Annotated in this window: 48 protein-coding genes and 8 pseudogenes (2 of these 56 only partly in view); 26 read left to right on the top strand and 30 right to left on the bottom strand. The window is 65.1% G+C overall.

The genetic code is table 11. The features are described 5' to 3' along the window. The 6 genes and pseudogenes from QGN32_RS21775 to QGN32_RS21750 all read left to right on the top strand — a co-directional run. Window positions 1–197: the 3' end of a tyrosine-type recombinase/integrase gene (locus tag QGN32_RS21775; RefSeq protein WP_326546214.1), read on the top strand. Its footprint begins 910 nt before the window's first position; only the last 197 of its 1,107 coding nucleotides appear in the window; its start codon lies beyond the left edge, outside the window; its stop codon occupies window positions 195–197. Next, window positions 194–2,443, top strand: a complete 2,250-nt coding sequence (locus QGN32_RS21770; RefSeq protein WP_326546213.1) for a tyrosine-type recombinase/integrase — start codon at window positions 194–196, stop codon at window positions 2,441–2,443. Before QGN32_RS21775 ends, QGN32_RS21770 begins: the two co-directional genes overlap by 4 nt. Next, complete coding sequence (locus QGN32_RS21765; RefSeq protein ID WP_326546212.1) at window positions 2,433–2,870, top strand: DUF6262 family protein; 438 nt, start codon at window positions 2,433–2,435, stop codon at window positions 2,868–2,870. Before QGN32_RS21770 ends, QGN32_RS21765 begins: the two co-directional genes overlap by 11 nt. A 95-nt stretch (window positions 2,871–2,965) precedes the next feature. After that, window positions 2,966–3,109: pseudogene (locus tag QGN32_RS21760) on the top strand (site-specific integrase); the annotation flags it as partial. Further along, window positions 3,109–3,456, top strand: a complete 348-nt coding sequence (locus QGN32_RS21755) for a helix-turn-helix domain-containing protein (RefSeq protein ID WP_326546250.1) — start codon at window positions 3,109–3,111, stop codon at window positions 3,454–3,456. The pseudogene QGN32_RS21760 and the gene QGN32_RS21755, both read left to right, overlap by 1 nt. A 76-nt stretch (window positions 3,457–3,532) precedes the next feature. Then, window positions 3,533–4,939 carry a recombinase XerD gene (locus QGN32_RS21750; RefSeq protein ID WP_326546249.1) on the top strand — a complete coding sequence of 469 codons (1,407 nt, stop codon included), beginning with the start codon at window positions 3,533–3,535 and terminating at the stop codon, window positions 4,937–4,939. Window positions 4,940–5,407: 468 nt separating this feature from the next. Here QGN32_RS21750 and QGN32_RS21745 read toward each other — a convergent pair whose 3' ends face one another. After that, a complete protein-coding gene (locus QGN32_RS21745) occupies window positions 5,408–6,427 on the bottom strand; it encodes a restriction endonuclease (RefSeq protein ID WP_326546248.1) in 1,020 nt (339 codons plus the stop codon). A 229-nt stretch (window positions 6,428–6,656) separates the two neighbouring features. Continuing rightward, entirely contained in the window at window positions 6,657–8,150 is a 1,494-nt protein-coding gene (locus QGN32_RS21740) for a HEPN domain-containing protein (protein WP_326546247.1), read from the bottom strand. Between the two features lie 173 nt (window positions 8,151–8,323). On the opposite strand from QGN32_RS21740, the gene QGN32_RS21735 reads away from it, so the two are divergent. Beyond that, complete coding sequence (locus QGN32_RS21735; protein WP_317150852.1) at window positions 8,324–9,283, top strand: hypothetical protein; 960 nt, start codon at window positions 8,324–8,326, stop codon at window positions 9,281–9,283. 715 nt (window positions 9,284–9,998) lie between these two features. Here the strand turns inward: QGN32_RS21735 and QGN32_RS21730 are convergent. Together QGN32_RS21730 and QGN32_RS21725 are read right to left on the bottom strand one after the other, a co-directional pair. Beyond that, entirely contained in the window at window positions 9,999–11,492 is a 1,494-nt protein-coding gene (locus tag QGN32_RS21730; RefSeq protein WP_326546246.1) for a 2Fe-2S iron-sulfur cluster-binding protein, read from the bottom strand. Continuing rightward, window positions 11,489–12,394: an FAD:protein FMN transferase gene (locus QGN32_RS21725; RefSeq protein ID WP_326546245.1), complete on the bottom strand. Its 906-nt coding sequence runs from the start codon at window positions 12,392–12,394 to the stop codon at window positions 11,489–11,491. The genes QGN32_RS21730 and QGN32_RS21725 overlap by 4 nt, the downstream gene beginning before the upstream one ends. On the opposite strand from QGN32_RS21725, the gene QGN32_RS21720 reads away from it, so the two are divergent. Beyond that, a complete protein-coding gene (locus tag QGN32_RS21720; RefSeq protein ID WP_317150855.1) occupies window positions 12,395–12,592 on the top strand; it encodes a hypothetical protein in 198 nt (65 codons plus the stop codon). It begins immediately after the preceding gene. Window positions 12,593–12,745: 153 nt separating this feature from the next. Here the strand turns inward: QGN32_RS21720 and QGN32_RS21715 are convergent, their stop codons facing one another. Further along, window positions 12,746–13,048, bottom strand: coding sequence for a hypothetical protein (locus tag QGN32_RS21715; RefSeq protein ID WP_317150856.1), 303 nt, complete (start codon window positions 13,046–13,048; stop codon window positions 12,746–12,748). 134 nt (window positions 13,049–13,182) lie between these two features. Between QGN32_RS21715 and QGN32_RS21710 the strand changes: the two genes are divergently transcribed. The 4 genes from QGN32_RS21710 (at window position 13,183) to QGN32_RS21695 (ending at window position 17,475) form a co-directional block, all read left to right on the top strand. Next, a complete protein-coding gene (locus tag QGN32_RS21710; protein WP_317150857.1) occupies window positions 13,183–13,863 on the top strand; it encodes a response regulator transcription factor in 681 nt (226 codons plus the stop codon). Next, entirely contained in the window at window positions 13,860–15,269 is a 1,410-nt protein-coding gene (locus QGN32_RS21705) for a sensor histidine kinase (RefSeq protein WP_317150858.1), read from the top strand. Before QGN32_RS21710 ends, QGN32_RS21705 begins: the two co-directional genes overlap by 4 nt. Window positions 15,270–16,000: 731 nt before the next feature. Next, window positions 16,001–16,444, top strand: coding sequence for an ArsR/SmtB family transcription factor (locus QGN32_RS21700; RefSeq protein WP_326546244.1), 444 nt, complete (start codon window positions 16,001–16,003; stop codon window positions 16,442–16,444). Continuing rightward, the gene (locus tag QGN32_RS21695; RefSeq protein ID WP_326546243.1) at window positions 16,441–17,475 is read left to right on the top strand and encodes a cation diffusion facilitator family transporter; all 1,035 of its coding nucleotides are present in this window, start codon (window positions 16,441–16,443) and stop codon (window positions 17,473–17,475) included. Before QGN32_RS21700 ends, QGN32_RS21695 begins: the two co-directional genes overlap by 4 nt. A gap of 378 nt (window positions 17,476–17,853) precedes the next feature. Here the strand turns inward: QGN32_RS21695 and QGN32_RS21690 are convergent, their stop codons facing one another. Next, a complete protein-coding gene (locus QGN32_RS21690) occupies window positions 17,854–18,564 on the bottom strand; it encodes a DUF1326 domain-containing protein (RefSeq protein WP_112557570.1) in 711 nt (236 codons plus the stop codon). Window positions 18,565–18,868: 304 nt separating this feature from the next. Between QGN32_RS21690 and QGN32_RS21685 the strand changes: the two genes are divergently transcribed. From QGN32_RS21685 to QGN32_RS21665, 5 genes are all read left to right on the top strand, one after another. Further along, a complete protein-coding gene (locus QGN32_RS21685) occupies window positions 18,869–19,174 on the top strand; it encodes a rhodanese-like domain-containing protein (RefSeq protein ID WP_317150843.1) in 306 nt (101 codons plus the stop codon). 387 nt (window positions 19,175–19,561) lie between these two features. Continuing rightward, window positions 19,562–19,975, top strand: a complete 414-nt coding sequence (locus QGN32_RS21680) for a hypothetical protein (protein WP_326546242.1) — start codon at window positions 19,562–19,564, stop codon at window positions 19,973–19,975. Between the two features lie 273 nt (window positions 19,976–20,248). Continuing rightward, entirely contained in the window at window positions 20,249–20,536 is a 288-nt protein-coding gene (locus QGN32_RS21675; RefSeq protein WP_112557567.1) for an SHOCT domain-containing protein, read from the top strand. A gap of 5 nt (window positions 20,537–20,541) precedes the next feature. Continuing rightward, on the top strand, window positions 20,542–21,246 hold the full coding sequence (locus QGN32_RS21670) for a hypothetical protein (RefSeq protein WP_326546241.1): 705 nt from the start codon (window positions 20,542–20,544) through the stop codon (window positions 21,244–21,246). 89 nt (window positions 21,247–21,335) lie between these two features. Then, window positions 21,336–21,758: a DUF302 domain-containing protein gene (locus QGN32_RS21665; protein WP_112557566.1), complete on the top strand. Its 423-nt coding sequence runs from the start codon at window positions 21,336–21,338 to the stop codon at window positions 21,756–21,758. Window positions 21,759–22,352: 594 nt separating this feature from the next. Here the strand turns inward: QGN32_RS21665 and QGN32_RS21660 are convergent. Then, window positions 22,353–24,314: a heavy metal translocating P-type ATPase gene (locus QGN32_RS21660; RefSeq protein WP_326546240.1), complete on the bottom strand. Its 1,962-nt coding sequence runs from the start codon at window positions 24,312–24,314 to the stop codon at window positions 22,353–22,355. Next, entirely contained in the window at window positions 24,311–24,679 is a 369-nt protein-coding gene (locus QGN32_RS21655) for an ArsR/SmtB family transcription factor (protein ID WP_326549198.1), read from the bottom strand. The genes QGN32_RS21660 and QGN32_RS21655 overlap by 4 nt, the downstream gene beginning before the upstream one ends. Before the next feature lie 129 nt (window positions 24,680–24,808). Between QGN32_RS21655 and QGN32_RS21650 the strand changes: the two genes are divergently transcribed. The 5 genes from QGN32_RS21650 to QGN32_RS21630 all read left to right on the top strand — a co-directional run bounded on the left by QGN32_RS21650 (window position 24,809) and on the right by QGN32_RS21630 (window position 26,760). Then, window positions 24,809–25,435: a class I SAM-dependent methyltransferase gene (locus tag QGN32_RS21650; protein ID WP_112557621.1), complete on the top strand. Its 627-nt coding sequence runs from the start codon at window positions 24,809–24,811 to the stop codon at window positions 25,433–25,435. Further along, the gene (locus QGN32_RS21645; RefSeq protein ID WP_165827634.1) at window positions 25,435–25,587 is read left to right on the top strand and encodes a hypothetical protein; all 153 of its coding nucleotides are present in this window, start codon (window positions 25,435–25,437) and stop codon (window positions 25,585–25,587) included. Before QGN32_RS21650 ends, QGN32_RS21645 begins: the two co-directional genes overlap by 1 nt. Window positions 25,588–25,734: 147 nt before the next feature. Continuing rightward, a complete protein-coding gene (locus QGN32_RS21640) occupies window positions 25,735–26,217 on the top strand; it encodes a methyltransferase family protein (RefSeq protein ID WP_326546239.1) in 483 nt (160 codons plus the stop codon). A gap of 151 nt (window positions 26,218–26,368) precedes the next feature. After that, entirely contained in the window at window positions 26,369–26,548 is a 180-nt protein-coding gene (locus tag QGN32_RS21635) for a hypothetical protein (protein WP_240630874.1), read from the top strand. Beyond that, complete coding sequence (locus QGN32_RS21630) at window positions 26,548–26,760, top strand: adenylate/guanylate cyclase domain-containing protein (RefSeq protein WP_240630873.1); 213 nt, start codon at window positions 26,548–26,550, stop codon at window positions 26,758–26,760. Before QGN32_RS21635 ends, QGN32_RS21630 begins: the two co-directional genes overlap by 1 nt. Window positions 26,761–27,648: 888 nt before the next feature. Here the strand turns inward: QGN32_RS21630 and QGN32_RS21625 are convergent. The 15 genes and pseudogenes from QGN32_RS21625 to QGN32_RS21555 all read right to left on the bottom strand — a co-directional run bounded on the left by QGN32_RS21625 (window position 27,649) and on the right by QGN32_RS21555 (window position 45,074). Further along, window positions 27,649–29,928, bottom strand: coding sequence for a heavy metal translocating P-type ATPase (locus QGN32_RS21625; RefSeq protein WP_326549197.1), 2,280 nt, complete (start codon window positions 29,926–29,928; stop codon window positions 27,649–27,651). 118 nt (window positions 29,929–30,046) lie between these two features. Next, complete coding sequence (locus tag QGN32_RS21620; protein ID WP_083126190.1) at window positions 30,047–30,274, bottom strand: heavy-metal-associated domain-containing protein; 228 nt, start codon at window positions 30,272–30,274, stop codon at window positions 30,047–30,049. A 167-nt stretch (window positions 30,275–30,441) separates the two neighbouring features. After that, window positions 30,442–30,735, bottom strand: a complete 294-nt coding sequence (locus QGN32_RS21615) for a metal-sensitive transcriptional regulator (protein WP_067394808.1) — start codon at window positions 30,733–30,735, stop codon at window positions 30,442–30,444. A gap of 260 nt (window positions 30,736–30,995) precedes the next feature. After that, on the bottom strand, window positions 30,996–31,436 hold the full coding sequence (locus tag QGN32_RS21610) for a hypothetical protein (RefSeq protein WP_067394810.1): 441 nt from the start codon (window positions 31,434–31,436) through the stop codon (window positions 30,996–30,998). Between the two features lie 15 nt (window positions 31,437–31,451). Continuing rightward, window positions 31,452–32,216 carry a DUF305 domain-containing protein gene (locus QGN32_RS21605; RefSeq protein ID WP_067394812.1) on the bottom strand — a complete coding sequence of 255 codons (765 nt, stop codon included), beginning with the start codon at window positions 32,214–32,216 and terminating at the stop codon, window positions 31,452–31,454. Window positions 32,217–32,650: 434 nt separating this feature from the next. Further along, on the bottom strand, window positions 32,651–33,166 hold the full coding sequence (locus tag QGN32_RS21600; RefSeq protein WP_326546238.1) for a pyridoxamine 5'-phosphate oxidase family protein: 516 nt from the start codon (window positions 33,164–33,166) through the stop codon (window positions 32,651–32,653). Continuing rightward, window positions 33,166–33,426 carry an SHOCT domain-containing protein gene (locus tag QGN32_RS21595; RefSeq protein ID WP_112557561.1) on the bottom strand — a complete coding sequence of 87 codons (261 nt, stop codon included), beginning with the start codon at window positions 33,424–33,426 and terminating at the stop codon, window positions 33,166–33,168. The genes QGN32_RS21600 and QGN32_RS21595 overlap by 1 nt, the downstream gene beginning before the upstream one ends. Before the next feature lie 88 nt (window positions 33,427–33,514). Next, window positions 33,515–34,764: pseudogene (locus QGN32_RS21590) on the bottom strand (heavy metal translocating P-type ATPase); the annotation flags it as partial. Then, window positions 34,758–35,255, bottom strand: a complete 498-nt coding sequence (locus tag QGN32_RS21585; RefSeq protein WP_205844284.1) for a YflT domain-containing protein — start codon at window positions 35,253–35,255, stop codon at window positions 34,758–34,760. The pseudogene QGN32_RS21590 and the gene QGN32_RS21585, both read right to left, overlap by 7 nt. A 233-nt stretch (window positions 35,256–35,488) precedes the next feature. Beyond that, a pseudogene (locus QGN32_RS21580) lies at window positions 35,489–36,625 on the bottom strand (IS3 family transposase). 402 nt (window positions 36,626–37,027) lie between these two features. Continuing rightward, entirely contained in the window at window positions 37,028–37,369 is a 342-nt protein-coding gene (locus tag QGN32_RS21575) for a hemophore-related protein (protein ID WP_326546237.1), read from the bottom strand. A gap of 451 nt (window positions 37,370–37,820) precedes the next feature. Further along, window positions 37,821–39,140 carry an IS256 family transposase gene (locus tag QGN32_RS21570; protein WP_326545296.1) on the bottom strand — a complete coding sequence of 440 codons (1,320 nt, stop codon included), beginning with the start codon at window positions 39,138–39,140 and terminating at the stop codon, window positions 37,821–37,823. Between the two features lie 393 nt (window positions 39,141–39,533). Then, window positions 39,534–40,289 (bottom strand): IS21-like element helper ATPase IstB, encoded by a 756-nt coding sequence (gene istB, locus QGN32_RS21565; RefSeq protein ID WP_326545370.1) that lies wholly within the window; start codon window positions 40,287–40,289, stop codon window positions 39,534–39,536. A 51-nt stretch (window positions 40,290–40,340) separates the two neighbouring features. Further along, a complete protein-coding gene (istA, locus tag QGN32_RS21560; protein WP_326549110.1) occupies window positions 40,341–41,882 on the bottom strand; it encodes an IS21 family transposase in 1,542 nt (513 codons plus the stop codon). A gap of 963 nt (window positions 41,883–42,845) precedes the next feature. Next, the gene (locus tag QGN32_RS21555) at window positions 42,846–45,074 is read right to left on the bottom strand and encodes a heavy metal translocating P-type ATPase (protein ID WP_326546236.1); all 2,229 of its coding nucleotides are present in this window, start codon (window positions 45,072–45,074) and stop codon (window positions 42,846–42,848) included. Between the two features lie 352 nt (window positions 45,075–45,426). Here QGN32_RS21555 and QGN32_RS21550 point away from each other — a divergent pair. Further along, window positions 45,427–45,684 (top strand): annotated as a pseudogene (locus QGN32_RS21550) (transposase); the annotation flags it as partial. A 138-nt stretch (window positions 45,685–45,822) separates the two neighbouring features. Here QGN32_RS21550 and QGN32_RS21545 read toward each other — a convergent pair. Further along, a pseudogene (locus QGN32_RS21545) lies at window positions 45,823–46,814 on the bottom strand (Acg family FMN-binding oxidoreductase). A gap of 400 nt (window positions 46,815–47,214) precedes the next feature. On the opposite strand from QGN32_RS21545, the gene QGN32_RS21540 reads away from it, so the two are divergent. The 3 genes from QGN32_RS21540 to QGN32_RS21530 are packed head-to-tail and all read left to right on the top strand — an operon-like array spanning window position 47,215 to window position 51,001. Then, window positions 47,215–48,396, top strand: a complete 1,182-nt coding sequence (locus QGN32_RS21540) for a tyrosine-type recombinase/integrase (protein WP_326545297.1) — start codon at window positions 47,215–47,217, stop codon at window positions 48,394–48,396. Continuing rightward, the gene (locus QGN32_RS21535) at window positions 48,393–50,561 is read left to right on the top strand and encodes a tyrosine-type recombinase/integrase (RefSeq protein WP_326545298.1); all 2,169 of its coding nucleotides are present in this window, start codon (window positions 48,393–48,395) and stop codon (window positions 50,559–50,561) included. Before QGN32_RS21540 ends, QGN32_RS21535 begins: the two co-directional genes overlap by 4 nt. Further along, window positions 50,558–51,001: a DUF6262 family protein gene (locus QGN32_RS21530; RefSeq protein WP_326545299.1), complete on the top strand. Its 444-nt coding sequence runs from the start codon at window positions 50,558–50,560 to the stop codon at window positions 50,999–51,001. Before QGN32_RS21535 ends, QGN32_RS21530 begins: the two co-directional genes overlap by 4 nt. Before the next feature lie 45 nt (window positions 51,002–51,046). Here QGN32_RS21530 and QGN32_RS21525 read toward each other — a convergent pair. From QGN32_RS21525 to QGN32_RS21500, 6 genes and pseudogenes are all read right to left on the bottom strand, one after another. After that, window positions 51,047–51,415: pseudogene (locus tag QGN32_RS21525) on the bottom strand (ATP-binding protein); the annotation flags it as partial. Next, window positions 51,412–52,763 (bottom strand): annotated as a pseudogene (locus tag QGN32_RS21520) (Mu transposase domain-containing protein). The pseudogenes QGN32_RS21520 and QGN32_RS21525, both read right to left, overlap by 4 nt. 409 nt (window positions 52,764–53,172) lie before the next feature. Then, complete coding sequence (locus QGN32_RS21515; RefSeq protein ID WP_326545296.1) at window positions 53,173–54,492, bottom strand: IS256 family transposase; 1,320 nt, start codon at window positions 54,490–54,492, stop codon at window positions 53,173–53,175. 126 nt (window positions 54,493–54,618) lie between these two features. Then, window positions 54,619–54,882: a hypothetical protein gene (locus QGN32_RS21510; RefSeq protein WP_326546235.1), complete on the bottom strand. Its 264-nt coding sequence runs from the start codon at window positions 54,880–54,882 to the stop codon at window positions 54,619–54,621. 1,317 nt (window positions 54,883–56,199) lie between these two features. Continuing rightward, window positions 56,200–56,690, bottom strand: a pseudogene (locus tag QGN32_RS24335) (transposase); the annotation flags it as partial. A 416-nt stretch (window positions 56,691–57,106) separates the two neighbouring features. Continuing rightward, window positions 57,107–57,671, bottom strand: the 3' portion of a protein-coding gene (locus QGN32_RS21500) for a YVTN family beta-propeller repeat protein (protein ID WP_326546233.1). 512 nt of this gene lie beyond the right edge of the window; 565 of the gene's 1,077 nt are visible here — the last part of the coding sequence; its start codon lies beyond the right edge, outside the window; the stop codon is at window positions 57,107–57,109.

Genomic DNA, 57,671 nt, shown 5'->3' with positions numbered 1-57,671 from the left:
TCGATCCGCACTGGTGCCGCCACGCCTACGCCACCCGGCTGTTGCGAAACAAGACCCCAATCGAGGTCGTGAGCAGCCTTTTAGGGCATTCCTCGCTGGCCACGACCCTGGATATTTACGGTCACCTGTCGGTCGAGGACGCACGCCGAACGCTGGCGGAGGCCGGCATCCTGACGGGGCGGGAGGTGCGGTGGTGACCGCAGTCGAGGTTACCGAGACCTTTGGGGCAGCACCAGGATTGCTCGGCAAGTTGATGGCGGTGGTGCGGCCGGAGTTCCGCGCCGACATCGTTGTCCCCGTGCGCGGCGCGCTGGTGTTCGACGCGTCCGGCTGCCGGGTGCCCGGCTGTGTTCGCCAGCCCCGCACCCGCGGCCTCTGCAAGGGCCACTACTACACCTGGAAAGACCAGGGCCGCCCCGACATCGAGGTCTTCGCCGCGACTGCGTCGCCGGTCGGGCTCGGCCGCAAGGAACTGACGGTCTGCGCCGTGTCCGGCTGTCGTTTCGGCGGCACCCGGCGCGGCTTATGCGTTCGCCACCACGGGATTTGGGAACGAGCCGGACAGCCGGACAAGAACTCCTGGCTGGCCACCGCTGCCCCGGAGCACGATCCTGATCACCCGGTCTGCGCACTGTCGTATTGCACGCTCTGGACGCAGGGACGGTCGCAGTTCTGCGTCAACCACCGGTCACGTTGGGAGGCCGTGGGCCGACCCACGCTCGCCGATTTCATCGTGCTGTGTGAGTCCTACGGTGACGACCGTTTCGACTTCCGCGCCTTCGGTGACCGCCGCCAGATCAAGCTGGAGATGCAGTATGCGCTGCAATGCCGTCACGACGAACGCCAGATCAAGACCCCGTCCGCGGTTGCGCGGCCGGTGATCGCGCTGGTCGCCGCGAGCGATGTGGTGTCGCTGCTGGACTGGCCGCTCGAACGGTGGAGCGAGTTCTTCGACGCCCGGCACAAGGCCCAACACGGTCAGAACGGGCAGCTGGCGTTCCTGCGCTACGCCCACCGCTGCGCCGAGGACCTGCATGTCGGCACCGGCTGGGAGGCCGAGTTCCCCAGGGACGTCTGGGAATTGCGGCGCGTCGGCATGGAAGGCAACAAGCGGCTGCGATTCGTCGACATCGGCCAGCCCTGGCTACGGCTCCTGGCGAAACGGTTCGCCCGCTGGCGGCTCAGCGTCGGCCGCAGCCACAACCAGACCTACATCGACGTCCAGGCCATCACCCGGCTCGCCGGGTTCCTGACCACCTCGGCAGCCGAGGTCACAGGCTTGGCCGGCATCACCCGGCCGCTACTGGAACGCTATCTCGCCGACCTGGCCACCGATCCCCGTGCACAGCACTCCCGCAGCCGCGACATCGGGTCACTCAGCGCGTTCCTCGACGCGATCCGCCGCCACGAATGGGATCCGGCCCTGCCAACAGCCGCGGTGTTCTACCCCGACGACTTTCCCAAGCCCGACAAGCGGCTACCCCGCGGGCTGGCCGAGCACATCATGGCCCAGGTCGAACAGCCGGCCAACCTCGATCGCTGGAACCATCCCGAAAGCCGCCTGCTCACGCTCATTCTCGTGCGCTGCGGGCTTCGCCTCGGGGACGCCTGCGCGATCGGATTCGACTGTGTCGTCCGTGACGGTGACGGCGCGCCCTACCTGCACTACACCAACCGCAAGATGAAACGCGAAGCCCTGGTCCCGATCGACGAGGAAGTCGAACAGGCCATCGCCGTTCAGCAGCAACGGATCCTGCGACGCTGGACCGAGGGCAGCCCGTGGCTGTTCCCGGCGCCGAGGATGAACCCCGACGGGCGCAAACCACTGACCACGCACTCCTACCGCGGGCAACTGCGAGACTGGTTGGAACGCTGCGAAGTTCGCGACGAGCACGGCAGACCCGTGCATCTCACTCCCCACCAATGGCGTCACACTTTCGCGACCAGGCTCATCAACCGTGACGTCCCGCAGGAAGTGGTGCGGGTCTTGCTCGACCACTCCAGCGGTGATATGACCGCTCACTACGCTCGGCTGCACGATCGCACCGTCCGCCGCCACTGGGAGGACGCCCGCAAAGTCAACACCAAGGGCGAGACCATCACCATAGACCCGAACGGTCCACTGGCCGAAGCGAATTGGGCCAAGCAGCGGCTCGGCCGTGTCACCCAGGCCCTACCCAACGGCTACTGCGGACTGCCGGTGCAAAAGAGCTGCCCGCATGCCAATTCGTGTTTAACGTGCCCGATGTTCGTCACGACCGCGGAGTTCCTGCCACAACACCACCAGCACCGTCAGCAAGTACTGCAGATCATCTCTGCCGCCGAGGCCCGGGGCCAACAGCGCCTGGTCGAGATGAACCAACAGGTCCTCGACAACCTCGACACCATCATCACCTCGCTCGAAAACGACGATGGCACAAAGGAATCTGCCGATGCGAGCTGACAACAGTCGTCACATCGTCGCCGCCGCGAAGAACCGTCGTGAACTTACCCGGGCCAAAGCGATCCAGGCGTTGAAGACGCTCGACAACAACGGCGCCACCATCACCTTCGAGTCCGTGGCCACCGCCGCGAACGTCTCGCGGTCCTGGCTCTACGCCCAGCCGGACGTCCGCGCGGAGATCGAACGCCTCCGCGACGCCGGCCGCCGCGCGCCTTCGACACCGGTCCCGGCTCGGCAACGCAGCTCCGACGCCTCCCTGCTCAAGCGCCTGGAAGCCGCGCACGAACGCAACCGCAAACTCGCCGAGGAGAACGAGGGTCTGCGCCGTCAGCTCGCCGAAGCGCTCGGCCAGCTGCGGGCCGCCACCAGAAACACCCCGAGACCCCGGAGAAACCATTCCAACCCGGTAACAATCGGCCCCTGCTGAAAGGCATGACGATGCACTCACCAACAGCGTCAACAACACCGTCGTCGAAAAGAAACCACTGGTCAGAGCGTCGGGTGAGCCCGGAGCTCAAGATAATGCAGCATCAGATGGGCCATGAATACGCCAGCACGACAGCGCTCTACACCTGCGTGTCCAGCGATTTCCGTATCCGCACGCTGCGTCGGGTGCTCGATGCCACCATCAATGACGCGCTGTCGTCCGGCGAGGAGGAAACCTGATGAAACGACAAGTCGATTACGCTTGGCGGCTGGCAGAGATCATGGCCGCTCACGGGATGCACAACAGCACCGACCTGATCCCCCGGCTCGCCGAACGCGGTATCGAGCTGTCCCGGCCTCAGGTGTATCGCATCGTTTACCAACGGCCCGAACGGATGTCACTGCACCTATTGTCCGCTTTGTGCGACATCTTTAGTTGCGGAGTCGAGGACCTGCTCACCGTCACCGCGGCCGACGTCCGCCGAAAGAAGGCCGCCTCATCAACCACGTCTGCGCGTCAAAATGTTGTCGAGCTGAACAAGTCGGTGCGCCCTCGACGGGCCCGGGTGATCCGCGATGACGATTGAACCCAGCCGGCGATCCGCGCCGCGCGGACGACCCACAGTCCGTGACGGAGCTTTGCGCTGCACCAGATGTCACCGAATGGCCAACCAGTTACGCGTGAACTGGCCCGCTGAGCAGTTGTGCCACAGCTGCTTCTATACAGCGATGCGCACCTATGGCATCTGTCCCATCTGTGGGCACGACGGTGTGCTACCCGGCCGGGACGGCCGCACCGATCCCCGACCGATCTGCCTGTCGTGTGCCGGTATCCCCGGCAACTACCGCTGCGCAATCTGCAATACCGAAGGCCAGCTTTACCGCGACGGGCAATGCGCTCGCTGCGCGCTTCGCGACGACCTGACAAACCTGATGGTCGTCGACAATGCCGCCGACCCAGTGACCATGGACGCCATCGTGGAAATCCTCTGCAAGGTTGACCGACCCGAGAGCATCCTGTCCTGGAAGCGCTCCCCCACCGTTCGGGCCCTTCTGACCGGGCTGGCCAGCGGGAACATCCCGCTCAGCCATGCCGGTCTCGACGCAGCTGGCCAAAACCGACAAGTCTCCCATCTCCGCAGCGTGCTCGAGCACAACGGTCTGCTCCGGCAACGCGACGAGCCCCTCGCACGTTTCCAGTCCTGGCTGGCCTCCAAACTCGACGCGATCTGCGAGCCGACCGTTCGAGCCCCCGTCGAACAGTTCGCCACCTGGCATCATCTGCACCGTCTACGCCGAATCTCCACGTCAGGGCAAACCTCCCATGGGCCAACACATTCGGCCAGACAGGAAATCAACGAGACGATCAAGTTCCTTAACTGGCTACATGAAACGCATCAACGCACCGCAGCCACCTGCCTACAGCAAGATATCGACGAGTGGGTAGCCACCGGACCCACGACTCGCACCAAGATCCGCATGTTCGTCGCGTGGACGAAGAAGAGCAGAATCAACACAGCGCTGAGCATCGATACCCACCAGGCCAAGAGCACCCGCTTGCTGACCCAAGACCAGCGCCTGACATGGATTAAGGAACTGCTCACCGGCGACGTCGATTCACTGCCCTATCGTGTCGCCGGCACACTGCTGCTGCTCTACGCCCAACCCCTGATCAGAATCGTCGCCCTGCCCACAACGGCTATCGTTGTCGCTCCACAAGAGACGCGCATATTGCTTGCAGCAGAACCGATCCCAGTACCCGAACTGTTCGCCGACATGCTCAAACGTCACCTGCACACCCGGCCCAACCTCAGAACCGCCGGCGGCATGGCCGCCAATCCATGGCTATTTCCCGGCCATCGTCCCGGCAAGCACCTCGATCCCCACACCATGAGAATGGCGCTGCGCACCATGGGTATCAACCTGCTCGCAGCGCGCAACTCCGCACTGCAGAGCCTCGTCACCGAGATGCCGCCTCCCGTGGTCGCCCACCTCTTGGGTTATAGCCACAACTGCACACAGCGACATGCATACCTGGCGGCCCAACCATGGTCGCGCTACGTCACGTAGTGGCCGTGGGCAGCCACCGCAACTGACTGAGTTATCCGCCGCTGACCGGCGCCGAGCCACCACCCGACCCCGGCATATTCACAACGCCCGCCAGCTCGCATCTTTGCGTTGACGCCCTATTACGACGGCCCCGAATATGCAGGCTTACCGGTAAATGTCGCCGTTCTCGACTCCAGGCTGCCTGCGTTGGACGGCCGAGGCCAAGCTGACTGCTACGACGAGTGCCACTTCGTCGGGGCGGTCGACCAACTTGCCTAGCGTGTCGGCGAGTTCCTCGAACCCTCGCTGCATCGCTTCCGTCGAGGGGTCGCGTCGTAACCCTTCCGCAAAGTCAGAGCGAAACTCGTCGTCGTAGACGATGCGGCACCGGGGCGCACTAGAACTCACCCAATTCTGCCAATCGCCACCGACAACCGCGGGATCGGCGCGGTGGCCGCATAGACGCTGCCGGGCTGAGCGGCCCTCAACCTACCCGCCTCGGTTGGCCGACTCGGGCGTATCAGTCGCGGGATCAGCGGTTCCGGCCGGGATCTGGATTTCAAGTGTGTCGAGGGTGCCGTCGAGGCGGCCGATTACATCAAATTCGCCCCGGGGAGTTTCTGCATAGACCAACTGCACCGTGTTGCCCTCACCTAAGGGCGCTGTGCCCGTGGAGAAATATGTTCCGTCGTACTCACCGTGGGCTAGAGGCACATCTGCCACGGTCCATTTGGCCTCGAAAGTGACGATGACATTGGCGATCTCGAACAGTTCTTCCTGGCCCGACGCGTGCGAGATCCCTTTGACATACACCTTCTGGCCGTTGGATCTCGGCTCCGGCCCATCGGCTGTTGCGACGTACTTCACTTTGCCTTCGCCGTACAGCTCCTCCCCTTTGCGCGCCACCTCCTCCCACCGGTCGTGAGCCCACGTGTGCTGTCGCGTGACATGGTTTACGAGGTCTTCGAACATCGAAGTTTCTGAACCGTCGGCGTACAAAACCGGAACGTTTCCGGGCAGCTCTTGCTGCTGGGTTACACCGTCGCGAGTGATGACGACGATTGCCTTCTGCACGAGGGTGACCCAATGCCAATATTGGGCGCTATCAGCACTGTTGACGACCTTTCCGACGAACTCGGGCGTGACTTCACCGGTCGTGATTGTCTTGATTCCATAGCGAGCAGCTTTCGCCAGCGCCGTCTTCGTAAATCCGCTCGACGACACGAGAATTTTCACGTTCGCGCCTAAGTCATCGAACTTCGTACGAGCTTGCTCTACCCACTGGACGTCCTGTGGGCGCTTCCAGTCGCGGCATTCAATAAAAACCGCGCTCTGATGGCCAGCGACCTTCCCGAAGGCCACGACGTCGACCTCGCGACATTCTTGCGAGGCAATCTCCATCACTTCGACTGATTCGTGCACGGTCGCGCCGTCACTCTTCAGCATGGTCAGCATCGCCACTAGACGCTGAAACTCGTTAGATCGTTTCGGCATGTTGACATCCCTCATAGAGCAAACGTTGACCCCAGGGTACGGCGAAGGTCCGACATCGCCGTGGACACGCTGGACGCTCAAAAAGGGGCTTTGCGAAATCGTCCCTCAAGCCCTTCACTCCCAGGGCTACCAATCCTCGGCGCCCCGGGGGGGACACCCAAGAACACAGCGGAATCGAATATGGCGGGTTATCGGAAACCTCCATATTCCGGTGCTGTACAACGGTATTCGCCGCTATTGGCGTTCAAACTGGATCCGCGAAAACTCTTGGCCACACTCGGCGCCAGTTCCGCCAGTCGCGCTCGTATCGTTCGTTCGCCTGGGTCGACTCTGCAACTTGCTCAGCGGGGGCGCCCGCTTCCAGCAACAAGTAAACGGTCAGGACCCAGCGCAGCGACCTCGATATGGCGTGCATCTTCGTGAGGTCGATTCCGCTACCTGGTGGAGGTAATCCATGGGCGAGCGCGTTTCGCTGGTCGGTCACCGCGCGTTTCCACCGATTCACCCGGCCCACACAGCCGGGAAGCACCGCAGCGACGCGGGTGGCCAGTGCCTCGATCCGCATCGGGAACGAAGGCTCGAAGAGGTACTGGCTCAGTGCCTGTTTGAGTGCTTGTCGGACCTCATCCGGCATCGTGGCCCCCGCCAGCCCTGATAGCCCTTCTTCGACAGCCTCAGCGGTCCATCGCCGCTCATCTGGTTTCAATCGACGGTGCAAGGTCTCCGCTGCTGTGCACAAGTAGAGTGCCTCCGCCTCCACAGTGGCGAACTCACCGGAGTACGCGGCGGCCAAGATCTGCGGCACCGGAGAGGTCCGCTTCGCCAAATTAAGCCACCGGCCGACGAAGTCGGCGCCGCCAGCCCTGGCCAGGGTAGTCAGAACATCCCCAGCTGCGTCGCGGGGTGCATCCACATCGACAATGTGCCCGTAAACATCTGCCGAATCTCCAGTCGGCGTCGAAACACTCAACCGACGCACCCGGCAGTCTGCGCCATGCAGGATCGTCAGCAAACTCGTGATCGGAATCGAGACGTCGGACACCACCACCGGAAGTGGCACAGCCCCCGCGAAGGACATCATCAATCGTGTGTCCGTGGTGACACTGATGTCCGAGCCCCCGAACGCCGGCAATGTCGCCCGAGGGTCGAACCGCACCTCCCCGGGTATCGGTGTCGACGTCGCTCCGGTTGCGGCATCTGGCGGGTCATACACAAACGACATAGGCACTTTGCCCCACTCCGCCATCTCCACACGGACGCCTGGCATGTCTGCGAACGAGTGCAGCCCGGTCACAGCCAGTTCCACCTTGTTGAACCCGGTGTCGTCACTCGAGAAGAGCGCGCCGACAAGGCACCAGTCCGCCGCCAGCACCTCGCGGCTGCGCTGTTCCTCTTGCTGGGGCGAAGGAAACCCCAGCAGCTGCCGACTTACGCTGCGCACTCCCCACAATGACACCTCCCCGGGTTGGCGGGCGACAGCTCCGAGAACAACGGCACCGTCAGTGATGCGCTCCTCGGGCGGCCCACCGGCCCACGAACCTGGCCCCCGTCGGGTCCAGGACACAACTGGGTTGAACCCAGGGCTCACTTCGAGTTCGACCGCATTGTTCTGGAAGCGCAACACACCGGTGCGCTCCGGCACATCGACTTGCTCGGTTGTGCCGTCGGTGGGAGAACGCGACACCACCTGAAACTGTCCGATTGTCTCGGCAACCTGATCCGGAAAACGATCGGCCATCACCCGAATCTAGGCCAGGCTGTCCGCAGAATGTGGAGACACGATGCGGCAGCTGGCACGGAGTGCGGCTCAGCCTGGCACGGGTACGTCCGACAGGGTGCCCTGCCAACTCAGGAGATCCTGACACATGGAGCACTATTGACGACGGCGGGTGCAGCGTGGAAGGACGAGTTATGACGTTTGTGATCGCAAAAGTGACCGATCCCGATGCCGGGAAAGTGACATTGTTCTCCGATACCAAGATAACTGACCAAAACGACGACACCTCCAACCGGCAGACGTTAAGCAATCCTGGCCAGAAGGTCGTGATCGTCGACGACGACGTCGTCGTCGGCTTCGCCGGGGACACTCCCGCATCCGCAGTCAACCGGGTAGCCGAACTGCGTGGTCGATCTATTGATGGAATCGAGGATGCGTTACGTTCACTTTCAGCCGAAATGCATGGAACAGCAGGAGCTTCCAAGAGCTTCCTGGTAGTCGCGCGTAAACCCACACCTCGAATCACCGTGATCTCCCGTGGGGAGCAAGAAGATCGAACCGCAATCCAGACCGGATGGATTGGAGACCGCCAAGCATTCAGCGCGTTCAGCGAAGTCTTCCAAGATACCTCGGCGCCGGCGGATCTGGAATTAGAAGATCGATTCTTCACAGCCATGACCGGCCTGATCGCGTGGGAAGACGTCGAGACAGTCGGGGGATACCTAGTTCGCGTCAGCGGAAGGAACGATAAACCCTTTCGCTTCATGCCCGATACAGCCGTCATGATGCCAGACGACATCCACGCCACCATTGTTCAGAAACCGGGAGGGCAGACCACGCTGAAGGCGTCCTTGGCCGAAGGAGCCGATCCCACTCGCCATGTCCGGTTGCCCATTCCGGGAACTGGGTCGACCTATAGCGCACTCGCGCATTACATCCCCGAGGCCAATACTGCATGGCTCCACACCCACGAACGTCCAGGGGACCCGGCGAAGGCACTAACGGTGCACTCCCTGTCGGAACTGATCGAGATCGCGGAGTCCACATACGGTCAGCACCTCGACCCCACCGTGGCTCAACGGGTGCTGCAGGGCAACCACCCCACGCCAAGCATGTTGTACATGCGGCCGTATCCCGGTAACGAGGCCACGTGATCCACAGCATTGCCTCGCGCCGCTCAGCCAGACCGCGGATGTCTGGCGAATCCGCTTCCCGCTGTTCGAGTTGATTGGCCATCGCGCACGAGCAACCCCCTTCCGCATCCCAGCAAACGTTCGCGCCACGCCGCGGTGACTTGTCTCCTTGAGACGATTCGACCAACTGGCAGGACACTCCACTGTCGCCCCAATCTGATCAGGATGCGCCCGCAGTACGGCAATACGGCCGACTCGAATACGGCGAGTTACCGGGTAAGGTCTCTGCAAATTGCGATCAGATGAATCAGTGTCCCTGATGCCCCCATAGTCCGTGGCAAGACCTTTTGCGCGGACTCTGCGGCCGGCGTGAGCGTGGCCATCATCGGCCCGGTCAGCGATCGCAATTCCTTCGCTTCACAACAGTCAATCCTGGCGGTGGCTGGCCAACGGCGGCATGCTTGAGTTGTTCGCCGATCCAACACAGATCGGGTGGCCAAGTTCTGCCCAATCCCGCTGCCGCGGCCCGACGGCGTTCCCCTGGTGCTGCCAACGGTATAGGTCAACGAGGACGACTTGCGGGTCATCGCGCTTAGGGAGTCATCACCGGGTCCCGACGGTGCCAATTCGGAGTTGCCATCGGCCGCCGCTTTCGACGTCGCCGAAACCACTTGCTACGTCAACTGATTCGCGGTGAGGGTTGCTGGCCTGGGCCCAGCACGCTTTCGCTGCTGGCTCATAGATCCAGCGTCAGGTTTCTGCTGTGGGCGCGGGATACGCATGGGTAGATGATGCCTACCGTGTCCTTGTCCTCATTTCGTGCAACGGAGTCCAGGTGTTCGGGCTGGCCCGCAAGCACACGCACTTCGCACGCGCCGCAGATTCCTTCGCGGCACGATGAATAGACGGATACGTTGGCATGTTCGAGCGCTTCTAACATCGATTGGTCTTCGGCGACGTGCACGTGGGCGCCGCTGCGTTGGCAGGTGACATCGATTGGGCGGCGTAGGTGGCGCGCAGTGTGTGCCGCCGGTTTGAACCGTTCGATGTGCAGGCGTGCGGGCGGTAAGAGCGCCGCCAGGGCGTCGGTCATCGAGGCGGGTCCGCAGCAGTACACCGCGGCGTCGCTGTGGGCCAGGAAGGCCGCGAGGTTCGGTCGGGCGCCGGTTTCGTCGCGGGCGTCGATGCTGACCCGCTGTGGCCATCGCTGCTGCAGTTCGTCGGTGAACGCCATGCGGGATCTGCTGGCGCCGACGTAGAGCAGCCGCCATCCCCGATGCGGCGGCAGCGCTTCGATCATCGCCTTGACCGGGGTGATACCGATTCCGCCGGCAACGAACAGGTACTCCTCGGCGGGTTCCAGCATGAAGGTGTTGTCGGGACCGGAGATCCCCAGTCGCATGCCGAAATGAGCGTTGGTGTGCAACCACGCGCTGCCGCCGCGCGACAACGGTGCACGTTGCACGGCGATTCGGTATCGGCGCCGGTCGGCCGGGTCCCCACACAGCGAGTAGCACCGTTGCAACCCGTTGGGCAGATGCACCGAGATGTGGGCTCCTGGCGCCCACAGCAGCAACTCTTCCCCATCGGGCGGTGAGAGGTCGATGCCGAGGACGGCGTCGGCGAGCGGGTAGATCGCGGTGATGGTTAGTGTGCGCCGCGGCGAAGCGTGTGGCCGTCGCGGGGCCGGCAGCGGCGGGGCGGCGGGGGAAGTCAGCACCCGCATGAGCACCGCCACGACGCTCAATCCCAACAAGGTGAAGGCCACCAGCCGATAGCCCCAGGCCCCTACGTCGGTGCCGGACCAGCCGGCGTGGAACGACACCAGTACCACCGCCGCGTAGGTGACGTAATGCAGCGCCTTCCAAAATCGCCGGGGCAATCGCGATCGCAGCAGCGAGGACCCGTAGACGGCAATCAGTAGGTAGAAGGCGACGATGCCCAGGACAACGGGCCAAGGCCGGTAGGCCGCTGTCAGCGGAACGAGCACCTGGGCGAGGGTGAAGTGTGCCCAGCTGTTCAGCATCAGCGAGACCATGTGCAGGCTCGTCATGATTAGCGCCGTGCCGCCCAGCCAGCGATGCAGCTCCTGCAGCCATGCCGGGTTGTCGATCGACCGCAGCACCCGCGTGGCCAGCAGCACGCCCCACAACACCGAGCCGGTCATCGCGACCCAGGCCAGCAGGCCACTGGCGCGGGCGATATACCACCACAGATGGGGATCGGTCACGCGAAGTCACCCCAGTTCGCCGTGCGTTTGCGCGGCTGATCGGCGGCGATGATCATCGCGGCAGCACTGATCCGAGGCAGCCACTCCAGCAGTGGATTCGCCTCACGCACAAACGCCAGCTTCGCCAGAGCCTCGGCGCGTGCACCGCTGCCAGCAATGACCGTAGAGGTCAGGGTCGGGGTGAGCGCGCTAGCGCCGGTGGCCGGGTCAATCAGGTGATGGAGCAGACCGTCGGCACCGTCCCAGACCCGCACGAGCCGACTCGACGTTGCCACTGCCCCGCGGGCAAGCCGGACCACGCTCACCAGCTCGCCACGGGTGTACGGGTCCTGGATGCCGATTGTCCACGCCGCGGCGTGGGGTGCCACTCCGGCCACCGCGACGTCACCACCGATCTCGGCGAGCACGCCGTCGGCGCCGCGGTCCATCGCGAACTCGACGATCATGTCGGCCGCCAGCCCTTTACCCAGGCCGCCGGGGTCCAGCGTGGTCCCTAGCGGAAGGCGGATGTCGCGATTCACTATGTCGATGCCGGTTACGTCGCCCGGCCACGCCCCGGTCTTGGGCAGAACGGTGCGCCGCGACGGATCGACGAGGCTGGTGGCATACCCGCCGGCCAACAGCTGTGGAAGCGCGGTCGGGTCGAAGTCGCCGTTCGTCACGGCCCACGCATTGATCAGTTCGGTCACCAGCCGTGCTGTGCACGCACGCACCCGTACGGGGCGGCCTTGCGACCAGTTCAGCCGCGACACGTCGCTGTCTTCACGGAATCGGCTCCACGCCCGCTCGAGCTCACCCAGTAGCGCGAAGCACTCATCAAGAAGCTGCGGCGGTCCACCGACCAGGGTGATCGACGCGGTGCCGCCCATCGCCGGGCGCCGTTCGGCGAGCACCGAGTCCACATGGATGCGGGTCGAACTTCGGCCGCCAACACGCGGCCAGGTGGTCTGTGGGCTAATTCTCAACCTCCGGAGGCTTTCGATATCGCGTGGGGCGCCAAGGGTGCAGCGGGTGCAGCGCTGGCGGGCGCGGGGGCAGGAACCGGCGCCGGCACCGCCGCGGCAGGTGCCGGCGCGGTGGGCATGATGGTCGCGGCTTGAGTCCCGCTGCTCCGGCCGTCGTCGGCTGTGGGTGCGACCGGCCGCTGCGCTGTCGCGCTTAGTAGATGGACAATGCCCAGCAGCGCGCCGGCCGATAGCGCGGAGGCGACAAGCTTGGACCATCGGGCCGGCGCAGGTCGCGCAGCGGCCAAGTCAGTCGTCGCGTTCATGTCCAGCCTCGTGCGGTGTGGAGCGCTCGCCCGCATTGTGCTCGTCGTCATTCCGCGGCAACACGGCGGCGGGCGGCGCTGTCGTCGGTGCCGTCGGCACAACCGTTGGCGTGGCCGTCGCCGGCGCAGTCGCGGGCTGCCCACCGCCGGGAACCAATACTTCGTTGGCACGCCCGATGTCTGGTTGGGGCGCGGTGTTCAGAATCCTGGTGTTGACCGCCATCGCCGCCCCGCCGATGGCCAGCACGAACAGCAATGAAGCGATCACCGCCACTTTCGATCTCATGACCTCACGGTAGGTTCCGGCTGGTCAAGGATGGCCGCAGCAAGATCCAAGAATCATCCAAGATCGCGAGAGATCTCGTCGCGGACGCTGTTCGGAACGCATACACCCGGCCGCGGTACGCCGATAATGCGGACGTGCAGGTGCTCGTGATCGAAGACGACGAATCGGTGGCTGCCGGGCTGTGTGACGGCCTTCGCAGAGCCGGCTTCGACGCGCGCCGCGTGGCCACGGGGGCCGAAGCGCTGGCGACCATGGCCGCGTCCGGTCCGCAATTCGTGTTGCTGGATCTGGGGTTGCCCGACATGGACGGCACCGACGTGTGCCGCGCCCTTCGGGCCCGCTCACAGGTACCGATCATCGTGGTCAGTGCCCGCGGCGACGAGATCGACCGAGTCGTGGCGCTGGAGATGGGCGCCGACGACTATGTGGTCAAACCGTTCGGCATGCACGAGCTAGTGGCACGTATCCGGGCCGTCATCCGCCGTACCGGCGGGCCGGACGGTCACCCCGGCCAGCCGGCGACCACCCGCTCGATCGGCCCCCTGACTATCGACCGGCGCACCCAGCGTGTGCATCTGGGCGGGCGGGAGGTGCACCTGACACCAAAGGAGTTCGACCTCCTTTATTACCTCAGTGAGGATCCCGGCGCGGTTTACCGGCGATCGGAGATCCTGCATCAGGTGTGGGGCGCCAGTTGGTACGGCACCTCCAAGACCGTCGACGCGCACGTGGCCGCCATCCGCAAGAAGCTCGGCGACCCGCGGTGGATCGAGGCGGTTCGCGGCGTGGGCTTCCGCATCGGGATCTCGTCGTGAAGTGGCGGCTGATGGCCGCATTCATGGCCGTCACCTGCCTGGTCGTGGTGGTCCACGACGTCCCGCTGGGCAACTACCTGCAGCGGGTCGAGCACGAGCGCATCGTGACGGCGCTGGAACGCGATGCGTTTCTGCTCGCGGGTCGCAGCGAGGAAACGCTCGAAGCGGCCGCGACACCGGATCCGCGCGTCGTAGCCGATGTACACCGATACCGGCAAGCCAGCGGAGCGCGGGTGGTCGTGGTCAACGCCGCCGGCGACGCCGTCGTGACCTCAGACGACGATCAGTCCGCCGCCGGCGGCTCCTACCGGTCGCGCCCGGAGATCGAGACGGCGCTGTCGGGCGACATCGCCACCGGACAACGTCATTCGGTCAGCCTGGGCACCGACCTGCTCTATGTCGCGGTGCCAGTCGTCAGCGGTGACCGGGTGCTGGGGGCGGTGCGTCTGACCTATCCGACGCAGGTCATCGCCGACAAGGTGCGCGGGCAGATACGCATGCTGTGGCTGATCGCCGGCATCACGGTGCTGCTGGCGGGTGTGGTGGCGTTCGTCCTCGCCGGCACGGTCACGCGCCGGCTGCAGCAACTGCGCCGCACGACCGAACTGCTTGCCGACGGACGGCTCGACGCGCGAACCTCACAACGAGGCGGGGCCCCCGAAATCCGCAGCCTGGCAAGGTCGGTAAACCAAATGGCCGATCGGATCGAAGATCAGCTTCGCCAGCAGCGCGCATTCGCCGGCGACGCCTCTCACCAGCTGCGCACACCGTTGACTGCGCTGCGCGTGCGATTAGACAACGCCGCCGACCTCGTCGAGGCCGACCCCGAAGCCACGCGTGAGACCGTCGCGGCAGCCCAGAACGAGGCATTGCGCCTCCAGCAGATCGTCGATCACCTGCTGGTACTCAGTCGCGCCGACGACGCGGCGATCCCGCGGCAGGAGATCGACCTCGCCGCCCTTGCCCGCGCGCGCGTCGAACAATGGCAGGCGCTGGCCGAGGAATCGGGGGTACACATCGTCGTGACGGCTCCAGGAACGGCCCTCGTGTTGGCTGTGCCCGGAGCCACCGAGCAGATCATCGACAATCTCATCGACAACGCCCTGGCGGTCGCCCCGCCCGACACCACCATCGAGCTGACCGTCGCAGCGGCTGTCGGTAGCGATGCCGTGGATCTGCACGTACGGGATGAGGGTCCCGGCATGTCTGCACAGGACTGCGCTCGAGCCTTCGACCGCTTCTGGCGGGGATCTACAGACACCGCCGGCAGCGGACTGGGCCTGGCCATCGTCGCCCGGCTCGCCCAAGCCAGTGGCGCCACCGCTGATCTGACGCCACGCCCTCACACCAGGACCCGAAGCGGGCTAGACGCGCATGTGCGGTTCGAGTCGTCCGCCCACTCGTAACGCCCGAGGCTCGCGCTGTCCCATCGGATGCCGGCGCTAGCCATGGACGAGTTGCCGACAAGGGCGGTGACCAGCATGGCCAGCCCGCCCCCCATAACGATAACGACGCACAACGCGGGTCGGCCAGCGCGGTTCCGGCGATCCAGGCGCCCACGATGCCGACGGTGGCTAGACGGTGTGACGAGGCTGGGGCCTCACTGCATGTGAACGTGGGTTGCCGACAGGAATCGGTTGCGTCCAGCAGAGTGGTGTACGAGTCGGACCTGATCGGCGGTACCGGCGTGTCGTAGCCGAGTGATTGAAGGTCATCGCATGATTCTTCGAGGGACCGAACAGCAACCGAAGCCGAATCCACCGAGGGAGCGTCGTATCCGATGCCAACCCCTTAAGCAGCCGCAAAAGGTCCGGACCAGCCGCAGGGCCTCGCGTACACCGACAGCATCGGGTCTGAGCAGCAGCAGGGTGGCCACGACGCTCAACCACAACAACGCCATGCCGGCCATTACACCGAGGACCACCAGCCAGCCGTCCACGCTCGTCAATACTGTTGCCTCCCCGCCGACTTCGTCCGAGCGTCCACCCACCAGGCCCGTCTGACAGGCCGCGCTCCGGTCTGCTGACCACCCATGTCGCTGCAGGGGTGGTTCGCAGGGCCCTTCGCCGGGGCGGAAACCTTTGTCGTGGCCTGACCCCTGTACACCATTCCGCAATGTGTATCCTACTATCTGCATATGAATGCAGACAGCGACGGCGTGTGCCGGCGGGCGCTGCCCCGCGATCAGGTGGACCTGGTGGTCGAGGTCTTCCGGATGCTGGCAGACACCACCCGAGTGCAGATCCTGTGGGCACTGGTCGACCGGGAGATGTCGGTCAACGACCTCGCCGAGCACGTCGGCAAGCCCGCCGCTTCCGTCTCACAGCATCTGGCGAAGCTGCGGATGGCGCGACTGGTTCGCACTCGCCGTGAGGGCACGACGGTCTTCTACAGCTTGGACAACGATCACATCGGACAGCTGGTCACCGACGCGGTGTTCAACGCCGAACACGCCGGCCCGGGAGTGCCGGGCCACCACCGCAGCGCCGAGGAACTACGAAGCCTGCACTCGGACAACAACACCGAATCGCGCACGGCTCCCGGCTCGGCGATGACACGACGGAAAGGACGCCGCGAATGACTCCTGACGGCGAACCGATCACCCGTGACCACGACCACCCGGCCGACCACGACCACAGTCACGGCCACGGACATCACCACGACGCGCGCGGCGGCAGAATCGGCGCCGCCCTACGGGAGGTGTTCGCCCCACACAGTCACGACGCATCGGACAGCATCGACGGAGCGCTCGAGTCCAGCGCCGCCGGCATCCGGGCGGTGAAGATCAGTCTGCTCGCGCTCGCCGCGACGTCGGTCGCGCAGGTGCTGATCGTGGTGATCTCGGGATCGGTTGCGCTACTCGCGGATACGATCCACAACTTCTCCGACGCCCTGACCGCCATTCCACTGTGGATCGCCTTCGCACTGGGCACCAAAGCCGCCACCCGGCGCTACACCTACGGTTTCGGCCGCGCCGAAGACCTCGCCGGACTATTCGTCATCGCGATGATCACGCTGTCGGCCGTCGTCGCCGGCGTCGAATCGATCCGCCGCCTCATCAACCCCGTTCCCATCCAGCACGTCGGCTGGGTCGCCGCCGCGGGACTGGTCGGGTTCATCGGCAACGAACTGGTCGCGGTCTACCGCATCCGCGTCGGTCGCCGAATCGGCTCGATCGCCCTGGTCGCCGACGGCCTCCACGCACGCACCGACGGATTCACCTCACTGGCCGTGCTTTTCGGCGCCGGAGGCGTCGCGCTGGGCTTCCCCCTCGCCGACCCCATCATCGGGCTGCTCATCACCGCCGCAATCCTCGCCGTCCTGCGCACCGCCGTCCGAGACGTGTTCCGCCGCCTCATGGACGGCGTCGACCCCACCCTCGTAGACGCCGCCGAAGCCGCGTTAGCAGCAGAACCGGGAGTCACCGCCGTCCGCACAATCAAGATGCGTTGGCTCGGGCACCGCCTGCACGCCGACGCGGAACTCGACATCGACCCGGCCACGAGCCTGGCTGACGCCCACCGCATCGCCCACGGGGCCGAACACACCCTCACTCACGCGCTGCCCAAGCTGTCTAGCGCTCTCGTACACGCCTACCCCGCCGCCCCGTAGCCGGCCCCTTCATGCGGGAGGCGCCACGGAGACCTGATGTTGCGGAGCGCGGTGGCCCCAACGGTTCGGCTGTGAGGCCATGCCGTCACACGCGAGCAGGACCGGTTCGGTGATCACGGTTTGGCCGGTCGAGGTGAGTGCAGTGATGCGCGCGGCGGTGTTGGCGAAGGGGCATGGCCCTTGGTGCTCGGCGGCCGTGCGGGATTGCGGAGGGCTGCTCGGCGAATGGCGAAACGCACGACTGGGCGCGAATCCGGCTTAGTGGCAGACACCGGTGGCTGTCGTCAAAGCCGGGCGGTGCCGCAGGACGGGCGGGTTGGCCGCCCAGGGACCGTTGTTCCCTGGGCGGCCTTCATCGGTCGTTGCGCGCCGCCATGGTCAGGCATGGCACTTGCATGACGACCCCTCACTCGTCGTGGATTCCTGCTGGCGTGCGTCACCGCCGTCGGGTCGCCAATCGAACGGAAAGTGCTTACTGGAACCGCCGCGGTACTCGTGCGACCACTGGAAGCCGACAGCATGATCGCGTTCGACGACGCCCCATGTGGCGACCTGACCGGGGCCAACCTCAGCGCCCGGTGCGTTGATTGTGGTGACCCGCCGGTTCGGATCCGACGTGGGCCCGGTCAGCGCGGCGACCCGCACATCGACCTTGGTCGGGATCTCGGCGCGCCAGTAGGCCAGATCGTCGGCGGCCTCGAAGGTGATCGGCGCGTACTCGATGTCGCGCAAATCGGCAATGAGGCTTGCGAATTCGGCTGGCCAGCCGCCTTCCTTGCCGGTGAAGATGCGCTTCAATGCCTCACGCTGGTCGGTGTCGGCGTTGTCGTCGATATAGAACATCAGCTTCATCATGGCGTTGGGGTCACCGACCCACATGTTGCCGGTGAACTCGCCGAGGGAGACGACGTTGAGTCCCGCTAGATCCACCTGATCGAAGTAGCCATCGCGGATATGCCACACGAGGGTGAACAGGCAGTCCCCGTGGGTGGGCTCTTGAGCAAAGCTGCATGGGCAGGGCAGCTTGCAGCTACACACGTCGAACCAGTCGCCGCGCAGATGCCAGTCGACGGCTGTTGTGGTTGTCATCGTTCTCTCGTATCTATACCCCCCGGGGGTACTATTACCATAGGGACGTTAGCCGTCGACGCAGTTGGGCGCAAGTACCCTCAGGGGGTATATTGCGAGTATGCGTGGATCGACCCGCCGCAGTCGCGTGGAAGCCTCTCGGCCGCAGTATCAGCAGCCGGGGCAGCCGGTAGTCCCTGCGTCTCCATCGCGATCCGTTGTCGCGACTCTCACAGCCGCTGGCTTGCTCGTGTTGCCGGCGTGCGCGTCGGGAGTTCCACCCCGGATGTCAACATCGCAAACCCAGGCCTCGAGCACCGCCCGCTTGGTCGATCCCGACGAATTCTCCGCAGTGATCGCCGAACCTGATCGGGTGACGGCAAATGTTCATGTGCCGTTCGAAGGCGATATCGCTGGCACGGACTTGTCGATTCCTTTCGATCAGATCGCGGCGCAGGCTGGTCGACTCCCAGCCGATCGCTCTACCCGGTTGGCCATCTACTGCCGGTCTGGACCGATGAGTGCAATCGCGGCTGAGACGCTCCGCGATCTCGGCTACACCGATGTTGTCGAACTTCGCGGCGGCATGCGCGCCTGGCAGACCGACGGCCGCCCGCTGATTGGTGTTTGACCACCCCTCTGGAGCGCACCGCTTATCTGTAACGGGGACGGTGAGACCGATCGCTGCCGTTGGTAGGAAGGCGAGTTACATGTGTGCTATCCGGCCGGGCCGGGTGTGCTGACCGTGCGCATGTGTAAGACGCGTGTCAGGGGCCTGGCTTGGACCCTCGCATGAACAGACATGTTGTCCATTGGGGTGGTCGACAGAAGCCAGGCGCCACCGAAGGGAGTACACGGTGAACGCTCCTGCGGAGCGTTCGTGGCGACCGCCACGATCTCCAGATCGATCCAGAGCTCGTCAGTCGATCGGTATTGCTGAGCTAGTGGTTCAGTGAAGATTCGATGAAGAACGCAACGTCTCGATTCATCGCTGGGGTGGCGTAGGCATGATCGAGTCATGACCGAAACGCCCGAATCCCGGAACGAACCGACAGCGGTGGCCACCGAGAAGGGGCGCGGGGAGCTGCCGCCTGGATCGGACCATCCCAATAGGCTCACCCAGAGCGCGGCATGGGTGGGTATCGCTGCTGGTGTCGTGTTTATCGTCGCGGTGATCTACTTCTCCGGGTTCTTCGTCGGAAAGCAGTACGACGGCGGTCACCGCGACGGACGCGAAATGTATTGCCCCCGCGGGATGATGGAGCGCGGCGGGATGATGGGGCCCGGTCAGACGATGGGGCCCGGCGGGATGATGGGGCCCGGTCAGACGATGGGGCCCGGCGGGACGATGGGGCCCGGCGGGATGATGGGGCCCGGTCAGCAGCTATCGCCGACACCAACTCCGGCCGCGCCAACCACACCCCCGCGGTAGAGCTTTCAGCCTGTCATTCGTGCAGGTCGGTTGTGGCCAGTTCGGAGTGCAGCACGGTGAAGATGCGGTCCGACGTTTGGGGGGCCGCGTGCCACCGCAACGTCAGCAGCAAGTAGTCGCATTTGTGCTGGTGGCCGGGCGTCGGGGATTGCGTGCGGGGGCCGTTTGGGGGTGGGGACTGAGGACTATCGGCCCCTACACATCGTCGTGTCGTGGGGGCATTCTGGTGCCCAGCGTGTGATCCGGGTTCGGCGATGATAAGGAGAACGGTCGATGATGCATGGTGGCTGGATGTGGGGCGACGGCTATGGCTGGGGCGGCTGGGGCGGCTGGATCCTGATGGCGCTGGTCATGATCGTGTTTTGGGCGTTGGTGATCACCGCGATCGTGTTGGCTGTGCGCTACTTCGCGGGCGGGGGCTCCGCACAGGGCCGGGCTGGTGGCGGGCCGACCTCAACCGGTGGTCGAGCCGAGGATGTGCTGGCCGAACGCTACGCGCGTGGTGAGATCGACGACGAGGAATACCGGCGGCGTCTGACACTGATACGCGAGCATCGGTGATCAGTATGGGTGCCCACCGTCTTCGGCTGATCATCGGCATCGCGGCTGCCGCCCTGGTGCTGGGGGTGGGCAGCACGGCGGCGTTGGCGGCGTTCGCCGGGCCGGTCGGCCCGGGCCGCGCCGCACCAGCTGGTACCCCGTCTCCGTGGTCGTGCGCGGCGCCCGAGCTGACCGGTACGGTCGTCGATGTCACCCTGGCCGATATGGGCGGCATGATGATGGGCCCCGGCATGATGAGCCCAGGAATGACGGGTCCCGGGATGATGGGCCCGGGCATGATGGGGCCAGGCTGGAATCGCACCTATTCTCCGGGGGCGCCTGCTGACGGCTCGTGGCCGGGCGCGTACCCGTGGCCGGGCATGGGCATGATGCGGGTTGTCCTCAACCCCTTGACAGTGCCAGCGGGCCCGGTGTCGTTTCGGGTGCGCAACACCGGGATGATGATCCATGAGATGACGGTGCTGCCGCTGGGTCCGGGCCGCTCGCCGGGACAGCTGGACATCGACGCCAACGGCCAGGTCGACGAGTCCGGCGCCGTGGGGCATGCCGAGCGCACCTGCGCCGAAGGCGAGGGTGATGGCATCCTGCCCGGCAGCATCGGCTGGACCACCGTCACGTTGCAGCCCGGCCGCTATGAGGTGCTGTGCAATATCGCGGGCCACTACGGGGCGGGCATGTACACCGAACTCGATGTGGTCGGCAACCGCTGATTGGTCGCGGCAACAAGGTATTTGAGTTTAGTAGCGGACGCGGTCAACCTGCCGTGTGGTCCTGCGGGAGACAAGAAGGGGATCGAGGAATGAGTATTGCGTTGTCGACTACGCTGCACACGTCGTTCGCCGACGCGGTGGATCGCACCCGGAAAGCATTGGCCGAGCAGGGGTTTGGCGTGCTCACTGAAATTGATGTGAAGGCGACATTGAGGGCCAAGCTCGGAGCCGACATGGAGGATTACCTGATCCTTGGTGCCTGCAACCCGCCGCTGGCCCATCGAGCGATCACCGTGGACCGCCAGATCGGCTTGCTGTTGCCCTGCAACGTGGTCGTGCGCGCCGACCCCGGCGCCGAGGGCACCGTGATCGTGGAGGCGATGAACCCGGGGCTGCTGGTCGAGGTGAGCGGCGAAGCCGATCTGCAACCGGTGGCCGACGACGTCACCGCAAAACTTCAGGCTGCCATCGATTCCCTCGCTGAATCGCAGGCACCTTCCGCGGCGCGGTAAGCCTCACTGCACCGCCACCGGCCCGCCAGGCGTTACATCGCATCGGTGATTGATTTCGCGCGCCGAGGGATTCGCTCTGCGGGCGCGGATGCGACGGCTCGGGGGTTGTCGCCCTAATCGTGTGTTATTCGTCGACTGCGTCTGGGTCGAAAGGCTCTACGGTCATCGCGTGCTGGGCAGCGAGAGTGAAATGAGGCGCCCGCGCTGACCGTTGAGCGGGCTGTTCGACGAAAGGTGACGGGTGAGCAGCGTGTTCACCAGACGCGCAACGATCACCGGTGTGGCCATCGCCGCGCTGGCGACCTCGCTTCCGGGCGCGGGGCTAAGTGCCGGCACTTCAACCGCTTTCGCCCAACCCGCGGGTGGCGTCTCATTGACCAGCGGGCCGTATCCCGCCCAGCCATGGGACCCCAATTGTTGGTGGCCTGACGGCAGCTGGAACCCTGACTGCGGGCCAGCACCCACGTGGGGGCCGGGCACGGGCCCTGGACAGTGGGGACCGGGCATGATGGGCCCCGGACCGTACGGGCCGGGGTGATGGGTCCAGGGTCGTGGGGGCCGGGCATGATGGGCGGCTACTAACGCCGCGAAACCTCACCCGAGGGCGGTGGGGGTCAACACCTTCCGGTGGCTGCCGGTGGGGATCTGGATCGCAGTGGTGCGTCCGGCGCGCACACCGTTGGCGATGACGATGACCTCGGCCAGTTCGTGCACCAGCACGACGGCGGCCAGGCCGAGCACCCCGGACAGTGCCAGCGGGATCAGCGCGGTGATCAAAGCGAGCGACAGGCCGATGTTCTGCCACATGATGCGTCGGGCCCGGCGGGCATGGGTGAACGCGTGGGTGAGGTGGCGCAGGTCTTCACCCATGAGCGCGATGTCGGCGGTCTCGATGGCCACATCGGTGCCCATCGCTCCCATCGCGATGCCCAAGTCGGCGGTGGCCAGCGCGGGTGCGTCGTTGACGCCGTCGCCGACCATCGCCGTTGGGTATTGGGCACGCAGCTTTGTGATCAGCGCGGCCTTGTCCTCGGGACGCAGTTCGGCATGCACCACGTCGATGCCGACCTCCTGGGCCAGTGCGGCGGCGGTGGCGTGGTTGTCGCCGGTGAGCACCACCACCTGGTAGCCATCACGACGCAGCTGCTCGACGACCTGGCGGGCTTCGGGGCGCAGTTCGTCACGCACCGCGATGGCGCCGATGAGCTGGTCGTCGTCTTCGACCAGCACCGCGGTCGCGCCGGCCTGCTGCATCTGCTCCACCTGCGCGGACAGCGATGCGGGGTTGATCCAGCCCGGCCGGCCCAGCCGAAGAGCGTGTCCGTCGCGGTGGCCGATCAGCCCGGCGCCGGGCACCGCCTGCACCCCGCTGGCGGGGGCGACCTGACCGGCGGCGGCCAGGATGGCCGCTGCGAGGGGATGTTCGCTGCGGCCCTCCAGCGCGGCCGCCATGTCGAGCACCTGGTCGCGGGTGGCGCCGTTGGTGGTGGCGATGTCGATGACGGCGGGCCGGTTCGCGGTCAGCGTGCCGGTCTTGTCCAACGCCACCGCTCGGATTGCGCCGAGCGCCTCCAGGGCGGCGCCGCCCTTGACGAGCACACCGAGCTTGCTGGCCGCGCCGATCGCGGCGACCACGGTCACCGGCACCGAGATCGCCAGCGCACACGGTGAGGCCGCCACCAGCACCACCAGGGCCCGCTCGATCCAGGTCGTCGGGTCACCGAACACGCTGCCCACCACGGCGATGACCGCGGCGGTGATCATGATGGCGGGTACCAGGGGTTTGGCGATGCGGTCGGCCAGCCGCTGAGAGGCGCCCTTGCGGGCTTGCTCGGCCTCCACGATCCGCACGATCCTCGCCAGCGAGTTGTCGGCGGCGGTGGTGGTGACCTCGATGGCCAGTACGCCGGTGCCGTTGATCGACCCGGCGAACACCTCGTCGCCGGGTCCGGCCTCGATGGGCATCGACTCGCCGGTGATCGCCGACACGTCCAGCGCGCTGTGCCCCTCGGCGATGATCCCGTCGGTGGCGATCCGCTCACCGGGTTTGACCAGCATCCGGTCGCCGACCGCCAGTTCGGTTGGGGCGACGACGATTTCGGCGCCCTCGCGCACGATGGTGGCCTGGACGGGTACCAGTGACAGCAGCGCGCGCAGGCCGCGGCGGGTGCGCGCCAGCGCGTATTCCTCCAGGCCCTCGCTGATGGAGAACAGGAACGCCAGCATGGCAGCCTCGCCGACCTCGCCGAGAATCACCGCACCGACCGCGGCGATGGTCATCAGCGTGCCCACCCCGATCTGGCCGCGCACCAGCCGGTGCAGCGTCGAGGGGACGAACGTGAACGCCGCCACCGCCAGCGCCGCCGCATATAACACCAGTTCCACCGGCGCGGGCCCGTCGGTCCAGCCAACCAGGTAGCCGGCCAGCAGCAGCACCCCGGCCACCGCGGCGGCGCGCAGCTCGACGACCTGCCACAGCCGTTCGGGTTCGCCCTCGACCTCGTCGCCCTCGCCGGGGCGGGGTTGGTCGTGGCCGCAGCCGCAGGCCTCAGTCATCGGGCCGCCTCCCCAGCCGTGGGGTGCCCGTAGTTCGGGCACAGCGCGACCGCGCTGCCGGTGGCCTCCAGCACCGTCTCAGCCGCCATAAACAAGTCCAGCAGCTCGACGCAGGTGAGCCGATACACCGACGCCCGGCCTTGGGGCCGGTAGTCGACCAGCCCGCAGTCGCGCAGACACGCCAGATGCGCCGACACCGTGGACTGGGCCAACCCCAACTCGGTGGTCAGATCCACCACCCGCGCCTCCCCGAGCGCCAGCCGACGCAGGATCGCCAACCGGGTCGCATCCGACAGGCTGTGAAACAACGCCGTCGCCGCATCCAACGACACCGGCTCCGCCGTCACCGGCTCACCGCTTTTCATCGCCACCTGACGATGATAACGTTCAACTATATTGATCGGGCAAATCCGACAATATCGATTGAACACGATACCGCTGCAGTCGGTTGGGCGAGGAGACGCGAGGCACACCGTGGGAACGACACCATGTTGATGAACCGGGCCGAGACCGCGCTGGTGACCTCGCCGCCGCGGCGGTGGCTGCAATCCTGCTATGAGGTGCCGGTGCTGCTGCGGTTCGGCGGCCGGCTGCTCCCGGGATCGCGGGCGCTGGAGATCGGCTGCGGCTCCGGATACGGCTCGCAGCTGATCGTGGAGCGATTCGGTGCCGCCACGGTCGACGCCGTGGACCTCGACCCGGTGATGATCGGCCGGGCCGGGCGGCGCCTGGCCCGCTACGGCGATCGGGTTCGGCTGGCCCAAGGCAGTGCCACCGACCTGCGCACCGCGTTGGATGCCGCAGACGGCAGCTATGACGCGGTGTTTGACTTTGGGATCGTGCACCACATCCCGCACTGGCGCACCGCGCTGGCCGAGGTGACCCGGGTGCTGAGACCGGGAGGCCGGTTCTACTTCGAAGAAGTCACCGCCCACGCCCTGGCCCGGCCCACCTACCAACGGCTGTTCGACCACCCCACCGAAGACCGGTTTGCCGCCGAACAGTTCCTTGACGAACTCACTGGGCGCGATCTGGTGGTGCTCGGATCGATCACCCGCATCCACGGCGATTATCTGCTCGGCGTGGCCGCCAAACCGGTCCCGGCCGGGGGTGAGGCGTGATGGCCATCGCCGCCTTGGTGATCTTCGCGGCGATGATGCTGCTCGACGGCGCACTGCGCCGGCACATCCAACTGGGCCGCACCGGCGACAGCGGCAACCGGCGCACCTGGCGCCCCGATCGCTCGCTGGAGTGGTGGGCGCGCTGGCGGTGACCGACCTCGGCTGGCTGCTCGTCGGTGTCGGCGCGCCGATCGCCGACCTGGCCGGCCTACCGCCGCTGGTTGTCCTGAACCAGCCGGTGATGCGCGGTCTGGGAGTCGCCATCGCGATGCTGGGGCTGCTCTGCGGCTTCGGCGCAGATGTCCCTCGGCGATTCATGGCGGATCAGCCTCGACCAGAGCGAGCGCACGGGCCTGGTCACCAACGGCGCCTACAGGGTGGTGCGCAACCCGAACTTCGCGGCGTTCCTCGTCGCATTCCTCGGCTTGGCGCTGATGGTGCCCAACCCGGTCGCCCTCGCGGGGCATCGTGATCACCGTGATCGGAATCCAGGTGCAGGTGCGCCTGGTCGAGGAGCCCCACCTACGCCGTGTCCAGGCGCGGCCTACACCGACTACGCCTCGCGGGTGGGCGTTTCCTGCCCGGGATCGGCCGCCTACAACCCGAACGTGCGCACCGGAGTTGACCATGTGGCACTCAGCCGCAACCGGGAATCCGGAACACCGTTGGGGCACAGCCGGATTCGTCCGCGTTCAGCCCCCTGCACACCACACCACACACCACGAGAAGCCAAGGAGGTGACCCGAGATGATCGACAAGCCATTGCCCTGCCGCTGCGATGACCCCAGCTGCCCGCCATGGGTATGCGGACACCAATGCTGCTGACCGCCTGCTGCTGGTGGCGAGTCAACGCTTGCCACCAGCATGGCGGCCGGTTGACCCGGGCGAATCGCGGACATCTGCACTTCACGGGCACGACCAAAGGAACCACCCATGACCGTCAACGACACCGCCGACGCGACATTCGCGTTCGTCGACCTCGCAGGATTTGTCGTGCTGACCGAAATCTGCGGAGACCGGCAAGCGGCTCGCCTGGCCGGGCGCCTTTCCGACCTGCCCGCCAGGCGGCCCGGCCGCGCGTCACTATCGTCGAGACCATCGATGATGCGGTGATGCTGCGAGCGGACACGCCGGAGCCGATGGTCGCGACCGTTCTCGACCTCGCCGACCGTGCGGCCGATGAAGACCGATTCCTCGCGCTGCGCGCCGGCATCCACCACGGCAGCGCCGTGCACCGCATCGGCGACTACTTCGGCCACGCCGTCAACCTGGCCGCCCGCGTCACCGCGCTCGCCAGCGCGGGGCAAGCCGTGGTGACCAAATAGATCCAGGACACGTGCACCGGTCTGGGAGTTTACGCAGAGCCGCTGGGCCCCCCGGCATTTACGCAAACATCGCGACACCGGTGAAGCTGTATGCCGTGGCGCTCACCGCATCGCGCTATCCGGTTGACCGCCCGTCTGCCACGTGCGCGTTGATGCCAGCGCGGCGCCGAGCCGACCGCGCCACAACAACGGCGATGGTGGTTCTGCTCGCCCGAATGCGCCCAGCGATTCGCCGCAGCACCAACTCAACACACGCGCGAGCCCGAAGATCGGCACCGGTAACGTTGCCCGCTTCGATGCGGCTTTGCGAAGAAACTTGCTGCTCAACGCATTTGGGCGTTAGCGGGCCTGAGGGGCGTCGCGCCGCGGTTAGTGGTCGTAGGGGCCATCTGCCGTCGGCGATTGGGGATTGGGGGTCAAATCGAAAGCGAGCCTCGTCGGGGTTGGTGCCCAGTGCTCGAACGATCTCGGTCCAGCCGTGGCCGTTGGCGCGGGCGTCGTGGACCAGGTGGGGCAACCATCTTTCGGCTTGCTCGATGAGACTGGCGATCAGCGCGATGCTGGCCAGGTCATCGCCGAGCCAGACTCCCCGGCGATCGGCCAGCGCGGCGACGGCGTCGTCGATGAGGGTCGTAGGTGTCCTCGCCCCTGCGCGGATCCGGAGTGATCACCGTTTCACGGCACGTGCAGCGGGCAGCACGACACTGATGTCGCGGTACCGTAAACAAGCTCGTCGATGTCACGGTTGCCTGACATCGAAGCCGGTGAAGTGCGCAAGCAAGCTCCCATCGCACTTTTCCGATATCGCTGTTATGCGGTGTACCAACGGGATTAGTCAGCCCAAAACTGTGGACCAATGTCTGGTATCCATGAACCGTTTCTGCTACTTCAAATGACAGCTTGGTTCGGGGCCCCTGGTGCTGTTGCCTCGGTGTTCACTGCGGATGAGGGTTGATGGGAGGCGTGGCTGGCGAAGCGGCGCAGGCGCAGACTGTTGCTGACCACGAAAACGGAGCTGAACGCCATTGCGGCGCCGGCGATGAGCGGGTTGAGCAACCCGAGTGCGGCCAGCGGCAGGGCGGCGATGTTGTAGGCGAACGCCCAGAACAGATTCCCCTTGATCGTCTTGAGCGTCGAGCGGGACAGCCGGATGGCATCTGCGCCGGCGCGAAGATCACCGCCGACCAATGTCAGGTCAGAGGCCTCGATGGCGACGTCGGTGCCTGTGCCCATGGCTAGGCCCAGATCGGCCTGCACCAGTGCGGCGGCGTCGTTGACTCCGTCGCCGACCATGGCGACAGTGCGCCCCTGCGCTTGCAGGTCTTTCACCGCATCGAGCTTGTCGGCTGGTAGCACCTCGGCGATCACATCTCGCGGGTCGATGCCGACCCGCGCGGCCACCGCGTGTGCGGCGCGCCGGTTGTCCCCGGTCAACAGAACCGGGCGCAAACCAAGCCGGCGGAACTGGCCGACCGCGGCAGCCGAGGTGGACTTTATTGTGTCGGCGACGACAATCACTCCGCGGATCGCCCCGTCCCAGCCCACCCAGACCGGGGTCTGGCCCAGTGTTTCGGCTTGCTCCGCGGCGTCGACGAGGATGTCGGGGGCGGTCAGCGACCACTGTTCCGTGAGGCAGCCGCGGCGCCCGACCAACATGGCGTGCCCAGCGACGACGCCACTGACACCCAATCCGTCGTGGTTGGTGAACCCGTCGACAGACGGCAGCGCGTCACCGTTGGCAGCGGCACTCGCAACGATCGCTTGGGCGATCGGGTGTTGCGAAGCGTTCTCCAAGGCCCCGGCAAGTGTCAGCACCTGCGCGGCGTCCTCGCCGACACCCGGGTACACGGCGATCAGGCTCATCCGGCCGGTGGTGACGGTGCCGGTCTTGTCCAGCACGATGGTGTCGACGCGGCGAGTCGACTCGAGGACCTGCGGTCCCTTGATCAAAATACCGAGCTGGGCGCCTCGGCCGGTGCCGACCAGCAGCGCGGTGGGGGTGGCCAGCCCCAGGGCGCACGGGCAGGCGATGATCAGGACGGCGACGGCGGCGGTAAACGCCGCCGCCGTGTGCCCGGCCAGCAGCCACACACCCATGGTGATCAGGGACAACGCTATGACGATCGGGACGAAGATCGCCGAGACCCGGTCAGCCAAGCGCTGCACAGGGGCCTTTCCGTTCTGGGCGTCGGCGACCAGTCGCGCCATCCGCGCCAGCTGGGTGTCGGCGCCGATCCGGGTGGCGCGCACCAACAGTCGTCCGCCGAAGTTGACGGTCGCCCCGATGACCCGATCTCCCGGTCGCACCTCGATTGGCACCGATTCCCCGGTGAGCATCGAGGCGTCCACCGCCGAAGCGCCCTCGGTGACAACACCGTCGGTCGCAACCTTCTCCCCCGGACGCACGACGAAGATATCCCCCAAGGCCAACTGGGCAGTGGGGATCCGGGTCTCGGCGCCGCCTCGCAACACCGCGACATCCTTGGCCCCCATGTCCATCAGCGCCCGCAGCGCCGCACCCGAACGCGTCTTCGCGCGTGCCTCGAAATAACGCCCGGCCAAGATGAACACGGTGAGCGCGGAGGCGACCTCAAGGTAGATGTGGTCGGCGCCCCCGCCCGTGGCCGGGAACAGGCTGAACGTCATCCGCATGCCGGGCATGCCGGCATGTCCCAGGAACAGTGCCCACAGCGACCACAGATAGGCTGCAGTGACACCCAGTGAGATCAGCGTGTCCATGGTGGCCCCGCCGTGGCGGGCGTTGACCCAGGCCGCCTGATGAAACGGTAACGCTCCCCAGACCACGACGGGCGAGGCCAAGGTCAGAGCGAGCCATTGCCAGTTCGTGAACTGCAGCGGCGGAATCATCGACAGGACCACGACCGGCACGGTCAACACCAGCGAGATCAGCAGTCGGGTCCGCAACGAGGCGGCCTCGTCGGATTCTGCTGCCGTGGTTTCGACGTCTTCACCGCCGGCGGCCACCGAGGGTGGCGGTGCGGCGGCGGTGTAGCCGGCGGCCGCCACAGCGGCGATCAGTTGTGCGGTGTCGATCGATCCGCGATAGGTGACTTTGGCCTTTTCGGTGGCGTAGTTGACGCTGGCGCTGATCCCGTCGAGCTTGTTCAGCTTCTTCTCGATCCGGGCGGCACACGAAGCGCAGGTCATCCCGCCGATCGACAACTCGACGCTGAGCGGCTCATCGAGCGCGGCCGCGTGATCGGTGGTGCTCACGTGCTGTTGTCTCCTACAGCCGACCCGCTTGCGGAGCGCGGTGCGGTGTTGGTTAGGAAGTGGCCAGGTGGTAGTCGCCGGCCTCGTGCAGCGCGGCGTGCACCTCATCGGTGTCGAGCGGGGTGTCGCTGGTGATGGTGACTGTCGAGGTGCCTGCGGGCACCAGCTCCACGCTCACACCGGTGACGCCGGGCAATGCGGTGAGTTCGTCGGTGACCGCGCCGACGCAGTGACCGCAGGTCATCCCGGTGACGGGGTAGCTGGCGGTGGTGGTACTCATGTCGTTCTCCTGCACGGGTGTGGTTGGGATGGATAGAGCAGTCTGTTGCCGCCCGCAGCAACCGCATCCGGCGGTTGCGGGCTCGGCCAGTGGCACCGAGGAGGTGAGATTCGGTTTCATCGGCTCATTTCGTCGGTAATAGGGGTCGTTCAGTAGGTGGGGTCTGTTCATGAGCGCACGAGACGGGCGATGGCCGCGGAAGCGTCGGTGAGCCGCTGCTGGGCCGCATCGCCGCCTTCCTGGACGGCGTGGCTGACGCAGTGGTTCAGATGTTCGTCGAGCAGCATCAACGCCACCGATTGCAGCGCCTTGGTGGCAGCCGAGATCTGGGTGAGTATGTCAACGCAGTAGGCGTCTTCCTCGATCATCCTCGCCACACCGCGCACCTGACCCTCTATGCGGCGCAACCGCTGCAAATAGCCGTCTTTGGACTGCAGGTAACCGGGCGCCGTCGTGTCCACGACTAGGACTCCTCTCACTTACCCCATGGGGGTATTTGCGTACTATACCCCTCGGGGGTATGCAAGTGTCAAGAGGATGGGAAACGGATTCGAGACCCTCGGCGTCAGAATCGTCCGTCCGCGCAGCGAACTGCGTGATCTCCATTTGGCGGGGTTGTCAACTCGCGCAGCGGCCGTGTTCGGTCACCAGGCGGTTGCAAAGGGCATTAATGCGCGAACTGGGTTCGGCCGTCGGCACGCGAAGGGTAGCCAGACCGGTGTCAGTGGTCATGGTCGAACACGACAAGAGTGTCGGCCAGATTGCCGTCGATAAAATACGCCCGGCACACGAAGGGGTCGTGCAGGGTTCCGCCGACCTCGCTCGGGGCCTCGACAATGCCTTCCACATTCCGAACGGTGATGCGAGAGTGGTCGACGCCGTAGAGGGGCCCCCCTTCCAACGACGAGAACAAGTCTTTCACCTCCGGATCAAGTTGCGTGCTCGTCACGGTGATGTCGGAAAGTCTCGCTGTCGATGGTGACGCTAGCCTCGCGACGACATCACGCTCGCACCGCTCCTGTGCCGCACGCGCGGACGCGTTCGCGACTGTCGAGTTGATGAGTCCGAAACCCCGCGTGCTTATGGCGATCACAACCAGGGTTGCACCACATATCGCAGCGGCTGCAAGAAGCAGCACGCGTGTCCTTCTCTGAGCGGCCATGCAGTCCGACTCTGTCTACAGCGAGGACAGAATCGACTTCATCGTGTCGATCTCCTTCTGCTGGCTGCTAGTGATCGACTTGGCCATCTCCACCGCCGCCTGGTACTGGCCGTTCTCGACCTCGTTCTGCGCCATATCGATCGCGCCCTGGTGATGGGCGATCATTTGTGTGAGAAACAATTTGCTGGCTTCTACGCCTTGCGCGTTCTTCAGGCGGTCCATATCGGCCTGCGACATCATTCCCATACCCGGCATGCTGTTTGCGCCGGGCGACATCGACCCGCCAGGCATCATCGAGTTGTCGGGCATGCTGCTGGAACCGGGCATGTCACCGTGATGGGCTCCACCGCCGTCACCGGGCGTCCCGCTAGCGCTGGGCATCGAATGACTTGGCATCCCAGGCATGTTGCTGGAGCCAGGCATGTCCATCCGGGGCATCGTGGTGGGCATCCCCCAGGCACTAAGCCAGCCCTTGAGTTGTTCGATTTCGGGCATTTGAGCGTCCTTGATTTGCTTGGCAAGGTCGGTGACCCGCGGGTCAATGCCTTGCTTGCCGAGGATTATGTCGCTCATCTCGATGGCCTGCTGATGATGCGGAATCATGTGCTGGGCGAACATCGCATCGGCGTTGTTGTGTGCTTGAGCCCCGGCGGGCATCGAGGTGGAGGCTGCGGGCGTCGAAGGCCCCGATTGTTCAGTGGCGGTGTTGCTACAGGCCCCGACAGCGAAAAGTGCACCCACGGCGGCCACCCCCGCCACCACTGTGTGGATCGATTTCATTTTAAAAGCTCCTTTTCCTGTCCAGCGCACCGGTCGTCGTCATACCTGTCGTTGGTCATCACAAGTCTCGACGTCTTCGCTCTGGCTCGGCTAGCGGTTTCTTGAAGATTCGGTGAAGGCCGGTCCTGCCAGCGGTCGTGAGTGCATAGCGGCTGCGCGCCGCAGGACATCCTAGCCGCTGGTGGTACTTAGGTTCGTCGACTCGCGTGCGAAGCTGCACGCCAGGGCTCGACGGAGTAATCGACGCATCGATGACCCGAGCGAGGGCAAGGTCTCCACCGTGACGACCACGAGCGCACGCCCGGCGGCGCACACATGTAAGCCTTGCCCCGATCCGCGACGACAACTAGCAGCCCTTCTTGGCACTTGCATCTCGATGACGCGCCAGTATTGGAAGACTCGGTCGCGGTATCTCGCCAAGCAACGTTGTCCGCCTATCGACCTGCGGGTAGCTGTGTCCGTCCGGCCGCTTGGCGCGGTTGTCGCAGTATGTCGAGGGCTGACAGCCCAATGCCGTAACTGAATATCGTTTTGTTCGGCTGGATCGCGATGAAACACATTTGACCGCCCTGGCTGACTATGCGCTGTTCTGCAGCAAGGATCCGACGATGGAACCATGATTTTTGAAAGGCGCCGATTGCAGCGGTGTCGTTAGCCTCCAATATCGTTGCTAAACCCTGAAATTGGACGGCGCTCGGTGGGAACACCGGTAACCGGTGAGGCACCGGGATGACGAACGCCACTTCTGGATGCTCGCGGATGTGGTGCACTTTGGCTGTGGTGCTTCTAGTGGTGACGAAGAGCGTCAACGGCTGATCGGGCGGTGACACGGCGTAGATCACGGCGGTGGCGTGAGGCGCTCCCCGTCGGTCCATTGTCGACAACGTGCCGAAGGTGCGTCGTCGGACGGCCCGGTCGATTTCGTCGAAGCCGTTGTCTTTGATGATCACTATGGTGTTGTTCGAGGGGCACCCCGCAGAACCTGCAGGCGGTCGTGGTACTCCGCTTCAGTGATCTCGCCGCCGGCGAATCGTGCGGCAAGAAGTTGTTCGGCGGAGAGTGGACGTCGGATTGGCTGGGTCGCGTCGCCGGCGGCGAGTTTGATCAGTAGTACGATCCCGCCGACCAACAACGCCCAGAACAACACCATTCCGATGCCCATGGCGGCGTATCCCCACCATCCCATGCCGTCGCCGTACCAAATCATCACGGCAATACCTCCTCGTGAACGTCGGCTGCTCCTGCAGCGCCTTACTACGATGGTTGAGACGCAGAGACGCCGACAGAGGCGTATGCAATCAACTCGAGGGCCTTTGGACCCTCGCGCAGAAGTCCGGTTCCAACGCGCTCGTCATGCGTGCGGGCGCGGGATCCGGTGCTGTCGCGGGCAGGCTCAGCCGCTAGCAAGACAGCGACGATCACGCTGGATCCGGACATGGACAAAGCGGCGATCTCTGGGCGCAAGACGAGCCCGAATGCAGGCTGAAACGCTCCCGCGACAATAGGGATCGCGATGACGTTGTAGCCGACTGCCTACCCAAGGTTTTGTCGCATCTTTCGCATCGTGCCACCGCCGATACGGACGGCGATGGGTACATCGAGCGGATCGGCGCGCATGAGCACCAGGTCGGCAGTCTCGATGGCGACATCGGTGCCGGCACCAATCGCCACACCGAGATCGGCTTGAGCCAGGGCAGGTGCGTCGTTGACTCCGTAACCGACCATGCCGACCTTTCGACCGTCTCGCTGTAGTTCGGCGATTTGGGCGGCTTTGTCCTCAGGCAGCACGTCGGCTATGACCGTGTCGATACCCAGTTGCGAAGCGATCCGTCTGGCGGTCGCCTCGTTGTCGCCGCTGAGCATGACGACCTGTGCTCCGAGGTCGTGGAGAGCGGCGACCGCGCAGCTGATGTTGGTCGGGCCGCGTCTGCTAGCGCGATTACCCCGACACCGCGACCGTCCACTGCGACCAGCACGGCGGTGCGGCCGCTGGATGCCAGTTCGTCACGTCGGTCCATTAGCGCACCGAACTCGACGCCTTGCTCGATCATGAGCTTGCGATTGCCGACGGCGACCACGTGTCCGGCCACGTCAGCGGTGGCTCCATGTCCGGGCACGCTGCTTCGAAAGTTGTTGAGCGGCAGTGACGTAGCGCCTTGCTCGGTGGCATAGCGCACGATCGCCGCTGCCAGTAAATGTTCAGATTCCGTCTCCGCCGCCGCCACCAGCGCCGGGAGTTCGTCCTCGGCGATGCCTTCGACGACGGCGTCGGTGACCTCTGGTTCACCCTTAGTCAAGGTGCCGGTGTTGTCCATGACGACGGTGTCGATGCGTGCTGAGGTCTCCAGTGCGGTAGCGTTTTTGAACAGGACACCGCGCTTGCGCCAAGTCCTGTGCCGACCATGATCGCTGGTGGCCAAGCCGAGCGCGTCAGGCACGTGATAACCACCACGGTAATGGCGAACAGCCTCGCGGTTTGCACGCTGGCGCCGACGGCCCACCACACCGCGAAGGTGGCGAGCCAGAGCGCCGCCAGCGTCGTCAGCCTCGCATGGTGGCCAGCAGCTGAGCGGCCTGCTCGGCGAACGCCGGCGTGCACACCACGTCGTAACGCTCAGCGGCCAGCGTCGACATCGACGTGAAATCTCGCCGGCCACCGGTCGCCCAGTGCTCGACGAACCCGAAAATCGCCCCCCAGACGGTGCCGATGAGCAAGCCAGCCACCATAACGCCGAACCAGGCGGTGCCAACGGCAAACATCCCCAACAGCAGCCCAATCAACAGGCCCCACCAGGCTCCGCTCGACGCGCCCGTGAGCGCGGCGCGGCCCTTGGTCAGGCGGCCGATGACGGCTTCCACGGTGGTCACATCGTGACCGAGGATTCGGAGGTTCTCCACCGGGAATTCTGAATCGGACATGAAGTCGACCGCGCGCTGAGCTTGCGCGTAGTCGCGGTAGCTGGCTATCACCCGGTACTCGGAGCTAGCGGTAGCCCCGCTGGTCGTGCCGGTGAATGGTTGATCGGAAGATGTGTCCATGGTGCTCCTATGGTGAGACCGGTTGGCATCGAGATTCGCCGCCAGATGCCGACGGGTCAGCCCTGGCTAACCGGCCCGGCGCCGAGTCGGCCGACAAACTGTCCACACGCTGTCCGTCTCCGCATACTACTAAATAGCTTAGTAGTATGCGGAACGTCTACTGAGTCGCTTAGTAGAATTGTCGGCCCTCTGGTAAAGCCCGGGTGAGGGGGACCCGTTTGGTGGTCAAGTCGCTATGCGACTTTCGGTTGGTGGGCCGTGGCCCACTGTAGGGCAAACTCCGATGGGGTGAGCTCTCCGTGGGCGGAATGGGGCCGGCTGGCGTTGTAGTCACAGCGCCAGTCCTCGATGATCACACGGGCTTCCAGCAGCGAATCGAAGCGCCACGAGTTGAGCAGTTCATCCCGTAGCCGGCCGTTGAACGACTCGATCCAGGCGTTCTGCCACGGCGAGCCGGGATCGATGAAAAGTGAACCGGCACTGTTGAATCGACACCAATCGCTCACCGCGTGCGCCACGAACTCGGGACCGTTGTCGAAACGGACGTAGTGTGGCGCCCCGTGCATGAGCGCCAAGCGATCCAACACATCGACGACGCCCGGCATCGATGCTGCGATCCACCTCAATCGCGAGCGCCTCACGGGTGAACTCATCGATCACGTTTAACATCTTCAACCCGCGGCCATCGGCAGTCGTGTCGAATTGAAAGTCCATCGCCCAGATGATATTTGGACGGATCGGTGACATCGCGCCCACGGCGACGCCGATGCCCGTCAGCCGCTTCTTGCGGCGGCGCTGCGGGACCCGCAGGCCCTCCTCACGCCACAGCCGGCGGATACGCTTGTTGTTGACCTGCCAGCCCGCTCGGCGGGCCATCTTCGCCGCCCGTCGCCACCCCCAGCGAGGCCGGTCCACCGAGAACCGGCGCAGCCAGTCACGCAACTCTGCTTCCTCGGTCGTGATCGGCGGCGGCTGCAGGCGCATCGTGGAACGGTGCAGACCAACGACCGTACAGGCGCGGCGCTCAGACACCCCGAACCGGTCGCGCAGCGCCTGCACGGCGCTGCGCTTGCGGTTCGGGGTTAGAAGTTTCCCGCCGAGATCTCCTTGAGCATGTCGATGTCGAGGGCCTGGTTGGCGACCAACTTCTTGAGGCGGGTGTTCTCGGCCTCGAGCTCTTTGAGTCGTTTGGCCTCGTTGGCCTTCATGCCGCCGTACTGGGCCAGCCAGCGGTGCCAGGTCGACTCGGCGATTTCCAGGTGCCGGCACACCTCGCCCAGCTCCTGGCCGGTCCCGAGGAGCTTGTTGCCCTCGGCCAGCTTGCGGATGATCTGGTCCGGGGTGTGCCGCCGGCGCTTATTCGTTGCCATGTCGTTGGTGATTCTTCCTGCCCGAGCACTCGGGCAACAGAGTCCCACAACGACTGGACCACTACAGCGGGCTCACCTCACGGGCGCCGAGCACTCCGGATTCAACAGCGACGCCTTCTACGGCCGCGATCGGGCAATGCCGTATTCATGCCGTTGCTGGTCGCCGGCCCTGAGGAAGCGATGCTTCTGCCAGGACCGACCGCGGTGCTGACCGAAGCAAAACTAGCGTCGGTCGTCAGGCGCAGCCGGCGACGCGCTAGCGGCTCAAGTATGCCCGCGCTCGGCCATACTCGCCGGTGAGCAGAGAGCCACCCACCGAAGATGAATTGCGCTCAGAGCTTGTGACGTCATGTCGCACGACTGTCACCTCTCGCGTAGTCATTAAGCGACGAGCGCCAAGACTCACTGTCCAGGCATCGCTCCAGGTGCCATCTGCCCGGGCCCCATGCCGCCGGGACCCATCTGTCCGGGCGCCATGCCGCCGGGACCCATCTGTCCGGGCGCCATACCACCTGGCCCCATGCCGTCGGGCATCATGCCTGGGCCCATGGGCAAGCCGCATCTCGCACTCAGATCCTTAACCGGTTGATGGATGTTCTGAAAGGCAGCAGCCACGTCTGGGTGATTCTCGGTGAACGCTTGAATCACGCCGTGCCGCTCCTGGGGTGTGGCCTTGCTTCTGGCATCGACAAACACCTGTTGAACGTCGGGGCGGGAGTCGAGATAGTCAGCCATTCGAGTCATCGCTTCGGCGTGCGCGCGCATCACGGCGGCCGGAGAACACGGATCCGGCGGCGGTGGCTGCGCAACCGCAGCTCCGGCTGCTACCGACGCTACGATGCACGCCGCCGCAACAGCGGTAGTCGCGCCACCCAGACGCCGTCTTACCCATCTGTATTGCAGAACCTCATTCATTTCATGTCTCCTCTCGATTGCTACTCCCCGACTACCGCCCGTTGCCGCGCAAATGCGCGATGTGTGCTATGCCCGTGCACGAACCGAACCAAAGGAGTTCGCACTAGCCATTGCTCCGAAGTGCAGTCACGTATTAATCGCCGATGGACATATAGGCTGCACGCGGCATCTGCTGCGTGAGGGCTCGGGCCGGTAACTCGCCAGCTCTGCGCTAGCTCCATCAGCCTCTCCTTGTCGAGCCTGTTACGAGGAATTGTCAAGACCTGTGGATCGGGGTGTTTCAGGCGACCTCCGTTCCGGCTTGCTGGGCGTCGCCGTCTGATGGCGGTGTCGGTGGGGTGATGGCAGTGGGCCGCTCGAGGAGTTTGCCTTTGTGGAAGGTCGCCCCAGCGCGGACCAGGGCGACCAGGTGCGGGGCGTTGACGGACCGCCAGCGGGCTTGGGCGGCGTCGATCAGCTTGTAGGCCATGGCAAGACCTGCCGCGCGTGATCCCGGCCCCTTGGTGACTTTCGTTCTCAAACGTACTGTGGCAAAGGTGCTTTCGATCGGATTCGTCGTCCTCAAGTGGATCCAATGCTCGGCCGGATACTTGTAGAACTCCAGCAGGGTGTCGAGGTCGTCGGTGATCTTGGCGACCGCTTTGGGGTACTTGGCACCGAAGTCGGCCTCGAACGCCTTGACCGCGATCTGGGCCTTGTCGATGTCCTCGGCGTTGTAGATGTCCTTGATCGCCGCCAGCGCCGCGGGATGCGCTGATTTCGGCAGGGCGGCAAGGACATTGGCCTGCTTGTGAAACCAGCACCGCTGCTCCCGTGTGGCCGGGAACACCTCGCGTACCGCCTTCCAGAACCCCAGTGCGCCGTCACCGACAGCCAGCACCGGGGCGGTCATCCCGCGGCGTTTGCAGTCGCGCAGCAGATCAGCCCAGGACTCCGTCGATTCACGATAGCCGTCGGTGATTGCCACGAGTTCCTTACGGCCGTCAGCGCGCACCCCGAGCATCACCAGCAAGCACAGCTTCTCCTGGTCCAGGCGCACCTTGAGGTGGATACCGTCGACCCACAGGTAGACGTAGTCGGTGCTGGACAGATCCCGGCGTCTGAAGGCGGCGGCTTCGTCTTGCCACTGCGCCGTCAGGCGGGTGATCGTGGTGGCCGACAACCCCGCACCGGAGCCGAGGAACTGCTCAAGGGCCGGGCCGAAATCACTGGTCGACAGCCCGTGCAGGTACAGCAGCGGCAGCACCTCGCTGACCTGCGGGGACTTGCGTGCCCACGCCGGCAGGATCGCCGATGAGAACCGCAGGCGGTCGCCCGTGTCGGGGTCGACACGGCGGTCGTTGACCCGCGGCGCCTTCACCTCAACGGCACCGGCAGCTGTGAGCACCTCACGCGGCTGGTGATAGCCGTTGCGCACCACCAGTCGGTGGCCGTTCTCGTCGAGCTGGTCAGCGAACTGGGCCACGTAGGCGGCGACCTCGGCCTGCAGCGCGGCGGCCAGCATCTGCCGGGCGCCGTCGCGGACGATCTCGTCGAGCAACGACCGATCAGCGGTCTGCTGGCCGTTGGCCTGCTGGGCATCGTGAACTACCGTGAGCATGGGCGTACCTTCCCAACCAGCGCGCCAACGCCGGTCTTGATCGAATACCTGATTCCGTGAAGATCATCCTCGGGAAGGTGCGCCCACTTTCAGGCCGCCTCGCCGAGGCTCATCCACAGGTATTGATCATTGCTCGCCTGTTACTTCACTCCCTGCACTACCGAAGTGACCCTGCTATACGAGAATTGACGATAGCGTGTGAAGCTGTCAAGGTTCTGCGAAAGAGGTGATTCGAGCATCTTCGTTCGCGGCTGATACTCCATCCATTGGCTCGGTAAGGCTCTACACGGTCGCTCGAGTGTCGTCCGTCACGTAATTCCCCAGGGGTTGGCGTCACGTAATTCCCCAGGTGCGGGCCTCGGTGTTGGTCTTACCGTGCCCGCGGGGTGGTGTCTAGTTGGTGGGGTGGCCAGGTCGTTTCCGGGGCCGGTAGCTGGGTCCGTCCATGAGGATTTGGTGGCTGGTGTTGATGAGCCGGTCGAGCAGTGATTCGGCGACGACCGGGTTGGGGAACAGCGGGTACCAGTCCTTGGGGGCGCGGTTACTGGTCAGGATCACGGGTTTGCCAGCGATGGCCCGATCGGAGACCAGATCGTAGAGGTCGTCGGATTGGGTGGTGGTGTGCTCACGCATCGCGAAGTCGTCGATGATCAATACCAATGGTCGGGTGTATTCGCGCATGCGTTGGCCGATGGTGCGGTCGGCGTGGCCTCCGGCCAGGTCGGCGAGCATGCGGGCGCATTTGACGAACCGGACGTCGCCGCCTCGGCGGGCGACGTGGTGTCCGAGTGCTTGTGCCACATGGGTTTTGCCGACTCCGACTGGGCCGTAGAGGATGACCGATTCGCCGGCGTCCAGCCAGCGCAGCGCGGCCAGATCGCGCAGCATGGCGCCGGGCAGTTTCGGGTTGGCGGTGAAGTCGAAGTCTTCGAAGGTGGCTTGGGCTTCGAACTTCGCGCGGCGCAATCGTCGCCTCAGGGCGGCCGATTCGCGGCGGGCGATCTCGTCCTCGCAGAGTGCTTGCAGGAAGTCGAGGTGGCCGAGTCCGCCGTCGCGGGTTTGGGCCAGTCGAGCGTCGAGGGTGTCGAGCATGCCGGACAGTTTCAGGGTGCGCAGCGCATTGCGCAGTGCTGGGTCGCAGATGGACACAGGTGTCTCCTTGATAGTTGGATTGTGGTGTGGGGATGAGTGATTCACTGATCAGGCGACGGGGGTGCCGAACTGTTCGGGGCCGCGCAGAAACGCCCCAGCCGCCGCGGCCGCACCACCGCCGGTCGGCGCGTCGTCGCCGTGTTCGGTACCGGCGATCAGGATGCCCTTGATGGTGCGATAGGACGGGTCGCCGACCTCGATGGCGCGGGCGCAGGCGGCCTCCAGCCGCGCACAGCCGTGTTTGTCGCGCAGCCCGAGCACCCCTTGGGCTGAGCGCAGGTGATGGATGGCGTTATCGGTCATGAATTCGGTGATCACCGCCTCGCAGGCCGGCCCGATGAGCTCGGCGGTGCGCCGGCACCAGGTCGGGGTCTTCATCGCAAACGCGATCTTTTCCGGCGGGTAGTGGGTGAAGTCGGTGGATCGCCCAGACGGGCGGCGCACGTGGGTGGCCACCACGTCGGCACCTGCGAAGATCTGCACGATATCGCCGGCGGTGCGGGCATGCAGGCGCTGTCCGATCAGCCGCCACGGGACGCTGTAGAGCGCCTTGGCGACCTTCAGATGCGCATCGACTCCGACGGTGCCTATCGACCAGGTGGTGAGTTCAAATGCTCTGGGCGGCAACGCCATCAATGCGTCACGTTCGATCGCCTCGAACACCCGCAACGGTTGGGCACCCTCGAGCGCTCGCGAATGCCGCATGCCGGCCACCTCGGTGCTCCAGCGCAGCGCATCGGCCTGCATCCCGGCCAGCGACGCGAAGTCGCGGCCGCGCCAGAACGAGTCCCGCACATACGGCATCGGTCGTTCCACTCGGGGCTTGTCCTTGGGTTTGAACGCCCGCGCCGGGTCGATCAGGGCGCCATAGTGGGTGGCCAACTCGGCGTACGAGCGGTTGATCTTCGGGTCATATAGATCGGGTTTGTCCACTCCGGTCTTGAGGTTGTCACACACCAGCCGCGCCGGCACTCCTCCGAAGAACTCGAACGCCGCGACATGACAAGCGCACCAAGTGGTTTGGTCCATCCGGATCACCGGACGCACGAACAGGTGCCGCGAGCACGACAGCACCATCACGAACGCCCACACCGCCACCCGGCGGGCAGCCGACGGGTCGAACCACATTCCCAGCCGGCCGTAATCGATCTGCGCCTCACTACCCGGGTCCACCGGCCCGCGCGGCACGGAGACCCTCTCCCGGGCCACCTCATCAGCGAAATGCGTTGCGATCCAACGCCGCACCGACGACTCCGACGCTGCCACCCCGTGATCGTCTCGCAACCGCTGGGCGATCGTGGCCACCGTGACATCGGCGTCCAGCCACGCCTCGATCCGATCTTCGTGCGGCGCGATCAACGGCCACGTCGACGCCCGCGCCCCCGGATCACTCAGCTCAGGGAACCAGCCGCCGATCAACTCCGCCCACTGATCGGCCGAGAGCGCCTCGCCGCCGGGCTCGATACCGTCGGCGATCGCCGGAGCCAAATATTTGCGGACGGTCTTCCGATCGATACCTAGCGACGCCGATAACTGGACCTGCGAGCGGCCCGCGTGCCAGTGGGTAAACAACTCGACCAAATCGAGCATCACGATATTTCTCCTCGCCATCAGCGCCCTTCCATCCGCCAGCCGACGGATGCAGAGCGAACCTTGCTGCGAGGCCCACACCGGGCAGACACACCGCCCAGGGTGGGGAATTACGTGACAGCCGGGGTGGGGAATTACGTGACGGACAACCCCTCAAACCTGGGGAAATACGTGACCGCTGACACTCGAGGAGCTTGCCACAGTAACAGTTAGCTCCCTTTTGCGGCGACGCACACCGCACGCCGAACGCGAGCAAAGCGGCCGCAATTTTCTTGTAGGCCAACGTCCTTCCTCAGTCGGTCAGCTTCTCCACCTCAACCCATCCTGGAGGACCCGTGCGTCCCGACGTTGCCATGTTCAATCTCAACTGAACATTCCGCTCAGCGCTTCACTGCCACTAGATGGACGTTTGCAAGCTATATGTAGTCGGTCAATACTAAGTTGATCCGTGTGCGGACTGTGCACACTGCAGCAGCGACTCGTCACGCACAAACACCCAAAGTTGGGCAAGCGAGCCGCCCATATTTGAAGCACCGTCGCGGTGACCGTCTCCGCAAGTCGGCACAGCATTCCGTCCGCAGGGCCGCCGATGGGCAGGCGCTCGAATGCTCAGCGAAGTCGACCGCCGAATTGGATGCGCGACAACGATGCTTGTGCTGACGAAACTAGAAGTGAGAATCTGCCTTACGAGACGCGTGGGAAGTAGGGCAGGTTCGCTGGTAGGCCACGCTTGCAGAGTCCGGTGCCCGCCCTGCCTGCGATGCAGCACGTTCCGGTGTGGGTGCCGGCCAACACCGTTCCCCTCGCGTCGAGGTGCAGCAGCGGCGGCACCAATGCTGTAGCGGGCCGACGGGACCGCGATCGATGTCGGGGCATCGCAATCGGCGCGCGGCGGCGGGGCGGTTCCGCAGGCCGCCAGCATCAACACCGCGACAGCGACGCGTTCGGCCACGAAAGGATCTTCTAGGCATCGGTACTGACTGATGCACCTCTGTCGGCGCGGATGTGGCGAGTGGCTTGTCGGGTGTGGGCCAAGTGGGCGGGGTCCAGATCGAGGCGGCGCAACAGTTGGGCGTTGAGCGCGACGACGATCGTCGAGACCGACATGAGCACCGCCGCCGCGGCAGGCGGCAGCACCACCCCGATCGGAGCGAGTACACCGGCGGCCAACGGTACGGCGATGATGTTGTATCCGGTCGCCCACACCAGGTTCTGCCACATCTTGCGGTAGCTGGCGTGGGACAGCTCGATGATCGACAGCACTGCGCGCGGGTCGTTGGCTGCCAGCACCACCCCGGCGGATTCGATCGCGACATCGGTACCGGCGCCGATGGCCACGCCGACGTCGGCGCGGGCCAACGCCGGTGCATCGTTGACGCCGTCGCCGACCATCGCCACCCGGTGCCCGCGGTTTTGCAGTTCGGCGACCTTGGCGTCCTTGTGTTCGGGCAGCACCTCGGCGAACACCTCATCGATGCCCAGATCGGCGGCGACCGCGTCGGCGACCTGTTGGGCATCGCCGGTGATCAGCGCAACCTTGACGTTTCGTGCGTGCAACGCATCGATCGCCTGACGCGATTCCTCCCGGACGGCGTCCTCGAGCGCCACCGCGCCCAGCACCTGGTTATCGCGGGCGATGTGCAGCACCGACGCGCCACGCTGCACCCACCCCCCGGTCATCGCGCTGACATCATCGGGGACCGACAGTCGCAGGTCAGCCAGCATGGCCGGGCCACCGACAGAAACATCCAGCCCGTCGACGCTGGCCCGCACCCCCCGGCCGGGCAGGGACCGGAAGTCGCTAGCGACAACCAGCTCACTGGACGGCACTCGTGATTGGGCCGCGGCCACGATGGCCCGGGCGACCGGATGCTCACTGTCGGACTCGACCGCGGCGGCCAGCGCGAGCAGTCGCTCTTCGCTGATCCCGGCGGTGGCAACGGTGCCGGTGACCTGATGTCGCCCCTCGGTCAAGGTGCCGGTCTTGTCGAAAAGCACCACATCGACCGTGCGCATCCGTTCCAGCGCCAGCCGATCCTTGACTAGCACCCCGGCGCGGGCGGCGCGTTCAGTGGAGATCGCGATGACCAGCGGAATCGCCAGCCCGAGCGCATGTGGACACGCGATGACCAGGACGGTGACCATGCGGGTCACCGCATAGTCGAGGTTGCCCAACAACGTCCACACCGCGAAGGTGATCACACCGGTGACGGCGGCGAAATAGAACAGAAACGCGGCGGCCTTGTCGGCGAGTGCCTGCGCCCGCGAAGACGAAGCCTGCGCGGCGGCGACCATACGCTGAATACCGGCCAGGGCGGTGTCATCGCCGACCGCGGTGATCTGCACCCGCAGAGCGCTGTCGGTGGCCACGGTGCCGGCCACCACGGTATCGCCGACCTGGCGGGTCACCGGCTTGGACTCGCCGGTGATCATCGACTCGTCAACCTCGGCGCGGCCGTCGGTGACGGCGCCGTCGGCTGGCACCCGGGCGCCGGCACGCACCAGCACCACATCGCCTAGCCCCAGCTCTGAGAGAGGGACCTCGCGGACTCCGTCGTCGGTGACCTTCTCGGCGGTGTCGGGCAACATCGCCGCCAATGCGTCCAGCGCCCCCGATGCTGAACCCAAGGCCCGCATCTCCAGCCAATGCCCCAGCAGCATGATGACGATCAGCAACGCCAGTTCCCACCAGAAGTCCAGGTTGAAACCCCCGATCCCCAGAGTGGTGACCCACGAGGCGACGAACGCGACGCTGATCGCCATCGCGATGAGCAGCATCATCCCGGGACGACGCGATTTCAGCTCGGCCCAGCCGCCGGTGAGAAACGGCATGCCACCGTAGACAAAGATCACCGTGCCCAGAATCGGGGCGATCCATGTCATGCCCGGAAAGTCCGGCCGGGTGTAGCCGAACAGTTCGGCGATCATGTGGCTGAACACCACCACCGGTACCGACAGAACCAGGCTGAACCAGAACCGCCGGCGAAACATCTCCCCGTGCGCGCCATGGCCGGCATGTCGATCATGACCGTCATGTCCGGCCTGGCCATCTTGTCCGATGTAAGCCAGATGCTCTCCGTGCCCAGCGTGGGGATCTTCGCCGCTAGGCGCTGGGCTCTGTGCCTGGGTGGCATGCTCGTATCTGGCGGATCTCGGATGTGGGCCGACGTGTCCCTTCTCTGGGTTGGACATCACAGCTCCTGACAGCAAGTAGGTGGGATGAAACTAATGCAGGTATTCACCGGTCAACCCTGCGCGCTCGGTTGAATCGGTACTCTCAACGTCTACTGACCGCCATAGTACGATAGCGTCCCGCTACTCGAATCTTTCGGGACGTCGCCGGATTGCGTCCGATTGTGGCATCATCCGCACAAGCTCAAGTCGATGGCGTAATGGTCCGCGCCGGCGCTCGAAAAATCAAGGCGCACGCAATCCGTGTAGAGCCGATCATGTTCGCGGGCATTGCCGTTTCATGGACGCGGAATCCGGGTTTTGCAAGTTCCGTCATGCACGTAGTGGACAACCGATAACCAGCTCTAGATAGATAACACTACAGTCCTTCGGCAAGAACGAGATCTGGCTCGATCTCGCCGCCCTGGCCTACGAGCTGCTGACCTGGACCCAATTGCTGGCCTGGCCCGCCCCCCGCAGCTGGGAACCCAAACGATTACGCCTGCGGCTACTGAGCCTGGCCGGGCGGATCATCACCACCGGCCGCCGCCACATCCTGCGCCTGAGCCCACGATGGCCCTGGTCAGAGCTGCTGATCAACGGACAACGAAACCTCGCCGCGCTCAACTGAATCCACCACCAGCAACCCCACCACCAAGGACACAGGAGAATCAGCGACACAGCGCCGAGGACCACCCACGCCCAGTCCACCGCACCCGACACAACCGACCCAACCCCCAACAACTGAGCCCTTCACGAAAGATCGAGGCTAGGGGAGGCTAGAGGCCGATTCGAGCACGTCGGTTAGCGGCCGCCGCGGTGTGGGAGGTGGCGGCGGATCGATTGGCGGCGCGCTGCCGATTCGGATCAACACCTGCGGCTCGGCGGTTCGTCTGGTGAGGCGGCGCACGATTTCGCGGCTGGCGGCCGCTTCGATCATGTGTGTCAGGGTGCAGGTGCCCAGATCGGCCATGGTGGCCTCCAGCAGCACGGCGGAGAGCACTTCGCCGCAGACCAGCACGGAGTCGCGGCTGCCATCGTAGGTGGACAACACCAGAATCTTGGCGGCATCGCGATCGATGTCGGCGCGCCGGTTGGTCTCGCCGCGGACAGGAAATGCCCGCCCCACATCCACCCGAGCCGATTCAGCGCCGGAGGCCAACGCGGTCGGCGGGATGCCCTGTGTGGATGGCGGTTGTGTTGTCCAACATGCTATTCGGCGTGGTAGGACGCATCGTAGCGTCGCAACTGCTCGGTGAGCCGCGACGCGTGTGCCAATTGGGAGCGGGGATCCGCGTCGAGGACATCCAGATGCGTGCCGCTACCGATAACCGTTGCGCGCAACACGGTTTCAAACCCCTCCCGGCCCGCGGGGACCGCGAACGCAAGCCGATCGGTGCGCCGGTGGGCGATGCCCGCCGCGCGGCCGCGTTGGGCATCCGTGACGAACACCGCACGCGCGAACGCAACTGTTGCCAGGTGATCGCGATCGTTCGGGTTGGGGAAGCGCTCGATGAGGCTGTCCCAGCCCGCCGCGGCCATGGCCACCCGTAAATGATCCAACACGGCACCACAACTGAGCAGCACCTCCTTCCCGGTGTGGTCGCTGCCGTGACCGATACGGGAGGGATCCGCATGCAGATCAAGCACCCCGTTGTGTAGCACCCATCGCCAGGGTTGACTGTTATGCAGCGACGGCGCCCGCACCGCCAACTCCAGCGCATCCTGGATCACGTCCAACGCCACCATGTGTTCGTTCACGGCCACTCCCGAATCCTTCGCGCCTGTCCCCCACACTCAAGACTGGAGGCCGCTGGGGCGTCAACGCAGCGGTACTAGGACACGAAATCGAGGGTAGAAGGCCCCTTTTCAAACCGCGGGGAGTTCGTCAAAACCGCCGGACGCCGACGGTGCCACGTCGGCTGGGCTATTGGGGCGCCTGGATCATTGCGGGTAGGCGCTCGGTTTTGTCGGCGGTCCATGCCGGTGGTCTGCAAGACCAACGCCCAGGCGTTCACAGTGCGTCTTGCCGTTGCCCGGTGTTATCAGCGGGTAGCAACACGCTCGAATCTATGTATGCGACAGGGGGGTTGATACTGGGCGAGTCATCGTTGTTGCCGACTTATCGGCGGGTGTTCTTCGACGTGAAGGAACGGCAACGATGGCGTATCCGGTGGCAGTGTCTCCTGCGGGAGGGCAGCGGACCTGGACTGTGCTCGACGAGGACTTCGCAACGGTCGATCCCGTCGAGGAGTGGATAGAAGCCCACCGGCCGCTGTGGTCACCGAACACGGTGCGCGGGTATGCGACCTCGTTGGCGCAGTGGTGGACCTTCCTGGAGCAGCGCGGGCAGACTGACTCCTGGTCTGATGTCGGTGTCCCGGCTTTCACGGCGTTTCTGTCGTGGCAACGCAACGGCCGCACGGTTGAGCACCGGCTGGCTGAGTCGGACCAAGCACCGAGTGCGGCAACTCTGGAAGTCCGCTTTGCGGCGTTGATTTCGTTCTACCGCTGGCATGACGCGATGTCCGGTGTGGTGGTGGCGGGACGACTGCTTCGAGGAACACCGCGGCGTCGGCCGGCCCGGGGCTTGTTGGCGCATCTGGATGCGCGGTCGGTCCCGGCGGCGTCATCGCTGGTGCGGCCGCGCCGCGACCGTCGCCGCGACAGAACACCGTTGCTGCTGCCCGAGCAGATCCAGGCGATCCTGGATGGCTGCGCGGTCTTCGATGCCGAGTCCGGGTCGTGGCGAGGAAATCTGCGGGACCGGTTCGTGTTCGCCCTGCTGGCCGAAACCGGCATGCGTCTCGGGGAGGCGCTGGGCCTGCGGATCGGCGAGTTCGTGCTCGGCCGCGGCGAGACGGCGTTCGTGCGGATCGTGCCGCGGGCCGATAACCCGAACGGGGCGCGGGTGAAGATGATGCGACCGCGACGAATCTATGTCGGTGCTGACCTCGAGCGGCTGTTCGCCGACTATCTCACCGATATCGCCTGCCGGGCAGCCGACTCGGGCATCGCTGTGACAGATACGTCGCCGCTGCTGGTGAACGTGTCCCGACCACCGTTGTTGGCCGCGCTGCGGGAGACGACGGTCCGGGAGAAAGCAGCCACGCTGCGACGGCGCTGTATCGGGCCGCCGGGGTGGACGCCGCATTGGTTCCGTCACACCCATGCCACCGCCTTGTTGCTGGCCGGGACACCGGAATGGGTGGTTTCCCGGCGTCTTGGTCACGCTCATGTGCAGACCACGCTGGATCTCTACGGCTGGGTCCGCGACGACGAAGCCCTGCGAGCAGCCGCCAACTGGGCGTCCTACGCCAGCAGCTGGCAGATGGCCCAATGATCGACGAGCATGGCCACCTGCGGCTGCACAGTACCGAACACCTCGATCCGATCTGGCGCCTCTGGGACGAGCTGCCGGCACCGTGGCGCGGCCCCGTCCTCGGGCCCGGCATCCCCAACTGGGCCTCGATCACCGAGAACGATTGGCCGCATCTGGATCTGAGCGGGCTGCCCGACCCGTTCGCGGTGGAACTGGCGTGGATGGCGCACTGGCAGGCCAGCGACGGCACCCGCGTCTCGGTGTTGGCAATGGCCCAGCTGGCCAACATGATTCGACGGGCCGTCACCGCGGGCCGCGATATTCCGTCATCGATCCGGGCGATGGATTATGACGCCGCCGCGACGTTGCAGAGCTGGTTCTATCTCAGCCGGGGCAAGCGACTGCCCTCACCCCGAGGCCGGGGCCGGGTGCACGCACTGTTCGGCTTCGCTCGCCACGCCCTGATCGCCGCCAGCCACGACGGCCCGTGGTGGCAGCTGGACGTCTGGCACCCGCGCTGCGATCCGCGGATCCCACTGACCGATCGTGAACCAGTCGCCAACTACGGCTGCTCACCCGGAGATATCCAACTGCCGTGGGTGCGGGCCGCGGTGAAGTGGCACCTGGGCACGATGCTCGAATCCGGGGCGCTGCGCTGGACCAGCGTCAGCCAGGAACGCATGCGCAGCTTCCGCCGGTTCGATAACTGGCTGACCGCCAGCTTCGATAACCCCACCGAGATCCTGGGCGACCCGACGAGCGCGGTCGAACAGGCAGCGGCATTCGCACGGTGGACCGCGGTGGCCGCCAACCGCGTTACCCGCCAATCCGACACCCGCCACCTCGGACGGACCGTGCCGATCCGAGGAATCAACGATGACCTGCGAGCGGTGGCCGGCCTCCTGGACTTCATTGCCGCCAACCCCGCCGAGGCTCGCCGCATTCTCGGCGTCGAGCCTTGGCACAGGGTCACCACCGCTCACGCGGCCAGCTGGTTCGGCCGGGTCACCCGGATACCGCATCACCGCGGTTTCAACGACGCGAACTACATCGACGACCACGCACTCGCGCAGATCACGGCCGCGCTGCCGCTGATCGGATTGCCTCGCACCGAGCAGATGACCATCACCCGCGGCGACAGAACCACCATCACCGCCAACGGACTCGACGACCCGCAAGCAATGCGGATGATCCTGCTGCAGATCCTCACCGGACGACGAGCCAGCGAAATCCGCACCTGTGACTTCGACTGCCTTTCGGCTGCACCCACCACCACAGCCGCGGGCGAGGACCAAACACTGACCCGGTTCCGCTACGCACAAAGCAAGATCGACGTCGCACCCGACACCATCCTCGTTGACTACGAGGTCACCGAAGTCATTGCCGAACAACACCGTTGGCTGCACACCCAGTACCCCAACAGCACCAGGCGGTATCTGTTCGCCCGGCGTCTGGGCAACCGCCGCGGCGACAAACCCTATCCATCGGGCACCTACAACTGGGTGCTGCGCACCCTCAGCGACCTTGTTCAGATCACCGACGCCAAGGGCCAGGTCGTTCGATTGAGCCACACCCACCGATTCCGCCACACCCGACTGACCCGGCTGGCCGAACTCGGGTTACCGATCCACGTCCTGCAGCGCTACGCCGGGCACGCCACCCCCACCATGACAATGCACTACATCGCCGCCCGCGACGAACACGCCGAGCAGGCGTTCCTGGCCACCGCCAAGCTGCGATCCGACGGCACCCGCATCCAACTCAGCAGCGACGACCACGACAGTCTGCACCTGTTCCGCCGCGCAGACCGGTTCCTGCCCAACGGGTGGTGCATGCTGCCACCGCTGCAATCCTGCGACAAAGGCAACGCCTGCCTGACCTGCTCGGTATTCGTCACCGACCACACCCACCGAGACGTCCTGAAGCGCCAACTCCGCGAAACTACCAACCTGATCGACTGGACCACAACAGAATTCGAGCAACGACACGGCCACCCCATGCCCGACGACAATGTCTGGCTGATCCGCCGCCGCGCCGAACACTCCGCGCTCACCAAGCTCCTGGCCGCCCTGGACGACGTGCCCGACTCCGCAGCCCACGGCGCGACACCCCTGTGTCATCGAGCCAGCACCGGACCCATCCCGCTGACGCTCGACCTGACCGCCCACCGCAGGAGCACCCCATGACCGACTCCCGACAACGCCGTATCACCGCCCTCACCGAAGCAGCGAAAGTCAAGTCGCAGAACAAAACCCGAGACGCCGAACAGGCCATCCGCCGACTCATCAAACGCGGCGACCCGATCACATTCCAAGCCGTGCAACGCGAAGCAGGCGTCTCCCACGCCTTCCTCTACAACCACCCCGAACTGCGCACGCGCATCGAGCACCTACGCGGCACCCGCCGCAAAGCATCTGCCGACCAGCCCGTCGACACCGACAGCACCCTCGTCATCACCCTGACCCGCCAGATCGCCGAACTCAAGAAACAGCACCGCCAGCAACTGCAAGCCCTCCGCGACGCCCTTGAACGAGCACACGGCGAGAACCTCGACCTACGACGCGAACTGGCCCGCCGTGGCATCCACCCCTCAACAAACGTCGCATCGATCGCAACAACGACCTGAACAGGCAGAACGCGGCACTCTCACCCCCGAACCCGCGATAACGGCCGGGCCGATGAGCAAGATGTTGGTCGCCGATTCCAGGTAGCGGCAGGTGCCCAACTCATCGATGAGCTTGCGGTCGATCCCGGCGGCGGCATCGACGTCGAAATCGGCGAGGGTGGCCGGGGTGGGCAGGCAGGCGAACCGCAACCGGCCCGCCAGGCGGCGCGCGGTGCTGGCCTCGACTTCGACGGCCAGCAGTCGCTCCAAGGCGACGATGAGCGAGAGTCCTTCGGCGCTGGCCTGGTCCAAGACGGCTGGTAAGGCTTCGGCGGCAGCGGCCAGTTTGAGCTCGGCCAGATGCGAGCGCCGCTGTTGATAGCGGCTTGCGGTGGTCGTGGTGGGAGTCTTCCGGGTGCGTGGAGTGGGGGTCATTGGATGGTCCTGTTCTGGGCGGCCCGCTCGTAGGCGGACAGGTCGATGACGGTGGAATCGGTTGATGGAGTCGATGTTTGGACCGCTTTGGTGTTGAGCCCGAGTAGTTGTGCGGCAGCAGCTTTGGCCGCCGGGCCCGGTGGGATGCGTTCTTTGCGGCGGTGCGGTCGGCCGGTCGTGGCGGTGGCCATCGCGGCGGTGTCGAGGGCGATGACATGGCCGTTGTCGCGCACCATCACCCCGAGCCCGTCGGCGGCCATCCGGTGTCGGGCGATCACGATCCCGCTGGCGGTGGCGATGTCGCAGAACTGGCCACCGACAGGATGGCTGACCACGACCTGAGCCGCCGCCAGTTCCGGGGGCACCGAGTAACGGTTACCGCGATAGGACACCAACGCCTGCCGAGAGGCCGTGCGGGTCTCCAAAACGATCACCGGATACGGCGACGCCGGCGCAGGCACCAGCGGCTCGGTCTTGGCCACCACAGCGACCGAGGACCGGCCGTCGGCGGTGGCGCGCAGCCGGGCTTCGCCGCGCATCGCCGCGAAGCGGTCCAGGCTGGCCTGAGCCGCCTCGACGGTGGCCTCGTCGGCCAGGGTGCGCCACCAGCGCTGCGCTGCAGTGTGATTGACCTTCTCCACCACACCCTTACGGTTGCCGCGCCGAGCCGGGCGGATCGCCACCGCTACCCCGTAGTGCTTGGCCACCCCGGCGAACGACGCGCTCACCCGACCCGAGCCGGGATCACACAACGTGGCCATTCGGTCGAAGCGCCACACCCGCGTGACGCCGCCCAGGCCGCGGGACACGCGGTCGAGGCCGGCGACCAGGTGCGGCTGGTCTTCCGAGGGCGCCAGGGCTGCGCGCCACTTGCCCGAATGCGCCAGCGAGCCCACCAGCAGATGCGCGGTCTTGCCCCACCCCAGAACTCCGGCGGATCGGGCAATTCCAGCCAGTCCCATTGGGTTTCATCACCCGGCTTGTGCGGGATCACCGCGTTCGGGCGCTGGGTGGCCGTGCGGCACGCCTCGCACACCGGGCGCAGATTGCGGGCCCGGATGTGGCGCGTCAAGCTCTGATACGACAGACCGAACCCCAGCTGCTCAAGCTCGTCGAGCAGGGTGCGCGCCCACAGGTGCGGGTCCTCGGTCAACCTTGCGGTGACGTAGTCGACGAACGGATCGAATGGGTCCGGCCTGGAGCGCGCACGAACCCCCGGTTTGCCGTCACCGTTGAGATATTTGCGGACCGTCTTGCGGTCCAAGCTGGTGTGACGGGCGATCGCTGAGATCGACCAGCCACGACGGCGTAGAGCATGTCCTTCCAAGTCGTCCTCCCATGTGAGCATGAGAAAGCGGGCCTCCTTCGATGGAGCAACTGGCGTCAGACACCAGCAGCTTCGAGGGAGGCCCGCCCTTTCTCGGCGGAGCCACACGGGTGGGGAATTTCGATGAGCGTCAGTGGGGAATTTCAGCGAGCGCGGTCAACAATGACCAGCCGCGGGTGTGGGCTACATGTGCCGATCGGTTTCCGGTAGTACTGAAGTATCCGACGATGCCAGGCCGCGCAGAACTTCTCCAATTTCGTTGAAGTCCACATGACTCGGGCTGATCGGACGACTGTTGCTAGTACTTGCGCCGTGGTTTGCTGGTTCGCTTACCACGGTTGCGGAGCAACAGCTTTGCGTCGGACAGTGCCGCTTTTAACGGACGCTCTGGTGTTCGGAGGAATTGTCAAGACCTGTGGATCGGGGTGTTTCAGGCGACCTCCGTTCCGGCTTGCTGGGCGTCGCCGTCTGATGGCGGTGTCGGTGGGGTGATGGCAGTGGGCCGCTCGAGGAGTTTGCCTTTGTGGAAGGTCGCCCCAGCGCGGACCAGGGCGACCAGGTGCGGGGCGTTGACGGACCGCCAGCGGGCTTGGGCGGCGTCGATCAGCTTGTAGGCCATGGCAAGACCTGCCGCGCGTGATCCCGGCCCCTTGGTGACTTTCGTTCTCAAACGTACTGTGGCAAAGGTGCTTTCGATCGGATTCGTCGTCCTCAAGTGGATCCAATGCTCGGCCGGATACTTGTAGAACTCCAGCAGGGTGTCGAGGTCGTCGGTGATCTTGGCGACCGCTTTGGGGTACTTGGCACCGAAGTCGGCCTCGAACGCCTTGACCGCGATCTGGGCCTTGTCGATGTCCTCGGCGTTGTAGATGTCCTTGATCGCCGCCAGCGCCGCGGGATGCGCTGATTTCGGCAGGGCGGCAAGGACATTGGCCTGCTTGTGAAACCAGCACCGCTGCTCCCGTGTGGCCGGGAACACCTCGCGTACCGCCTTCCAGAACCCCAGTGCGCCGTCACCGACAGCCAGCACCGGGGCGGTCATCCCGCGGCGTTTGCAGTCGCGCAGCAGATCAGCCCAGGACTCCGTCGATTCACGATAGCCGTCGGTGATTGCCACGAGTTCCTTACGGCCGTCAGCGCGCACCCCGAGCATCACCAGCAAGCACAGCTTCTCCTGGTCCAGGCGCACCTTGAGGTGGATACCGTCGACCCACAGGTAGACGTAGTCGGTGCTGGACAGATCCCGGCGTCTGAAGGCGGCGGCTTCGTCTTGCCACTGCGCCGTCAGGCGGGTGATCGTGGTGGCCGACAACCCCGCACCGGAGCCGAGGAACTGCTCAAGGGCCGGGCCGAAATCACTGGTCGACAGCCCGTGCAGGTACAGCAGCGGCAGCACCTCGCTGACCTGCGGGGACTTGCGTGCCCACGCCGGCAGGATCGCCGATGAGAACCGCAGGCGGTCGCCCGTGTCGGGGTCGACACGGCGGTCGTTGACCCGCGGCGCCTTCACCTCAACGGCACCGGCAGCTGTGAGCACCTCACGCGGCTGGTGATAGCCGTTGCGCACCACCAGTCGGTGGCCGTTCTCGTCGAGCTGGTCAGCGAACTGGGCCACGTAGGCGGCGACCTCGGCCTGCAGCGCGGCGGCCAGCATCTGCCGGGCGCCGTCGCGGACGATCTCGTCGAGCAACGACCGATCAGCGGTCTGCTGGCCGTTGGCCTGCTGGGCATCGTGAACTACCGTGAGCATGGGCGTACCTTCCCAACCAGCGCGCCAACGCCGGTCTTGATCGAATACCTGATTCCGTGAAGATCATCCTCGGGAAGGTGCGCCCACTTTCAGGCCGCCTCGCCGAGGCTCATCCACAGGTATTGATCATTGCTCCTGGTGTTCGGCACGCGAACGACGGTCGATCGAGACGCGGCAGCACAGGTTATATGCCCAGACGAACACCACCCCGGCGTAAACGCTGTAGACAATGCTCCAGCCCATGCCGGTCAAGAATCCGACGACACTCCAGCTGAAGCCGGGAAATGCGGCGGCAAAGGCACTATCGGTAAACGTCGAGTGCGCCAGAGCCCGCCAGATAAAGCAGACCACGTAGGTGATGACGCCGAACACCGCCAATGCTGAGCTCACGCGCGTGATGCTCAACCTCTCGTTAATCACCTGAGGTCCCCTCGATGTATGCATTCTGTGTGTATGAACAACGACTGTGATTTAGAAGTGCGACACCGGCAAGAGGACTTCTGATCACCACGCGGGGCCGAAAGCTCTCATTGCTTCAACCGCCCGGCCACTGGCGAGCCCAACTTCGACTCGTGGCGACCGACAGCCAGTCCCAAGGTACCTGCTCACATCATGTTAGATCTCGCAAAACGCTTCGCTGGTTGTCTTCATAGAGACGACGCACTTACCGGATCGCAGTGCGGGGTTGGCATAGTCTCCTCGATCGCAATGCCCGCGTAGCGGCCCCCGTTTTGCAACAATTCAACCTCCGTCGGGGACGTCGATGTGTAGGCGCCGGGCTGGCGCGGCTATTTAGGTTCCCTAATGGCTCTAGTACTGGTTTAGATAGTACTGATATGTCACATACTGATGATCCAAATAGTACCTCAAGGGTGCGCACGGACACGTAGGGAGATCGGGACCTGGTGCGATGCGCTCAGTTTGTTCCGGCGCATTTCGGAGCCGTTGGCAGGCCTCAGACTAAGAGCCGTCATGTCTGAGCAGGGCGCAACCGGTGAGGGGCCTCGCAGACGTCCTTGACGGCTTTGCGCGGGAGGCCACCATCGCTAATATGGACATTGTCAGTACTAGGTCACCCAATGGAAACTTCCGGCGGGCCTAAACGGCAGAAAGCATCGTGATGGCTATCGACAATCCCGTGCGGCGACTTTTTGTGAGGGTGTGGATTGCAGCCGCTGCTGGGCTCCTCCTGTTGGCCCTGGTCCCGGCTGTGACCAGCGAGCCGACCGCGTCAGCGCAACCGTGTGTATCCGGCGAGGAACCAGATCCGTTGACCGGGACGTGTGTGCCCCACCTCGTTCCCAGAACACCGCAAGGCGCCATCCCCGGGAACCCCGACGTACCAGCGGTGCTGGGGCGACCCTGCACTACACCCGCGGAATGCGCACGCCTGGGGCGGGATCCGGGAACTTTGCCCCCTCAACCGATCCCGCATTCCAAGATCGGCCACGACGGTAATGCAAGCAGTCACCCATAGTCACAGCGCGTCGGCCGCAGTTTCCGAAGACGACCACACACCCCTGCGATCCGGGACGAGTCGGACATCTAGAAAACGAACGTTCCGGCGTGTCGCCCCGGGGGCGTGAACTTGCGATGTGGCTCGCGCTCAGTTCGCAATGACGGCCCCGAAGAGGATGAAGACGGCGAGCGAACCCCGCGGTTACCTCGATGACGACTTCCTGCAGGAACATCGTGCCCTCGCTGTGTTGAGTGCCAAGCCTTGATTTCATCGACCGCGACCTCGGTAAAAATTGGAGATCCGCTCCCCGCGACACCGACACGCGTACACCTCGGCCAGGTGCATCACGATATCGGGGGTAGCTATGCCGCGCGGATACAGCGACAGCACAGTGGAATTGATGCTGTTAAACCGGCGGTCTTTCTTCGCCGCCAATCGCCGGATCAAACGACCCGTGCGGTCGCGGGGCGAGTCAATCTTGACGCGACCATTGAACGTGGTCACCGTTTTCGGCGTCGTGCCGTTCGCGGGAATACCCGAGCCAGGCCCGGCCGGATCGCCGGCCTCATACCCGAAGATAATGGGTCAGCTCTGAGTTCAGCGCGCGTTCCAGCATGGCCTTGGTCAACTCGTTTCGCAAACCATCAGCGCCGTCGATCGTGGTTCCCTCTTTGACCGCATCCTTGATCAGCGAATCCAACTCGGCGGTAGACGTCTCAGCGGTAAACGTCTCCGCCAATCGCCGAGGCGCGCGTTCCGCCGTACCCGCCACCTGACGTGGTCTTGCCCGCAAAACATCCTTACTGTCTGCCCGAACGGCGCTCCGCTGATGGACTACCCCGGCCTTACACAGACGGAATGACACGGCCCGTGGGAGGGCTGGCCTCGTACAGGTGCCCGCGGAGAGCGTGCAGCACTTTGGTGCCGTCGGGGAGCTGGTGATCAGTCCAGCCTTCGAGCCCGGTGATAAGAGTCTTGATCACATGATGAGTGCGGCGGTGGTGTAATGCCCAGTGCTGCTGATACCTCGTTAGTATGTCTTCCGGTCGGTCCACCTGTGGCGAGCGGTGTGGTCATGCGATGCGTGCAAGCCCGTCGCCGGCCGTGACCGATTTGAACGCCTGTCAAACTGCAGCAGTCGGTGGGGTCTATGGCCTAATGCCCATGGTCGTCGGGCGACTCTTCTTGACTGCTGGTGGCCGGTTCTGGCAACTTCAATGTCGTGGTTGTGGACGCGCCCGGTGAGGGGCGGCGGATTGAATAGCTGATGCCGGTGGGTTCGGCGCCGGTTGGAACCGTTGCCGCCACCGAGGACGTGGCTAATTCGATAACCGAGACCGTGTCGCTGTAGCTGTTGGTCACCCATGCCCGTGTGCCGGTGTCTTCGATAACGACACCGTGGGGTCCGGAACCGGTGTTTACTCTGCTGCGCACGGTCATTGAATGGGTGTCGATCACCGACGCGGTGTTTCCCGGTCGGTCCCGTGTGCCCTGGTCTGCGGACACGACGGTTTCTCCATCGGGAGTCAGAAAGACCTGGACTGGCGTGGTCGGCACGGGTGCGGTACCGACCACCGTCCGAGTAGCCAGATCCACCTTCGCCACCGACGACGGTTCACTGATTCCTGTGTAGGCGTAGCGGCCATCGGCGGTGACGGCCACCTGAGCCGGGCCACTGCCCACGGGAACCGAGCCCAACAGCGTGTCAGTGGCGGGATCG

Source organism: Mycolicibacterium sp. ND9-15, from assembly GCF_035918395.1.
GTDB lineage: Bacteria > Actinomycetota > Actinomycetes > Mycobacteriales > Mycobacteriaceae > Mycobacterium.
This window is presented reverse-complemented; position numbering and strand designations above follow the sequence as displayed.

Coding starts and splice junctions, on each gene's coding strand:
- istA (WP_326549110.1), bottom strand. CDS start 41,882: ATGCTCGATTTGGTCGAGTTGTTTACCCACTGGCACGCGGGCCGCTCG.
- QGN32_RS21575 (WP_326546237.1), bottom strand. CDS start 37,369: ATGACTCGAATGGCTGACTATCTCGACTCCCGCCCCGACGTTCAACAG.
- QGN32_RS21570 (WP_326545296.1), bottom strand. CDS start 39,140: ATGCTCACGGTAGTTCACGATGCCCAGCAGGCCAACGGCCAGCAGACC.
- QGN32_RS21735 (WP_317150852.1), top strand. CDS start 8,324: ATGACGTTTGTGATCGCAAAAGTGACCGATCCCGATGCCGGGAAAGTG.
- QGN32_RS21665 (WP_112557566.1), top strand. CDS start 21,336: ATGAGTATTGCGTTGTCGACTACGCTGCACACGTCGTTCGCCGACGCG.
- QGN32_RS21695 (WP_326546243.1), top strand. CDS start 16,441: ATGACTCCTGACGGCGAACCGATCACCCGTGACCACGACCACCCGGCC.
- QGN32_RS21750 (WP_326546249.1), top strand. CDS start 3,533: ATGGCCAACCAGTTACGCGTGAACTGGCCCGCTGAGCAGTTGTGCCAC.
- QGN32_RS21640 (WP_326546239.1), top strand. CDS start 25,735: ATGTCCCTCGGCGATTCATGGCGGATCAGCCTCGACCAGAGCGAGCGC.
- QGN32_RS21740 (WP_326546247.1), bottom strand. CDS start 8,150: ATGGCCGATCGTTTTCCGGATCAGGTTGCCGAGACAATCGGACAGTTT.
- QGN32_RS21655 (WP_326549198.1), bottom strand. CDS start 24,679: ATGAAAAGCGGTGAGCCGGTGACGGCGGAGCCGGTGTCGTTGGATGCG.
- QGN32_RS21635 (WP_240630874.1), top strand. CDS start 26,369: ATGACCGTCAACGACACCGCCGACGCGACATTCGCGTTCGTCGACCTC.
- QGN32_RS21755 (WP_326546250.1), top strand. CDS start 3,109: ATGAAACGACAAGTCGATTACGCTTGGCGGCTGGCAGAGATCATGGCC.
- QGN32_RS21720 (WP_317150855.1), top strand. CDS start 12,395: ATGGATGCGGGTCGAACTTCGGCCGCCAACACGCGGCCAGGTGGTCTG.
- QGN32_RS21660 (WP_326546240.1), bottom strand. CDS start 24,314: ATGACTGAGGCCTGCGGCTGCGGCCACGACCAACCCCGCCCCGGCGAG.
- QGN32_RS21555 (WP_326546236.1), bottom strand. CDS start 45,074: ATGTCCAACCCAGAGAAGGGACACGTCGGCCCACATCCGAGATCCGCC.
- QGN32_RS21715 (WP_317150856.1), bottom strand. CDS start 13,048: ATGAGATCGAAAGTGGCGGTGATCGCTTCATTGCTGTTCGTGCTGGCC.
- QGN32_RS21620 (WP_083126190.1), bottom strand. CDS start 30,274: ATGAGTACCACCACCGCCAGCTACCCCGTCACCGGGATGACCTGCGGT.
- QGN32_RS21745 (WP_326546248.1), bottom strand. CDS start 6,427: ATGAGGGATGTCAACATGCCGAAACGATCTAACGAGTTTCAGCGTCTA.
- QGN32_RS21645 (WP_165827634.1), top strand. CDS start 25,435: ATGGCCATCGCCGCCTTGGTGATCTTCGCGGCGATGATGCTGCTCGAC.
- QGN32_RS21690 (WP_112557570.1), bottom strand. CDS start 18,564: ATGACAACCACAACAGCCGTCGACTGGCATCTGCGCGGCGACTGGTTC.
- QGN32_RS21675 (WP_112557567.1), top strand. CDS start 20,249: ATGATGCATGGTGGCTGGATGTGGGGCGACGGCTATGGCTGGGGCGGC.
- QGN32_RS21605 (WP_067394812.1), bottom strand. CDS start 32,216: ATGAAATCGATCCACACAGTGGTGGCGGGGGTGGCCGCCGTGGGTGCA.
- QGN32_RS21610 (WP_067394810.1), bottom strand. CDS start 31,436: ATGGCCGCTCAGAGAAGGACACGCGTGCTGCTTCTTGCAGCCGCTGCG.
- QGN32_RS21765 (WP_326546212.1), top strand. CDS start 2,433: ATGCGAGCTGACAACAGTCGTCACATCGTCGCCGCCGCGAAGAACCGT.
- QGN32_RS21585 (WP_205844284.1), bottom strand. CDS start 35,255: ATGGACACATCTTCCGATCAACCATTCACCGGCACGACCAGCGGGGCT.
- QGN32_RS21540 (WP_326545297.1), top strand. CDS start 47,215: ATGGCGTATCCGGTGGCAGTGTCTCCTGCGGGAGGGCAGCGGACCTGG.
- QGN32_RS21630 (WP_240630873.1), top strand. CDS start 26,548: ATGCTGCGAGCGGACACGCCGGAGCCGATGGTCGCGACCGTTCTCGAC.
- QGN32_RS21535 (WP_326545298.1), top strand. CDS start 48,393: ATGATCGACGAGCATGGCCACCTGCGGCTGCACAGTACCGAACACCTC.
- QGN32_RS21515 (WP_326545296.1), bottom strand. CDS start 54,492: ATGCTCACGGTAGTTCACGATGCCCAGCAGGCCAACGGCCAGCAGACC.
- QGN32_RS21650 (WP_112557621.1), top strand. CDS start 24,809: ATGAACCGGGCCGAGACCGCGCTGGTGACCTCGCCGCCGCGGCGGTGG.
- QGN32_RS21700 (WP_326546244.1), top strand. CDS start 16,001: ATGAATGCAGACAGCGACGGCGTGTGCCGGCGGGCGCTGCCCCGCGAT.
- QGN32_RS21670 (WP_326546241.1), top strand. CDS start 20,542: ATGGGTGCCCACCGTCTTCGGCTGATCATCGGCATCGCGGCTGCCGCC.
- QGN32_RS21625 (WP_326549197.1), bottom strand. CDS start 29,928: ATGACCTGCGCTTCGTGTGCCGCCCGGATCGAGAAGAAGCTGAACAAG.
- QGN32_RS21680 (WP_326546242.1), top strand. CDS start 19,562: ATGACCGAAACGCCCGAATCCCGGAACGAACCGACAGCGGTGGCCACC.
- QGN32_RS21530 (WP_326545299.1), top strand. CDS start 50,558: ATGACCGACTCCCGACAACGCCGTATCACCGCCCTCACCGAAGCAGCG.